Source organism: Microbulbifer variabilis, assembly GCF_056232115.1.
Map to the genome: position 1 here is coordinate 4,910,057 of NZ_CP174325.1, position 57,671 is coordinate 4,967,727.

Below are 57,671 nucleotides of genomic sequence, written 5' to 3' on the forward strand. Positions count from 1 at the left end.
ACAAAAACTCAGCATGGAGTGGGTACTTTACTAGGGGCTTAGGTTGGACCAGCCCGGTATATCTTTTAGCGCCAGGGCCCTGATCACAGGCAAGTACAATAGCCTTCTTCCCTGTCCACATTCTCCAGGAACAGTCATTCTGTTAACCATTACAAATGGCTGATATAACCTTAGAAATCAGATCCAGAAGACAGCTTTCACATAGCGGCAGGAAGTAGATTCCATTTATAAGAGAGATGACAACCAGAAGATCTGGCTATGCCAGTTTTAACTTTTCGTTGAGGCACACTGTCGGAGATCTGATAGGTAACTCCAACCAATCCACCGGAAGGAAGTTTCTAAAAATGTTAGAGTCCCCATTACCAAGTTCAATTAAATCCTCAAAACAAAGAGTGGTATTATCTTAAATAATTCACGACTTTTATTAACCGCACCACAGAAAACCGTAAAAATTTATATCCCAACTTATTTTTAAATAAATTTGAACATGCAGGATGTACTATCATAGTCACTTCAGACCACTTTTGGCAGTTCGCCAACATTCAGCCTTCATGCATCCCTTCGATCCCCCAGGCTACATCTTTTAATTTTCCAGGAAGTATGAACTCATCGTATAAAAAATATAAACTCCAAAATGTTTAAAATGGAAATCATTATCGCTCAACAGATCCAATATTGAGGATAACCAAATCCCACTGTGGTAGAGGCTTATTAGGTACAGAAATCTTAATATAAAATATTCTGACTATAATCAACTAAATTTGAGGATAAAGAATGTTCTTTACCGATAAAATCGCGTCTATTTGAATTATCCCTCCCCCCAATAATCGTCCCTGTTCGTCTTTAAGGATGGATGGTGTTGATACTTAAATCCTATTCAGTTTTTCTAGGCTATAAGTGGAATCACCTCCAAGCGATGATGCGCTTATTAAAAGGCGGCGGATTATAAATACCCAAGTATTGACACTACGCCTGCCGTAACTTACAAAGCTACTAGGAATATTATTATTATGAAAAAGATCCTTACCGCTGCTTCTATCTGTCTCGTTTCCCTTGGGGTTACCAGTCTAGCCAACGCCGAAACCTGGTCCCCTCCGGGCGCTATCGCCTTGGCAAATGTTGGCACCCTAACGGTTAAAAAAGGAATTTCTCTTAACTGCACACTTTCAGGCAGTGTAAATTCCACCGGTGCAGATGCTTCAGTAGGCAGTCTTGCGCTATCGGGCGGATTCCTCAATATGTGCAACAGTGTCTCCTTCAATAATCTTCCCTATGACCTGATAGGAAACGCAAACAATACAGTAACCTTAAAGAATGTTGCTGTTGCCGCCGTAACTGGTAACTGCGCCGGGGACTTAACAGGTTCTTTCGATCAATCAACAGGAAGGATCACCTTTAATAATGCTCAAATTCCGAGTGTAGGTTCAGGTAGTGCCTGTGTAATTAATGGCGTTGTATCAACCAACCCACAATCCTCATTCACTGTACCCTAAAAAACCCTCGAGGTAGCCAATTTAAAATACCGCCGGCAACCGCTAGCGGTATTTTTTATAAACAACTAATGAATTTCATTTCAAAGCATTTTCTTATTACCTTTACCTTTACCTTTACCTTTACCTTTACCTTTATATAAAATACTACTATTCAAATCCTCTTATAATGTTATGCAACATTAATCCCTCAAAAGGAAATCAGGCCCTGCAATTACAGTACCTTCATAGTAGAATACGCTAGAGAAGCTTTTCCCTACAACCAACCTAATCTTGAAAGAGAATAAATGTCAGCTCTATTAATCTAAAAATTAATTTAATTTAGATATATAGTAAATTAGCAATCTATCAGAAGAAGACAAAGGAAAAGCCACAGTAAGTAAGAGATGAAATACCGCATTCTAACTTACTGTGACTACTCTAATCAGCAGGCCTCCGATACCGGGTTTAAAAAGTAAAAGTATTAAAAGCCTTTACTGACACTAAACCCAACAATACGAGGCTCTAAAGTAAATACATTTGTAGTAAGACCTGAATCATCGCTATTTGTAAACATATCTGTAATCGGCGCATCGTCAAATATATTTTTCACATAGAGCTGCATATACAGTTCAGAATTCGGGTTGTTCAAGCTCACAGAAGCATTAAGGTTGCTCCATGCCTTCAAACGATCATATTCTGTATTATAAACACGTGCATAGCTCTCAGATTGGCGATAGTAATCCGCCCGCAACGTCAGATCCCAGTCCTCAATAGGAATAGTATGTTCGACACCAAAATTCACAGTAAACCGCGGAGCATTAGGTAGCTCGTTACCACTCAGATCAGCAGCAAAGCCCCGTCCTCCATTTGGAGCATCAGTGAGTGGATTATAAGGATCTACACCATAAAGCAAGTCCCAGCGCGCAAAGCCCTCTATCTCTGGCGTAAATGAACCGTATAGAGCAGAGCCTGCACAGAGTGACCAAATGGCAAGCACATTGCCGGTAGCGGCAACTGTTTCAACCAAATCCACTGGTGCAATACAGTTTGAAGGAACCTGAATACTAGGCCTTACCAACATCCAATCTTCATTTCCTTGAGTGCGATTCATAACATCAATAGACTCTTCACCATCTGCGATACGAGTCTTCAGGTAGCCCATATTCATATCAACTCTGGTGCTATCTGTAAGCTGCCACGCCAGCTCAAGCTCAAGCCCCATACTCTCCGCATCAAAGTTCTCATTTAAAGAAATGCGATCAACAATTTGGGAAACTTGATAATCTGTATAATCATAGTAGAAGGCGTTGGCATTGAATGTCAGACTTCCATCTAACATTACATTCTTGGAGCCGATTTCTATCGCATTAACAAACTCCGGTTCAAAGGAGTCCTCCAGGGGTTGATACTGCACTACGGTTGGATCAATCTCTGCTCGAGGTGGATTAGTGCCGCCCCCCTTATAACCGTGAGCAAAAGATAAATAAAACATGGTATCGTCAGTAAAGGGGGTGTCTACTCGCCAATCTAGTACCGCACGGCCCGTATATTCCTGCCAATTCTGAGTAACTTGATCTCCCTCTGGATATCCTCGGTGAACAAGCCCACCTGAACGCTGACCTGATATTATTTCTCCTGTTTCACTATCAAAGCTTGTACCTAACAGTAACTGGCTAGGTACAGGAGTTGATTGCTTACGGTCATCGGTGTAGCGCAGACCTGTGGTAAGTTTTACATCCTCTGTGATCTGCCAATAGGCCTCACCAAACAGGGCCCATGAGCGAGTTTCCACTAAGTTCCTGCTAAGAAAATAGTTGTGCCCCTCCTCATCAATATTCTCAAGTGAATTTGGATCTACATAAATACAATCCATATCACCCGCACCGACCTCTGGATCAATACATTTTTCAGAAATCAATAAACCTGTATCAGGGTCTCTGGTACCGTTATAAAAATATTCTGCAATCAAACTAAACATATTATTGAATACAAAATAATCATCCTGGGTTTTAAAGTCCAGGTAGTTAGCACCTAATGAAAAGTTCCAGGGCCCATCAAAAGATGTCTGTAACCGGAATTCCTGGCTCCATTGTTTATTATCGGAGCGGCTAATATCTACTGCTAATATTCCATCAGAGGGGCCTAACTGTGGATCAGTATAAATTCCTCCAGGGGTGGGAACAAATTCAGCAGAATCATTAAAAATTGGGTCTGATACATAACGATTGTAATCTTGAGAAGAGTAGTAATCATCCTTTGCATAAGTTGATTGGGAGAAAAAAGTGAGTGAATTACTCAATTCCCACTCAAAATTCAGCTGCACTAAATCATTTTCAGCACGGAAAACTGGATCATAGCTGGTGGCAATCTCACGTAAATCCCTTGATTGCTCTGCATTTCCATAGGGATTACTGTAATAGTCGATAATCGGAAATCCAGTATCTAAATTGATAAACTGGGGTACCAACACAAAAGCAAACCCTCTTCCATTCGGCGCGCTATAGGCATCATCACTGTAAATTGATGCCGGCATACACCCCTGGCTAAAGAAAATAGAAGTAATTTCTGTTAGCTCAGTATCCCCGATCGTCGATGGTCCCGGGTCGGTGGTACATAGCTGCTTGCCAGTACGTGAGCGTTTGTCATCTTCTTCAAAGTGCTGCCAGATCAGGTTTGCACTAAAGGTTTCACTGGGTTCCCACTCAAAAATGGCACGCGTGGAATAAAGGTCCCTATCATTTACATCGTTCCCAGTGTAGGTATTGGTATCAAAGCCATCACGCTTGGTCATAGCACCTGAAAGCCGCAGTGCCATGGTATCGCCCACGGGCAAGTTAAACATGCCACTTGTGCGCTTTGAGTTATAGCTACCTATTTCAACTTTAATCTCAGAAGCAAATTCATCCTCTGGCATCACCGGCAACATATTAACCACGCCAGCAGTCGCATTTCGGCCATACAAAGTACCTTGAGGTCCTCGTAACACCTCTACTCGCTGTACATCAAAAAACTCCTGCTCGAACAACCGGTTACGAATAAGTGGTGCATTATTGAAGCTCACCGCCACCGCCGGATCGGTTGCAGCAGAGACAGCCTTGGTACCAACGCCACGAATTGAGAAGTTATAGGTACTAAAGTTTGATTTGGAAAAGTTTACGTTAGGCACCGCACGAAGTAGTTCTTCACCCCGTTCAATCTTCAGGGCATCTATATTGTCCCCCGACAAGGCAGAGACAGCGATAGGAACATCCTGAATACTCTCCTCTATTTTTTGTGCTGTTACGGTAACTTCTTCGATAGGCTGCCTTGCTCGACTACTTTTATCCTCGCTTTGGTCATCCTGGGATAAGGCTGTCAATGGCGTCGCAGTCATTATCATGCAGGCAATCGCAACGCTATACCAAGGGGTATGATTATTGACTGGATTAGTGGTACGAATCGCTTGTGCAATCAACTTTTCTTTCTTACGAAGGCTCATCATCATACTGAGTCTCTCTATATTATTTTCTCTATTATTTTTAAGTCAGCCAAACACCACCTTATCTCAGGCCTAACCAAGTTAAAGACGCAACACACTCGCGGTAGGGGGGATTAAGATTACCCGCCCAGAGAACATCAAACATAAATCAAGAACAACAAAAACTTATATTTTTAATTGACATAAACTTCCAACTTCCAACTTCCAACTTCCAACTTCCAACTTCCAACTTCCAACTAGAAAATAGTAGCTGATAAAAATGAACCCCCCATACAAAACAACAAATAAATCAACAACGCCTTAAACACCAAGATTAAAAAACTAATCTATTGAAATTTCCCTCAAGATGTCTCACTTAGCCTAGTCAAAATTGGCAACGTCAAACGGCCTCTTCCATTACCTTCCGAATTCGAACTAATGCACGTTGAATTAGTTCTTTCACTGACTCCTTGGAGATTCCCATGCGCTCGGCGATATCTTGGTAAGTTAAACCTTCAAAGCGATGAAATTTAAATGCTGTACCTGCTCTTGGCGGTAATCTCAGGATAGCTTGACAGACACGACGGCAATCCTGCATCCCTATAACCGTTCGCTCAGGTGTGATCACATCTGGAATATCTATCTCAGAACTAAGTGGCTCATGATATGCACGGCAGCGAGACTTCTGGTAGCGGCCATGGCTTACCAAAAGATTTTTCGCAATTGTGTAGATATAACTCCTTGGATTTCTAATATTCGTATTAGATTTCTTCATCTGAAAATGCAGATGCGCAAAAACTTCTTGCACCAGGTCATCCACATCAGAAATATTCACCCTGGAAGAAAAATATCGCCTCAACCCCAAACGATACTCCCCGACCCATGAAGCCATATCTTTTTGGCAGCTTTTGTTCATAGGCAAACAAGTATTTGGTCAATTGAAAGTGTGCCAACCGCCTAGAGCTTCATCACTAACTCGACTAGCGCTAAGCCGGTAATTAAAACTGGACGAACACCAAAAAAACTTATTTGAATTACCACAAAGCTTTCAGAGACTTATAAAATTATGACCATTAATTCACGAAACCAATCAAAAATGCAGACTGCTAGGTCAAAAACACACTTTAAAAGAATTCTCTCTGGAAAATTTTTCTTAAATTTATTTTGACTTATTCGGTTTCCAGAAAATTTAGAATAACTGCACCACACTTATTGATAAACGCCTTCAATAAACTAAATGGTGAATAGAACGCCTATATGTTTCATAAGTGAATAATCTCTAGAATTACACGCCACAAGATTTCCAAGTTTAGCTAGCCTGAGAGGCATTGATTACTCATTGAGCGACACCACAGCTAGCATCGCAAACCTTCATAAATTTGTAACTGGTACTAAAGAAAGCCTACTGCAGTTTATTCAAAGGCCACTTGACTTTCCCCCGCATCATTCTAATAACATAGAAAAAGCCTCTCACCAGAAAAACAATTCCCCACTGGGCACTTTAAAAACCAGTAGAAGAGTCAGAATTCTGCATGGCAGCTCAAACAAATCCAATACTTTGCCCTCTAGTTGCCTAATCGCCGTCCAATAGACGCCCTGGAACCAATCAAACTGGCACAAAAAGATCAAACATAAGCACCCCACATCAAACAAATTTAGGCTCATTAATTAAAATTTTCTTTTCTTTATATACTTTATTCGATAACCTCTATGACTTTAGTGACAACTTTTAAATTCTTTACTTTTTCACAACCCTCGTATCGCAGTAAAAAAACTTGGAGAGTTGAACCTGAAAATACCCACTTAAAAAACAAATAGTGGTTTTCTATTTTTTCAAGGAAAAATAATAAAAAGGAGAGACTCCCTTAAACTATGTACTCCATTATTACAGCTTCAAGCCTACCTTCAGAGGTGCTGGGAAAGAACACAATAATGCCCTTACAGGTATGATGAACCATTTCGGATTGCAGAAAGCAAGATTTTGCGGATGCGACTGGGGAGGTTTTGTCGTTGATGCTATGGTCCTACTCTATTCCGGGCGCCATGCTGGATTGACAAATATTGGTACTCCGCACAGTTATCACCCAAAGGAACTTCCAGCAATGGATTTGCCAATAAAAGAAATCACAGATAAACCAGATTATAGCCAGTTTTTACAACAACCTGAAATTCCAGAAAATCTGCTCAATAACCATGTAGATAATTTCTTCTGTACATTTTTTCGGAAGAACTATCTGGCCAACAAAAACCTTTCCAAGATGCCAAATAACTCTTCAGAACGAAAAGTCGAACTTGCTCCGATGATAAGTTCCACAACCGGATAGCTAATTGGCTTGAGTTGACTTTCTCTATCACAGACAATCAAAGCAAGCATATTAACAAGCAGGCAAGTTTGTATGAAAGGACTTAAAAGACTAACCCTTTTTTGGAGTTCAGCAGTTGCTGGTCTCCTATTGACCTCCTCTCTCGGGCATGCAAAAGCAATAAATAGTGAAAAGCCCTATACATTGACTACCTGGAATAAAAAAACTGCAGATGGTTACAGAGGTTTTTTTAAGGTCCCAGAAAATCGCGCTATCAAAGATAGCCGCAACCTTTCAATTCAGTATATCCGCTTCCCTTCGACAGGTAAAAAGGCGGGTCCGCCTATTGTCTATCTGGCTGGGGGCCCCGGCGGATCCGGAATTATGGCAGTCAACTATCGCTATGAAATGTTTATGGCATTGCGGGAATACGGTGATGTCATTGCCCTGGACCAGCGCGGCACCGGGCATTCCAATGACCTGCCTAGCTGCCAGTCTAATCAGGTAGTTCCACCACTCATATCCACCTCCGATTCGAAATATGTTGAACTGCATCAAAGTGCCCTTCTTGAATGCCTCTCTTTCTGGCGCGATCAAGGTGTTGATCTCGCAGCCTATAACACATTGGAAAGTGCTCGTGATCTAGAGGCTCTACGGCACCATTTGGGAGAAGAGAAAATTGTATTGTGGGGCACTTCTTACGGCAGCCATTTGGCACTAGCAGCCTTAAAGGAGATAGAGGGGTCTATTGATCGGATTATTCTTTCCAGTGCTGAGGGGCTAAACCAAACGATTAAGCTACCTTCCCGTACAGAATCCTATCTGGATCGCCTTCAAAAAGCCATCGATCAGCAGCCCGAAGCGAAGGCGATTTACCCAGATATTAAAGGCTTGATACATCGCATCCATGCAAAGCTGGAAAAGCAACCTCTAAAAATTCAGCTTCCGCAAAGGGATGGGAGTAAGCTGGATACCCTATTACAACGCAGAGATATGCAACAAATAGCCTCTGCATTTATTGCAGACCCCAAAAGTGCAGCCCAACTGCTCGCTTTTTATCGTGCAATAGACTTGAGAGAGGTACCGGCCTTCGACAAAGCTCCTTCCCGTTATTTTCCTGATGGGTTCCTACAGCCTGGAGCTCCCATTACCCTCAGACCGATGCCCACTGCTATGGATATTGCATCCGGTATCGATAAAGGACGCAAAGCCAAGGTGGCCGAACAAGCTAAAGCTAGCCTGCTGGGGGACTACTTAAACTTTTCATACCATTATGACGGCTTGGCGCCAGAGCTGGACTTGGGAAATCGCTTCCGGGCAAACCCACAAAGTGATGTGCCCGTATTATTATTCAGCGGTACGCTAGATGGCAGAACTTATATTGAAAGCCAACACGAAGCCGTTTCAGGTCTTTCAAATACAACCTTAGTAACCGTAAAAAATGCCGGTCACAACTTGTTTATGGCCTCCGAAGAGGTTCAAGACACCATAAACTTATTTTTGGAGGGGCGCCCTATTGAAAAGACAACGATTACGGTGGATCTGCCCACTCTAGCTATAAAATAGAGGCTCTCTATAAGTTTTCGGTAGTGGCATTCTTGCCGCTACCTATCCACTACACAATATCTCGTATCCCCCACCCCCGCACATTAACCTTGCTATAGATGCAACTGGAGGCGGGGATGACCAATATCACCGACGAAGTTCATCGCGGCGCCATTTGTGACCTGCGAGCACTTCAGCAACCTGGATTGCAGACATTCAAGCAATATATTCGCGGTAGCCTGCCAGGACCTCCCTTTTGGCGCTTAACTGGAATGCAACCTATTGAGGCAGGGCTTGGAAAAGCTACCTATTCCATGCCTATTACACCTTGGTTAGCTGATGGTACCGGCATTTACTGGGGCGGTATCTATGCAATGTTCGCTGATGCTCCCCTGGCTTCCGCTATCTGGACTACCCTACCCGCAGGTAAAGTACTGAGCACTTCTGAACTGAACATGTGCTTTATCCGGCCAATTACCACTAGTACTCAGAACATTGTCGGCCGGGCAACGACGATTCACTCCGGTAGCCAGGTTGGCCTCTCCAGCCTGCAGATCAACGACCAAAATGGCAGGACTCTCGCTTATGGGAGTACCCGCTGCTTAATAGCAGACTTTCCAGTCAGCCCAGATCAAGAGCTTCCTCTACCAGACTTAGGGCCCACCGAGCCACCTGATCCTTATTTACGCCCTCCTCCTGAAACATTCTTTTGTGATATGGCACACTTTCCAGAACAAGTGCCCATTGAACTTCAGCGGTTGACGATCAATGAAGGGCGAATGCATCCAGTTTGGTTACTTACTGGTTATCGAGCAGTCGAGATAGAAAATGGGCGCTGTATCTCTACCATGCCTTCCTCCCCCTGGTTCTCTAATGGAACTTTATCCATTTATGGTGGGCTTCTGGCCTGGGCTGCAGACTTCACCATGGGCGGAGCTGTTTACTCCACTCTACCTGCCGGATCTATCTTCGCCACTCTAGATATGCATATTCGCTTTGCACGACCAGCAAAGCTCAACAGTGGGGATTTGATCTTAGAGTCCCAGGTACTTCACCGAGGCCGGCAATTAAGGGTTTCATCCTGCAATATTGATACGCCCAGCGGTAAGCGCGTGGCTATTGCCACTGGTTCCGCACTGGTTATCCCCGGCGGTGCTCAGATGCTTGCGGATGGCAAACAGCCAGATGAAATTATTGCCACTGCAACCTCAGGCAAACCTTGGACACCCTGAATAAAATTCCTTATCAATGCTAAGGCCAACTTCAGGTAAAATGCTCATCACCAACATTCAGGCAAAGCCTCTGAATATTTTTTGACCGAATAGTCGCCTATTGCGACACCAATTCCAATGTAACTTTTGGGAAGCACACTATGGCCTCATTGCAAGACCAACTCCTGCAAGCAGGACTTGTTGACAAGAAGAAAGCCAAACAAGTTAGCAAGGAAAAGCGCAAACAGCAGAAAGTTGCTAAGAAGTCTGCGCAGCCCCAGATAGATGAAACCAAGCTGGCCGCACAAAAGACTCTCGCAGAGAAAGCTGCTCGAGATCGCGCCCTGAATGCCGAGCGAGATGCCGCTGCTCAACAGAAAGCTATCGCAGCCCAGATCAAGCAATTGGTGGAAACAAACCGCCAGCCCTACTCTGGAGAAACGGCTTACAATTTTACTTTCGACAAGAAGATCAAAACCATCTACGTCAGTGATGAACTACGCGATCACCTGATAGCCGGTCGCCTGGTGATTGTCGCCCAGGATGCGCGTTTTGATTTGGTGCCCAGGATAATCGCCGACAAGATTGCCGAGCGAAACACTGAGATTATCGTTAAACCTGCTGAAACATCAGCACCGGTAGATGAAGACGACCCCTATGCAGATTTCCAGATCCCCGATGACCTTATGTGGTAATTGGCAATGAAGCAAGATGTTGTCCAGGTAGTGGAGCAATGGCTCACCGATGTGGTGGTGGGCTTAAACCTCTGCCCTTTTGCGCGCAAACCTATGCGCGCAGGCCAGATACGCTACATAGCCAGTGAAAGCAAAAACGACCAGGCCCTGCTGGCCGATTTACATACAGAACTGCAACGACTCGACAGTACACCAGAGAGTGAGCTCCTTACTACCCTGCTGATTATTCCCGATCATCTGCAAGACTTTGCCGACTACAATCAATTTCTCGATCAGGCCGAATGGCTACTGGAACGCTACAACTATGTAGGCACTTATCAGCTGGCCAGCTTCCATCCGGACTACCAATTTGCCGGAACAAATCCGAATGATGCTGAAAATCTCACTAACCGGGCCCCTTTTCCTATCCTTCATCTATTGCGTGAAGATAACCTGGAAAAAATGATCGAGCTTTACCCAAATCCAGAGAGCATTCCTGAAAATAATATTCTTCAGGTTGAATCACTGAATCAAGAAGAAAAGCTGCGACTCTTCCCCTACCTTTTCCGATAGCAAAATCTCAAGTGATGAAATCCCTGGAAGAACTACTGCGCTTGAACAAGCTGATCCGCCTGATCGGATTTGACGATGCCCCTTTCAAGAAAGAGCGGGGCACGCCAGTAAAGGTTAGCGGCATCGTCTGTTCCAATACACGCTTCGAGGGAATGCTATGGGGAGAAGTGAAAAAAGATGGTATGGAGGCCACCCAGGTCATTGCTGAACTGTTAAAAAACAGTAAGTTTTATAGTCAAATAAACGTAATCCTTACGGATGGCCTTGCTGTCGGTGGTTTTAATATTATTGATTTACCTGAACTCTCAAAAACTATCGATCGCCCTTGTATTGCCGTTATGCGTAAGCTACCGGATATGGCAGCCATAGATCGCGCCCTTCAAAACTTCCCCGATTACCGGCTCCGCAAAGAGACGTTGTTAAAAGCCGGCGAAATCCACTCACTCAGGAATTTTTATTTCCAGGTACAGGGCTGCAACCCCGATATCGCTGCCCGGGTACTGGAGCAGGCAACGGATAATGGCAACGTGCCCGAAGCACTGCGGTTAGCACATATGATCGGTGCCGCGGTAATAACGGGACAAAGCGGTAAACGGGCATAGAATGATAGTGAAGGCTGAATTTACTCCTGCCCTTTTTATGCATAATAAAAGCAAGGGGGTTCAAGGAATTAACTCACACTTGCTGGGCAAATATCGCAAAAAATTTTAAACCTAAAGAAGTAAGTTCACACAGCGCCAATAAAACGCATAGGACTAGGCCTGGCTATGCTAGAGGGGGAGTAGAACTCCAACAACGAAAAGAAAACGGCAGGCTGTGACTAGAACTACAAACCACCAGACTTAGGGCGCCAGCTGCCCGAGGCTGACGAGATAAATAAGAATCATTAAGAAAGACGCATATTCGACCGTATTGGCATGGGCTCTCACCCAATTATGTAAAGTGTTATCCAGCTCAAAGGAATGCCCCATCTTTTACTTACTATGCCCTATAGCGACAAGAGTCCTAAGGAAAAGCGATAATGCGACTAGAAATCCAATACACAACTAGTACACATTCATAAAAATTTCCTCTCTAATCGGCCTGACAATTACTTAGCAATATATCGAGTCGACTAATTGGTATAATAAAAAACCAAATTAAATCCTGGCAATTCCTTGAACTTCTTTCAAAAGCTGATAATTCGGTAAAAAACCTTAATATAAGCAAACAGTTATAGAGGGAAAATTATTGCAGAATTTCCTCCAGCAGTTCCACCCGAATAGTTGTGTCGTCGGTAATCAGCTCACTCCATATCCAGTTATGGTGGGCTATTACAGTTTGTGCCTTAAGGTGTGGACGATCTTTCAAGGTATGACAATCAGAAGCTACTAAGATATTGATCTTATGGCTCACAGCAGACCTAATAGTGGTATCTACACAAAAGTCCGTCGCCCATCCGCTGACAATCAGACGATTTACATTAAGCTTTTCCAAGGTGTGCTTTAGATCTGTCTGATAAAAAGCATCATTGGTTTTTTTTCTAATTACAAGATCACTTTCACTTTTTATCAGATCATCCAGCAGTGCCCAGCCCGTAGATCCGGGCAGGAGTCCCTCTTCTTCAAGCCCATCATGCTGTATAAATATTACACTTCCATCTCGCTCCCTAACCCAGGCAGCGAGCCTGTTTATGCGGGCTATGGTACCGTCTACATCAAACTGATTACGCTCCGCAAAGGAAGCTTCCTGCATATCAATAATCAGCAAAACATCCATAAGTTCACTCTGTTACTTACCCACATAGGCAGAGGCGATTGATTCATATCTTGCACCCTGCCGCAATTCATCGGCAGGCATTAGGAGCCTTCAAGTACGACTTGGTATTAAAGGATAACAGCGCTGTCCCTGGACTTATCAGCAAAAAGTGCCACAAGGGAAAACTGGGAAAATCCCTGGTCCGTAGATAGATATTCCTTACACCAAAACCTCAGGTTCTCCGTAAATGCCTCCGATGGCTCCAGCGCAAGGAAATGACACCGCACGACAATATCAGAATCCTTCTTCCTGCTATCGTCAGTAATAGAGATTGTCAATGTAGAAGAAGCACTTTCCCAGCGAATCAGGAAGTAGAGGGAAGAGTCATTGATACTCTCATTGAGCTTGGATACGGCCATACCCAAGGTCTCGGTTAAGTCCTGGTATACATCACTATCGGTAATAGCATTGCTCTTCGCATGGTACAGCTGGTATTCCGCACCGTCATCACTGACCAAATCAAGCAGGCCTGATGATCGACCCAACTTCCACTCTAAGCCCATAATTCCTCCAGATAGATACAGTTTAAGAAGCCGGGTATTTTACGGATTCCTCAACCAATCCACACCTGTTGAAATCAAGGTTAGTACAGGTGCACATTTTCCATACAGGTAGATGGCTGGTTAGCCGGCTTCTTAGGCAAGGCTTAGAGTAAAGAACCTCCAAGCCTTCCAGAACAGCATTTATTTGGCGCTGGGCCGTTGGGATACGCGCATAGTGATATCTGCATGGAAAACTTCTTCCCCGTTCTGGTCGAAAACCCCGACTGGCATGATTACATCACCCGCATCAATAGATTCAAACTCAGGGTACTCACATACGGCTCTCAAGTTAGTTTTAGCCATCTTCAAGTACTTAACCTCCATCCCTACAGGTATCCAACGAAATCGTCGATCAAGGGATACATCAAGACAAACGCCACCAGCTAGCTCGGCGGCATTACACATGGCAATAGCATGTACAGTTCCAATATGATTAGTAACACTCCAGCGCTTTTTTAAGAGCACTTCGACATGTCCTGGGGACACTTCGGCAAAGCATGGCTTGATAGACCTGAAATATGGAGCCTTGAAGGCCACTACTTTAGAAACTGCCCAGCGCCCGAGTGCCGAGCTCCCAAACTTTTTCCACAATTGCAACACGGGGCTTTTCGAAGATTGATAGTCCATCTTGCCTCACTATCTAAATCATTGGTTGACGAACTTCCTCATAGGCATCCGTCGTTGCCCGCAACTATACATGATCAAAGGGTTACGCCAGATAATCAGATCTATCAGGTTTATTGACCAGCCTAACTATCGGAGAACAATACAGCCGAAGATCTGCACAAAGAATAAGAAATACCGGATATCTTCCGGTAATAGCTATTAGTATAAGCGAAAGCCTCTTTCCATCTTTGATGGTTATAAGTTTAAAAAAGAGACAAGAAGATAATTTGGCATCAATGTCTGCGGAGTCCCTTAATAAACACATGTTAATCTGGCAATCAGATCTAGCGAGTGGTCACAAAAAATAGCAGCTTTCGGGGGAAATAAACTTCTATTTTTACTCATAACCAAGTGGCAGATGCCACATTATGGGTATTTTTGTTTCATACGCCTATAAAAGGAAAATAAACATGGCAATCTTACCGGCAACCGCATTCAATCAACTGCAAGCAAATACATCAACTTTTCTGAAAACCTACCCAGTTAGAATTTATGGTGATCCTGGAGCATCAGGAATAACTCAATACTGCATCGGCAATGGCGGAAATTCATATCGTCCTGGAACCATTCTGGGAACACACAATATGCACTCAACTGAATCTTTCCACATAAGGGGTAATGCTTTTTATCTTGCGACAAATCCACACCTGTTTTTTACACACTCCATACATATGGATGTCGGTGCGGCAAACCTGGGTTTTTATCGTTTACCCAGCGCAACTGGGCCCTCAATGATGGTAACCGGCCAACTATCTGCCTGCTCTTTTGTCATCCGCCCAGTCATAGGCAGTACTGCCCTTGATGTTGCTCATGTACAACCTGCGGCTGTTAATGGCGATACCCTTCGCAACAACCTAGCAGCTACTTACGGGACAGCCTTTGTTTATGGCACCAGCAATCAACGGGGGTTTTACAATGGGGCAAATCGTACCGTTTCAGTTATTGGCATACGTACAGGTACTAGCTGGAAAATATACGCGCAGAAACATGACAGAACCACGGGGGATTATCGCATTCTCAGTGTGTACGAGATCTACCCGACACATCAAAAACTTTAATGACTAAAAATACTAAAAAAAGAGTCTTAAAGAAATTTCAACTGAGGACTCAGCCTGTATCATTAAAGACAGCCATATTGTATAAACAATCAACATTTTCACCTGAGAATTTACGTAATAAAGCGCCCGAAATAATCTTAGTTATTTAAAGTATCCAAAAACTATAAATCTTTTCTTCATGTTTCCTTATATGAGATCCATCGCATAGATTGACCGCTTACACCGAGCCAATTGATTATCTTCATAGAAACGCATTAAAACTGTCATTTCTCGCCAGCATACTTACGCCCGCTCGCCTTTGGGCTTCCACAGGCGCTCTCTATAAGACATAAAAACCATATCAGGAGCTGTCGTGAAGAAAATTATCACCACCGGCCTAGTCCTCGCGGCCTTAAGTGCATCCTCTACCCAAGCATTCCAACAGATCACCCATAAGCGCATTGCAATTGACGCTGTTTCCTATATGCGCAACAACCCAGAGACTACCGAATACAATAAACTCAAAGCTTGGGTAAATGCGGCCGGATTTAGTGTAGATGAGTTTGCGGAAGTACTTGGCCAGGGCGCTTATGATGTTGACGACTTCAAAGATACTTACCTGTGCGGGGCAATCACTGGTGACTGTGTCTACGCTCCAGTGTTTAACGCCGGAGCCTCACTAGTGGGTTACACAAGCTATTGGCATTTCCAAAATCATACCCGCGGTTCAGATGTTCACGGGAACGATCTCGGCGGCTACAACTACGACCTGCTTACCGTATGGGACAGCATTGATAATATGGCAGCTACCTGGCTGGTTGGCGACTATCTGGATGATGGTAATGGGGGAATGACCGGTTGGTGGTCAGCCGATGACTCAGAATACAATACCTATGGTATTACTGAAGCCAACTATCGCCAGGGTAGCCATTCCTCCAAATCGATGTATGACGACTTTGAGGAGATCCCCTTTCAACCTATCGACAACCTCGGCCAGTACTGGTACAGCCAATTCCTTGCCCAACCAACCGCACAAACTCTCGGCTTTGTAATGCATACCACTGACCTGCTTCAGCCACACCATGTGTGGACCACCTCAGGGCTCAACCACAGCGGTTGGGAGGGCTGGGTTGCAGATTACTACGATAGCGAAAACCTCAATGACGAAGCACTGGTTGCTCAGGCCATGTCTAACTTTACTGCTATAGGGCAAAGCAGCGATGATATTCGCCCCTTACTGACTCAAGGCGGCGCCCTCGCCTATGCCAATGGTGGTATTGTTTTATCCAGTACCGATCATAACGACAGGCTGCAAGTGGCCAAAACGGTCGTGCCTCATGCCATTGCAATGGTGGTTCATATCCTCAATCACGCTGCTCAAAAAGTCAGTGAATAACAACAAGAATTAAGCGCTCACCACTGGCGCCCGCAGCCAGTGGTCTAAGGATATTCTGATGAGAGTTATCTGGGTATTGGCCGCCGTACTGATAGTGACCACTCTGGCTTTCGCGGACTCACCTACAACGCTACCAGATAGTGTTGCAGCAAGAGTTAATGGCGAAGATATATCTCTAGCGGCATTAGACGTATTTGTAAAAGCAGCACGTCGCCACGATAAAGAGGCCAACAGGCGGTCAGTTCTCAAAGGGCTTCTAGAAAGCCATCTACTAGCCACGATGAACACCACGAAGTCTGTAATAGATAACCACAACACTGTAGGCTACGACTACCATACGCAGGTTGAGCAACAGCTCTTCAAACTGATTCGCAGCGCTTACCAGACCCCGCTTGAAAAGACCATGCAATCTGCAAACGTAAACAGCAGTCTGGATTTTCTAACAGCTCCTCTGACACTTAATATCAACAAACTCAAACCAATTCTTCAGTTACAGCAAAAGCTCTATAGCTCCATGACAACTGACCAACGGAATTCAGCGGAGCAGCTAGTGATTGCTCGCTACAAGTTCAGAGATACACAAGCTGAACAAGTATTGACTTTATGGGACTTATATCGTCGCCAGAATATTCAGCTTAAGGTACAGATGCACAGCTTGAATTTGGAATTCATCCGCGAGGCCATAAAGCAACAGCTCACTAGCGCCTATGTGTTAGATTGGTTTGAAATCGGCTCATCCTTGGACCAGGTATCCCGCGCAACCGTCAAACAGTGTATAGAATATGCCCTACAACGTGAACTTCTATTACAAAATATGGGATTGATTCATGATATTCACGATGAAAACCCACATCTCCAAGCTCTCGTAAAATCTGTGACAAAGAAAGAAGTCCATCAGTACTATAAAAAACACAAAGAGAACTTCAAGCGTATTGAAAAGGTTCACGCCTATCATATCCGCCTGGAATCACAAGAAAAGGCCGATCTTGTCTATAAGGAAATCAAAGCCGGCCTGCCCTTTCATAAAGCAATTCAGAAATACTCTAACGCAACAGACCGTAACTCCAACGGCAGCCTGGGGTGGATTGATCGAGAAAACCATCGCGATCACTGGACACTCGCCATGGCATTTAGCCTCCCTGAAAATACAGTCTCAAAACCCTTTCGCAGCCCCCAAAAAGCCGGGGATGTGCACTGGGAAATACTCTGGATAGACCAGCGGGAAGTTAGCTATCAGCCAATCGAGAGCGAATCGGTGCACTATAGAGCCACTAATGCTATTGCTCAGAAAAAACTCCAAGAAAAATTTTATACACTGATATCACTGGCTAAAAAGAATGCATCCATACAATTAAATCAGAGGTTGCTGTCTTGCGAATCTTGCTAATTGTAGTCGCTCTAACATTAGTTGGACTGATCATTACTGCAGTGGCTCTAAATGATCAAAGCATAGCTTTGGATGGGATAGTCGATAGGGACAAACCTAAACCAAATTTCCCTTATTCCACCCAAGCTCACCAACCTTCGACAAAAACCGTAGTTACCCAGTATTCAGAACTCAATGTAAATAATGACTTCGCATTCTCTTCAAACCCAAAAAGCGTAGCTGTGCAATCATTAGCAGAGACTATGAAAACTGGCGATCCACGTACACCTCCACTTGCCCCTAAAAATAATCCACGCACAAAGCCAAGCACTGAAGAACTTGCATCTCGCGATCTCTACCGAGAGTTTGAAGCTCGGCAGGAACAGGCCATATATGCCTCTTTTGCCGCAGTTGCGAAGCATAAAATTACGGAGCTAGAACAACAAATTGAACTAGGGAAGCAGTTTGGTATAAACCAGGAACAACTCTACGAGGCGACTCAAAAACTGGATTCGCTGCGAAAACAAAGAGAAATTATTCTCAGGGATCACCTGGAAGTCGATACCGAATCCCCCACAAAGCAATAGCTATAAAAGTCAGATTTAGACCCTATACGCCTTTATAACTTTTCAGTCTATATTCAAATAAGTCAATAAATTTTCGCAAATGGAAGCTTATAACACTATCATTTTCGGTGTTTTAAACCTGAGTGGCGCCAAGCCAGGTAGGAAGGATAATTGTGAAAGCGGCCCTCCTTCTCTTATTAAGCTTATTCTCCACTTACTCCCTGGCATCCTCTGTCAGGGTCCAATTAATGGACTGGGATAGCATTTGTAAAGTGCAAGTAACTGGTGGAAAGAACCCCTCATTCACAAATTTCCAAACCTACAAAAATGTAAGACGGGGCTGGGAGATTGAGCGCCCCTACCAAATTTGCTACCGTCGCAATGAAGAGCCCTCACAGTGTAACTCAAAAATGACTTTGTGGCGCTGTAAAAGATATGTTGAATCGGATGATCCCAAGAGCAACACTTTCCCGCTGTTCTGATTTTTTGAAAAATAGGATTGGATCAAATGTCATTGCAAACTCATAGAGCAAACTAAATATATAACTTAAATTTTAACGGAGATTCCATACGCACTAATAGCCACAACCGCCAAGTTACGACGCTTGATCCAATATACTTAACTTAATCATCCAAGGATTGACCTCAGAAGGAGAAACAAAATCAATCTGCAGTACAATACCATCATCAGAAAACCGATATATCCATTTATTATCAATAAATTTTCCCTGACTAATTTTCCAATCTGGATTCTCTTTCATCTGTTCACTTAACCAGGCTTTTACAGTCTCCACATCACCGGAAACCTGAAATGCGGTATACCAATCTTCCAAGTCGCCATAGCTATATTCCTTAGAAACAAATTGAATTGACTCAGGCAAGTCACCAAAATTCGGCATAATTTTGTCTGCCATTATACCCCGGATATAACCGCCCTGCGGCTGCCACTGGTACTCAATCTTCGCCGCAACACTTCTGGCTTTCTCCATCGTATCAATCTTGCTTACCAGGTATAGAGCACCATCTATTCCGGATGAAAGACCGGCGGTAGTAATGATCTTCCCGTTATCTACAAACTTTTTATTCTTTACCAATTCGATATCAGGGAAACTTTTCTCGAACGAATTGAAGGCTCCACGAATAGTGGTTGCTTTCTTACTATGAAGCAGCCCGGTATTCGCCAAAATAAAGGCACCGTTACATACCGATAGCACATACTGCACCTGCTCAGACTGCTCCTTAATCCACTGCAATATCTCCGGGTTCTCCATCGCTTTATTGATGCCACCCCCAGGGATAATTACCGCATCAAATTGATTCTCTTGATCAAAACTGGCATCTGGAACCACCTGTAATCCCATCGCTGAAGTAATGGTTTCACCATCTTCAGAGATGGTTGTCAAACGATAACGCGCCTGACCAAAAACCTCATAAGGGCCAGCATAATCAATAGTTTGTGCACCATCGTACAATAATATTCCAATATGGAAAGCGTCCTTAGATATAGAGTGGGCCCAAGCCTTACTACTTAAAAGTAATGAGCACAGGGCAGCCCAGAAAAATATTTTCATGGTTATAACCTTAAATTCGAAAGTCAGTTATTTTTAGCAGGAGCAAAGGTTTATTCGACAATTGATCAGACATATCATAAAAGTCCCGCTATATGAATAGTGCGCTTCCAGTCGAGGCAGTTGAAAGCATAAATTAATAGCATTAGTCGCAAAGGACATAAAGCCGACAAATTAGGACATCAATTATCAGAGAAGGAGCCTTTCTATCTCATTGATAATATTTAAGCTCGGCATTGGCAATGTTTATATAGGCTCCACTGCCCTATGCTTCTTCGCAACAAACCATATTGCCCGTGCTGGGCCAGTGAGATCCCTAAATGAATCTATTGAATTAGATCAGCCTCACCCCGTTCATAAGCAATAATTTTCCATAGTTCTTTATAGATTCTGGGGATTAGCTAAGCCTGCTTTTCGGCAAGCACTGCATCTGCAAATAACCCCAACCCATACATTGCGGACAGCAAGAACAGCTAGTTATTCATACATAAGTAAAGTAAAAAAACTTTCCCTATATTGCTTATTACCAGGCGGACTACATGTGTTTTAGAGAATGGAGAAATCGCGATTATACTGATGGAAAAGCGGAAAATGAATTACATAGTAGAAGCAGAATAAAAAGAAGAACAAGCAACTTATAATGGCACACAAATATATTATATTTAGGGCATTTATAGAAAATATGGCATTACCTAGATGTCGATATCACAGTTTCGGTAATGCCATCTAATTGGTGCAGGAATCTGCTAATTAGCTACAGTAAATTTGCTTGAGGTGCCACTATAGCTGGAAATTTTTCCTGTCCACCCACTCTTCCAGTTTCCGTAATGCTTAATACGATATGTGCCAGCTGGAGTATTTTCACCAATTGTCCACTGCCCTTCAGCAAAGGAACAAGCCAGACAATCTATAGCGGTATCCCTGGTCCAGATAAAACGGGTATCCAAATCATTATCCGTAAGATAGGTTTTCCAGCTACCATTCACTTTTCGCTGAATCTCAATAAACGTGCCGCCAGTCCTGAAATTATTGCGAGGATGTCCAGAGCGAAAAGAGGCGCTCACCATGTCTCCGGCAGAGTAGCTGTTACCGACATCATTCCAGACTTGCCCAAAAGATTCCCAAAGACGCTTATCATCATAAACCACCCCGATAACATGAATCACCTGGTCATTAGATAAATCTGCAGGTGTTGGGCCTGCATCGACTTCCAGATTATTGTTCATGGCATAGGCCATCTCCGTGTAGATTTGCTGGTAAGCTGCAAGGGTGTTGGGGCCAAAGATAGTATGGCCACCCTCATAGTGCTGCATATCAAATTCTTCGTGTGTAGTCACGTAACCGCTATAGGCATTCGCCAGACCGGCAATCACCACCGTAGAGATTCCATTACCCTGCATAGCTGAGAGCACCTGCTCTTCCAAACGGCGCCCCGCCATAGTAGTCATCTCACTGGGCGCAGCAACCAGGGCAAGGGAGCCGATTCGAAACATCTGAAATGGTAAATAGGGTGTGTACAGCTCTTGCCCCACCACTTTACGCTCTACAAAGGTTGGCTTTGGATATTGGCAGGGATCATCCTGAGTCTCGTTGAAAACAGCCACCGCAGAAAAAGCGTTCATCAATCCAAATATCGGGAATCCATCAATTACAGATTCAAACAGGCTTTCGCTGCGATCCCATTCTGTACCCTCATTATCTACAGACATACCTTCGAAGATACCGTCAATTCCACTGGGGCCATCCCAGGTAGAACCCGCTGTAAAGGACCAGCCAACCGCGCCTTCACATATATCCTGCTGTCCTACTCCAGTGTACTGTCCCGCCACTGTGTAGCCTGGGAAGTAGATGATTTGATGACGATAGTCCAGTTCCCCTGTCAACTTGTTAGCTGCTGACTCATATAGTGACTGCGCTTTGGAAAACTGCTTTTCTGCAGCCAGCTCTAAACTCGCATATTCACTAGTACCGCAGCCATCTCTGGGGCCACACACATTAGGAGAGGCATCACCCAGGTTGCTGTTGGCAAAAGCCGCCACGAAACCATCTGAGGTATTGGGCTGGCCAGCAGCCCAGGTTTCAAATAGGTAACTGGCCGCACCTTTATGGTCGCTACTCAACTGGCGTTGTTCGGTTCCGAGGGAAACATTGTGCACAGCAAACCAATTGATAATCCCCATTGCCTCATTATCCGATCCCACCAATTTGAGCTGACTCATGGTTTTATTAGTATCGTATTGGTAATTACTAATATCGGAATTTTGTGCGTAAGGTTCTGGGTTGCGATTAACACTGGTATTGAGCAGGGTACCCTGATCGAGATAAATATCGCCTTCCTTCAGGCTGTTATTCGCTGAGACAATAGACTGGTAAATACCCTCCACAATCGCGCTATAATTATCTCCTGCGTAACCCAATGCACTCATATTCAACATTACATAGTGATCGTAACCACCAGGCCCCACATGAGTATGAGTTGCTGTGAGCATCACATTCTCATCAGTGAACCTATTATTGCCATACTTACTTTTAAGTTTGGCGATTACACCCTGTTTAACGCCCTGGGGAATGCCCTGCAGATCCGCAGAGACAAATACTAGGCGCCGACTATTCTGTGGATTCGCGATAATAAACGCGCGGGACCACAAACGGGTGTGAATTCCCTTTGTTGTTTGCCCTGTCTCACCATAGCCAACCATACCAACATCGGCGGCTGGGCCCGTAATATCGTATTTACCAGTACCCAGCAACCAGTCCGCACCGAATGCAAGAGGGGTAGCGCCTACTAGCCCCAAGAGCACCACACAAATCTTGATTATTATTTTATTCATTTTTTCTCCAAATAATTTGCTATAGCGATGCCTATACATAGCATGAGCCATGGAAAGAAGGCTGACCTTACTTGCAAAAATTATTCTGATAACGCAGTGAAAGAAACTGGCTCGATAGCCAGCTTTACGAAGTACAACTACATGACTGTACTTTTATTATTTCTATTATTTCTTCCTGATAGAGACAAACCTATACAGTGAATAGAGCTTAGACAGGTATGACAATATTCTTCCTTGATTCGCACCTTTTTATTAAGTTAATACTTTGGCACGCGGGTTCCATGATACTTCATTTACGCTATCCACAGGTTTGCAATAACTCCCAACAGACCAAAAGCCAGGGTAATTCGCAATGCCAGATCTGCAATTAGGATTTATTAAATATAGATATCATTCATAGACCGAGGTCGATGTAATTTCCACTTACTTTGAGAGGATCATCGGAGATGACCAGAACGTTTTTAGTTTAGCTTTGATGAATTTATGACTATTCCAACAAAAACGCGCACCAATTTGGAGCGCAATCAGGAACTACCCGAGATGCCTCTAGCTTCCGATAAATTTTGAAGCACTCACGAGCCGACAGAAGATGTGAATCAATAGTCATTTATTCAGCATAACTCCTTTAAACGAAACTTTATCGCCAGGAAGGAGCCTTAGCTGTTGGTACAAATTTAATAATTAGTGGTTTCTTGATGCATATCCGACTCATCAAAGCAAGCATGGTCCCTTTACTTTTATTAGGGCTTTCTGGTCAGGCGCTCGGAGCTACAAGCTGCGACGTGAACCTGGTTGTTCAGAGCCAGTGGAATACCGGTTACATGGCCGCTGTAGTCGTTCGAAATACTGGCAATGAACCCATCAATGGCTGGTCAGTCGACTGGCAGTGGCCCGCAGACCAAGTCATCGATCACTCCTGGAATGCCAAGATTAGTCAAAGCGGCAATATCGTTACCGCGGAGGGAACTGGCGATTTTGCCACCATACCAACAGGCGAGGCGCGGTCCTTTGGGTTTAATATCTCCTACTCTGGGGGCAAGCAGATCCCATCCAAGATAAATGCCAGCTGTAATAAGCAAGCATCTTCGCCCCCAACACCTACTGAACCGCCAACAAGCACTCCACTATCCCCAATTGAGCGCTACAACTACATTCTCGGTACCCAGACAATCAGTCCCAAGTACAGTTTTACCGGAGAAGGCTCCCTTGTGGAGTCTGCCAAGGCCATTCATGCAATGGGCTCGAATTTTCTTAAGATTGCCCTCTCCACGGGCCTGTATGATGAACTACGAGGCAAAGGGCTGGACTACCAATTCAAACGCATGCTTGAAGAAGTGCCCGCTTATCGTGAGGTCCTGGAAATGGATTTTTCCCACTATATGTTTTGGGTGGAAGATTCAGGCTCCTGGATGGACAACAAGGGCATGTCCAAAGATGAACTAACCTGGCAGTACGATAAAATTTATGCCCTGGCTGAATACCTGCTAACGCAATATAACGGATCTGGTAAAACCTTTATGATCGGCCACTGGGAAGGGGATTGGAACCTGGTGCAAAAGGCAGACGGAACCCGTGATGACAACCAGGAAAAAATCGACCCCATACGTATCCAGGGATTAATCGACTGGCTCAATATTCGTCAGAAGGCCATAGATGATGCTAAAGCCAATGTAACCCACTCCGATGTCAACCTGTATCACTATGTTGAAGTCAATAGGGTTGAGTCAGCAATGCAGGGGAAGGAGCGTATTACCAATGCCGTACTACCCCACACTAATGTGGATCTGGTGTCTTACTCAGCTTATGACCTGACTACCAAGGAAAGACACTCAGACTTCGCCACCTTACATACCGAGTTAACCAAAGCTTTAGATTTCATTAATTCAAAGCTTCCCACCAAGGCAGGCTTGCCATTTGAAAAACGAGTATTTATTGGCGAGTACGGATACGGTGAATCCTGGTTCAAAGACTGGGGCACCCGCTCCGGAGAAGCACAGGATATGCTCTCGCGCAATGTGATTAAAACTTCATTGGAGTGGGGGACTCCTTTTATCTTGTATTGGCAGATGTATGGTAACGAGTATGACAGCTGGGCTAATGAGTTTGTCGGCTACTGGCTGATCGACAACGAGGGGAACAAAAAACAGATTTACCAAACACACCAAGAGTTCTATCGGGACGCCAAACAATACCTGATCGATTTTCAGGCAAAGCAGGGTATCCTACCTACAGAGCGAGAGTTCCGCGCCTACGCACTTAAGTGGTTTGAGTCCACTAAATCCCCAACAACACCGCCAACTCCAACACCAGACACAACACCAGACACAACACCTGCACCAAGCCCGGAACCTGCCCCCCCACTGCCATCCTCTGGCCAGTGTACTGTGGAATACACTGTCCAAAATGACTGGGGCAATGGCTTTATGGCTAATGTGGTTATCCGCAACACTGGAAATACCCCCATTGAGAAATGGCAGGTACAGTGGCAATGGCCAGGTAACCAAAAAGTGGCCCATCACTGGAATGCTCTGATAAGCGAAAATAGCGGTACAGTGACTGCCAGCGGCCAGGACACTATTCCTCCAGGCGAGGCTCGGGCATTTGGTTTTAATGGTGAGTACACGGGTGAAAATATTCAGCCAAACCTGACCACTAGCTGCCAGTCCAATAGCGTAACAGAACCCTCTCCGCCAAGTACCCCTGTACCTACAGAACCAGAGCCCCAGCCCACTGAGCCGTCCAATCCCAATAAAGGCAATGCCAACAGCATAAAACTCTGGCTTATTGGGGACTCGATCACCTATGGCATGACAACACTACCCTTCAACTCCAATGGCTTCCGCTCCCAAATTTGGCAACATCTCTTCGATGCCTCCAATGGCAAATCCAGTTTCCCGCTTACCGCAAGTGAGAGCAATGGCTCCCTCCAAATTCTCTACAGTGGCAAGCCCATACACACTATCGGAACTGTAAATGGTCCAACTGGCCCAGAGGACTTGGCACAACAAAGCAGGAATTACTGGCATTCGGGAATCCCAGGAGCCACCACAAGCGATATGCTCTGCTTCCTAAACCCTACAGGTCATCAAGTTCCATCTGGCTATAATTTTGCCAACTGCGCTCAATCCATTGCTAACTTCAATTCGGTAGCTACCGAAATGTGCCGGGAAGGCAGTAACAGTGCCGGATGGCTAGGTAACCAAGCCTGCCAGCTGAGTCAAAGCCTCTCCGACACAGATGCCGTTGTGATACCTATCCAACTGGGAACCAACGACATTACTTTCTTAAATATGAATGGCGCCACCAAGTGCAGTGCCGCACCTGATATAGGAAGCACCACAGCCAGTCGACTGGAGCAGGTTGTTGCCGGCATATTGTCACCAGCAAATATTACGGATAACTCTACTCTGGTGGGTAAAATATATAGTCACCTTTCTTCATTAGGCATAGCCGATAAAAATATTGCCTTTGTAATCTCGATGATTCCTCGCCGAAGTAATATTGACGGGCAAGACCCCCAAAATTACTGCACCGATTACTACAATGCCCAGATTAAAAATGCGGTAGAAAATGCCAGAGCTTCTTTTAATATGTTTCTGGCAGATCAGGGCAAAATAATCCCTACTGGTGACTCGGTACATCCCACTACAGCAGGTCACAAGGTCATGGCCTGCAACCTGCTGTATGGTTATAGCTATGGGCATTCTGAGAGCTTCAACTGCCCAATACCAGACAGTACTCCAACTTCTGGCTTAGTGAAAGCACTAGAAAGCGTCATTCACTAGTTATACTACGATTAAATAAAGAGTTCGTTTTATAAAAAGACAGGATGGCGGCATGGCACATAAATTTGTGCCATGCCTATAGACAGAAAAATCTAACCCATAAGAATTTCTCAATTAAAATCACTCTTAACTGGAGCAGTATCATAAATGATAGCTACGGAAGAGAATCCACTTAGGTCAGTAGCAAGGTCAAAAATATCAACCGTGTTAATAGTAGCTGGCTCTTTGCCTTTTATAGTACGCGTATAAGTCATATAAATAGCAACCTGATTTGGATTCATCACTCCCTGCATAATATTTTTTAACTCCAAGTGACGTTCTTCTGTTGCCTGAGTGACATAGGAGTAAAAATCATCAACCTGGCACTCCCCAAATATCGGAGAATAAACCCTCGCACCTTCTATAAAAACAGCCTTCAAAGCCTCCAAATCACCTTGCTCCAAAGCCGATAAATACTTAAGACATAATCTCTGTATAGCTTCAGAGCGAATTAAGTTTTTCATAACTCAAGAAACCCCAGCCTGAAGAGATTTACCATTCAAATAAACATCTTTACCGCTCCTTCCCGGCCAGGGTTTGATCAACCATCTCACCACACAATCCTAAGTAGTTCTTGGGATCCAATAATTCATCCACCTCACTGGAACTGAGATTTTCAGATATTTCCGGGTTTTGTTTCAATAACTCGGCAAATGACTGCCCGCTTTCCACCGCATCACAACAGATCTGATATACCAGGTCATGGGCTTTCTCGCGTCCAATCTTAGGACCCAATCCCATCATAACTGCCTCAGAGGAAACCTGGCCCCCAGTCAGTTTTAGGTTTCGCATCATATTTTCCGGGTACACATTAAGTCCACTTAAAGCAAAGCGCGCTTGCGCCAAGGCTGCAGCCGACAGGCAAAATATTTCAGGAAGTACCACCCACTCAATTTCCCAGGTACCCGTAGCTCGCTCATGATCCTCTTCCATAGCATTGAGCAGAGCTGCCACCTGCTGCCTGATAATTGGCACAATGCCACTGATATAGACTGAAGAGACAGGGTTATGTTTTTGTGGCATCGTACTGGAAGCTCCTCGCCCGGACGTAAATGGCTCTGAAACCTCACCCACTTCTGTCTGCGCCATTAATTTAATATCGAGAGCGATTTTCCCCAGCGTGCCAGTGATCAACCCCAGCAGACAGGCTACCTCAGTGATTCTATCTCGCATGGTATGCCAGGCAATACATGGCTTCCCTAGCTTAAGCTCCTCCATAATCCCCACCTGTACCGCCAATCCCTGGCTCCCTAACGAGGCCAGATTTCCCGCTGCGCCACCAAACTCCCCAACCAGTGCACGTTTTTTAATTTCTTCTAAGCGCTGCTGGTGTCGATGGAAACCAGCCAGCCATACAGCCGCTTTATAACCAAAAGTTATTGGTACAGCCTGTTGCAAATTACTTCTCGCCACCATCGGCGTATCCCGATACTCTTTCGCCAATTTAGCTAATGCAATTGAAATTGCTCCCACATCAGTTTCTATCAATTCCAATGCCGCACGAATCTGTAAAACGGTAGCTGTATCAGTAATATCCTGGGTTGTAGTTCCCCAGTGGCACCATTGCCCCAGCCCTTTATCGCATAGTGCTACCAGCTGTTGTACAACCCCAAAAACGGGATAACCAATCAACTCTGTCTGTGCCTTTAAGCGTACGAAATCAATCTCATCGGCGTTGCAGTGGCTGCAAATCTCTTTCGCCGCCTCCTCGGGAATGATCCCCAATCGCGCTTGAACTTTTGCCAGGGCCGCCTCGACATCCAGGTAGTACTGAACTCTCTGTTTATCTGAAAAAATATCTCGCATTGCCTGCGTGCTGAAAAGATCACAGAAAACTACTGAGTCAATAAGAGTTGCTGCCACGATTCACCTCTAAAAACCAAGGCAAAGCTTGCAGGTCCTTTGAATTCGCCCGGGCTGGTAGTGCAATGAGATTACTCAAAAGCGAGACTAGCGGTACAAACAGTCATTTCTCAAAGAAGAATAGACAATAGCATTCGGGGCTTAATGAGCTATTAGTTAGTAGCTATTTCCTTCTAGGTCAACTTAATTGATAGAGAATGCAGGTATCCTTTACTCGGCCCCTGGTCAGATGACTGAGCGTCCCATATGAAAAGTACCAATTACATCTACATCAGTGAACATTTGCGGTAGCTAAGTATGCCAATTTTTTTCTTACATACAATCTCTCGCCCCACCCTAGCCAGTAACTCAAATCTCAAAAGCCATTTAGTTAAAAGAGAATTTTCTTTCCAATTACTGCCTCGTTAGCAGTCTCTACTCTGAAATCACACCACCTACTTATCGACATAAAATCATGATACTGCCAAGAAAATCCAATTGGTACCAACCATATAAATAGTAAAGAAAACCTTAAATCACAAAATCCCTACTAACCTTATAAGCAAAAACATCCTTCCAGCACCACTCAAACTTATGCTTTTTCACTCATACTGAGGCTCATTTTAAGCTCCAAGCCCCAATCACAAATAAATAACCCTTGAATTGATTTACATCAATTTATACTTCGATTCGGCTTTACAACAATAAGGGCACAAAAAAATTCAACACCAAATAAATCCTTCACCCCTACGCCACACACATAAACAAAATATAGAAGCTGACAAAAAGAAATTTAAATTTTCTTGAATTAAAAGCAATTACAAACAAATGGAAAAGAGAAACACAAGAGGCGAAAGCCCATTAATTTCAATATATCAGAAAATAAATACCTACAAGTAGGTATAGCCACACACCCCGCAGCCAAAAACTAATTAAATTTTCTCAAGAAAACAGAGGCAACAAACAACCAGCATCCGTGAATAATAATCATGATATTGCTAGAAAAAATTTTACTCCGTATACTCAAAATCCGTTTACTGGTCGAGCAACCATTAAACGCTATTCACACAGGATGTTCGTTAGCAAACTGAAATAATTACTTGTTACGGTTGCCAACTTTCGGCTCAACAGATGGAATTTAAGGCTTCAGATGAATAATCATAAAAGAGCCTGGCTAGAGCAACTCCCTGAAGAAGCGCTAAAGCACAGGGCTATCAACCACCCATATCTCAAACAATTCAGCAGTGCATCCCTTCCAAACTTTCGCTATGCGGTCGCGGATTTTGCTCAACAGTACGGGGTTTATTCATCCCGTTTTGTAAACTTGCTCACTGCTGTGATTTCCAGATTGACTACCCCGAAGCACCGGAACATTCTTCTGGAAAATCTCGCAGAAGAGTCTGGACACTATGAAGAAAAAGAGCTTATAGAGCTGGAGACTCACGGGATCAGTGCAAGCTGGGTCCGGAACATCCCACACGCACAGCTGTTTGAGAGCTTCAGAAAAAGGGCGTTACGCGGAACACCAGAAATAGGAATTTCCGATGATCCTGCTATATGGTATGACATGCTCTCCGGAGTATTGCTTTATGGCTCTACTGAAGAAGCTATCGGGGCTTTAGGATTAGGTACAGAGCATATCGTCAGCTCTATTTATCCTTTCATTGAAAAAGGCTTAAAAAGCCTACCCGAATTTCAGCCGGAGGATTATTGCTTCTTCTCTGTTCATACACTCATTGATGATGACCATGCAGAAAGCTTAAACCAAATCGCATTGGATTTTGCCAATACCGAGGAGGGCCGCAAGCGTCTTCGTCACGGAGTGCTTAAAGCCTTGAACTTAAGGGCCGCCTTCTGGGATGGCATGTTGGAACGTGCAATTAGGGGGCCGCAAAAGCCTCTCGAAAATCTAAATAATTATACTCAACAAGCTTCTGGAGTGGCTCAGGATGAACCAGCCGTTATCAACTGAAACAATCTATAACGCCCAAGCAGGCAACTGGTTGCGATCTGAGAAGGTCCTTTTAAGTGACTTTACTGCAAGACCTCGAGTGCTTGAGGAGTTAGGAGATATTGCTGGGCAAGACATTCTGGACTTTGGATGTGGCGAGGGTTACGTCTCACGCATGATTCTGGAAAATGGTGCTCGTTCGATATTTGGCATCGATTCTTCTGCGGAGATGATCAGTCAAGCACAGGCAATGGCAGCAGAGCTCGAACTATCCACTGCCAGTTATACGGCTGCTAATGCTGTGACTTTTGACCAATTCCCACAAAAGAGCTTCGACAAGGCCATTGCTGTATTTCTTTTTAATTATCTCACGATTGAAGAGATGACTCAGGTAATGACAAAGGTTAGATCACTGTTAGCCTCCACCGGGACCTTTGTTTTTACCGTGCCCCACCCTTGCCTACCATTTATGCGTGAAGAAACACCACCGTTTTACTTTGAGCATGGAGATAAAAGCTATCTCGATGGCATCAATCAAACTTTCGAAGGAAAAATCTGGCGCAGAGATGGAATTCCAGTATCTGTGCGTTGTGTACACAAAACCTTTTCACATTACTTCGAAGCACTCAAAGCAGCCGGGTTTAATCTTTTGCCGCAGGTGAATGAGCTTGCGGTAACAGACGAACACCTGGCATTGGACCCTGAATTCTTTGGCCCTCTGAAAGGTTACCCTCTGCATGTTTTATTTAAGGTACAAGTAAATGATTGAACTGGCTCCCAGAGAAGAGGTGTGCGCTCAAGCGTGGAAGGCTGCAGATATAGCCTCAAAATCCAACTGGAAGTTTGCTTGGCCTTCCGGCTGGCAAGAGGAAGTAAAAGCTCTTCAAGATTGGGCTTCCAATCAGGATCATCCTGTTGAATCCTTGAGAGCCGACTCAGTACCAACCCCACAGTTTGATCAACTTGCCCAACAGATCAAGCAAGAAATTGCACACGGAAGCGGTATAACCTGGATTCAGGGGATTGATGGCTTCGATCAAGATACACTCAATCTTTTGTTCTTAAATATCAGCCTGGCAATGGGGCAAACTATTGATACCTATGGCAGGTTGTACGGTATCCTGGATACAGGTCGAAGCTATAAAGATGAAGCAATTCCGGTATCACAAACTAATGCAGCTACCGGGGTACATACAGACAGCTCGCAACGTACAATCCAGCCCAATATTCTCGGCTTGTGCTGTATCACCCCTGCGATAAAAGGTGGAAAATCCAAAGTGGTCTCCGCAGCACAGGTCCACGAAGCCCTAAGAGAAAGAGAACCTGGCAAGCTCGCTCTACTCTATGATAACTATATACGCGATCTTGTCACCCCAGGCAGCGACAAGAACCTACAGAATATCCTTAACAATCACTTCCCCATTTTCAGCTACGAAAAGGGTAAGTTATCAATTCGCTATATGCGCTACTGGATTGAAAAAGGTCACCAGCGGGTCGATCAACCGCTAACCAAGGAGGTATTGCAGGCTTTAGACATGCTCGACGGGGAGCTAAACAATGAAGAAAACGTTGTCAGCTTCTATATGAACTCAGGAGACATGATATTTATCGACAACACTCGGATTCTTCACGATCGGGATGAGTTTGTTGACACATCCGAGCAAAAACGCGTTTACACTAGAGTATGGATAAATTGAGCCTCTATTAAATCACACCAATTAAATCCTTAACTGAAAATAAAGCCGAAAGGATAATTAGCATAAACTCTCTTTTCGGCTTTTAAGAATAAAAACCATCAACGCCCTTGTGATTGCCCCGTTACGACTGTTTTTCTTAGCTTATTAACATTTCTGGCCGTTTCCACTGAATCACCTGCCCACTCCTCTGCTGTCATGCAGACCTTCTTTTTGAATCTCGATCCCGTCCCTTCGCGATACTTACACACTAGTTCATTCTTTGGTTCCTCCTGTTTATCGAGGTTAGAGGCCAATTCTTCAACTTGACCGTCTTGATCAGACCCCGGCCTATTTGATACGGATGTACAACCAATAGCTAGCACCGAAAATAGAACTGCCAGGGCCAAAAAATACTTACTCATGATATATCCTTATCAATTTCCATATGAAGTCCGCAGCTAAAGAATATAACATTGATATAAAAACAAGGAAAAGCTTCGATGACTTGATCTACTTGCAAGACAGCAAGATATAACACTTCTCTCAGCGCGCCTTACAATGGACAAAGAATAAAAAGGCACCATGATTTCCGCATCAAGTCAAAGCGTAAATTATTCTGCTAATATGAGCATATTCGTGGCAGCATACCACGCACGCGGCCTTCTCAGAGTGAGGGGGGATACTGCTGACTTATGGAATGGTACCAAAACCTCTATCTATTGCCATCTCTATTCTGTGGAGTATAAAAGTCAAGACTAGTGAGGGCCCATAAGCTATAGGGCTGCTAGCAGTATTTTTCAAGCCAGGGAGCGGCTGGCCGATCCCAGATCCAGGCCTACTGATATGAACTTTAGATACCTAAAAAAGCGTTATACAACCCCACTAAAGTCGCTTAGTCGGTGAAGTTTTTCAGTAGGTTTGGCTAATAATACTTTTATTTACAATAGCCGACTGTATCGGAGATACATCTGCTCAGAGCACAAAAATATTTATCTTTATAGCTTTCCCATGAAATATTATGAAAGTCCAATTTTACTAACGTTTCCGCACATTGAACTCTTTTGGCCATAGATTCAAGCTTTGTAACTGCATTCCTCACCCCCAAGTAACGCAATTGCTCAGGATAAAACTCCGGGTAACACTGCTCATCCGGCACTAATGGCGTGCAGCCCATCGCTGCGGCCTCCATTACCGCTAGCCCCTGAAACTCGTGGTAAGCGGTAGATAGAAATACATGGCTACCACGTAAGGTTTGCCGGTAGAGATGTTCGCTTTCCACATACCCCACCACCAAAAGATTTTGGCAGAATTCCTGCTTAATCTGCTTAAACTCTTCCGGGCTGTTACGAAACGACTGGCCCATCAAGTTGAGCAAGAACTTTACCTTTTTCTCTTTTAGGCCCTGAAGAATCTGCAGTAGTCGATCGGCGCCCTTGTCATACTCCCAGCGGGCAGCCCAACTGATGATCAATGTATCCTCGGTTACCTCTTCCTGATAACCCTGTCCCCACCGGTGATCCCAACAAAAATTTGTTTGTGCGCTTTTTTTGACAAAGAGCGCACCTTCCAAGGGTACAGGCAAGACCTTAGATTTGTTTTGTACTTCCTCGCAAATTCCTGTAGGTACACAATCGGGAAAACGCTTGAGTAATGTAACAGCTCCCTCAATTAAAGTGCGACGATTAAATTCTGAATTAAAAAGAACTAGGTCCCCAGCCAATGCGGTATAAATATTTAGCAATTGAGGCTCAATAGATTGGTAAGCATCTGTACTCACCGGATAAGCAAATTGATTCTCATGAAAATAAACAACAGTCGGAATCCCAGCCAGCTCTGGCACTAAACCGCGTAAGGCACTGAGATCCGTCATTGAAGTTGTAATAACAAGATCCCAATCCTGCTTGAGGGCTTGCGCAGCCTCCCCTCTGGCCCAGGTCAGGCTATTTCCACGAATGCGCCAACTGAAATATCGTGGGGGCAGGGTAAGGACTGTCCACTGCCATTCGGGAAAAGCGGCAACCAGACCCTTACGCCAGCGCTTGTGGCTGTCCGCATCATAGGCCGAGAGCAATAGAACTTTCATCGAGAGTTAAACAATATAAATTAGGAATGCAGGGTTGGAAATAACTGCATCCAACCCCGAGAGCAGCTTTCAAGTAGAGAGTATCAATCGAAGGAACGCACATTCATCAGTCGCGCAAACAGGCTGGAAGTATCCCAGCGGGCACCACCGATTGCCTGCACTTCGCTGTAGAACTGATCCACCAATGCAGTGACTGGCAGCAATGCACCATTACGCTGAGCTTCCTGAAGGACAATAGCCAGGTCCTTACGCATCCAATCTACTGCGAAACCGTGGTCATACTCGCCAGCCAGCATTGTCTGGGAGCGGTTTTCCATTTGCCAGCTCTGCGCGGCACCTTTGGAAATTACATCCACTACTTGCTCCGCATCCAGCCCGGATGCCTTGGCAAAATGCAGGCCTTCAGCAAGCCCCTGGACTACTCCGGCGATGCAGATTTGATTGACCATTTTGCACAGTTGGCCGCTACCTACCGGGCCCAATAAGGTTACCGCTCTGGCGAAAGTTTCAATTAACGGATTAACTCGCTGAAAATCGGCTTTATCTCCGCCAACCATAACAGTCAACGCCCCATTTTCAGCGCCTGCCTGGCCACCAGAAACCGGGGCGTCAAGAAAGCATATCCCCTTGTCACTGCCAATGGCTGCCAGCTCCCGAGCAACATCCGCCGAAGCAGTAGTGTGATCTACGAATAAGCTACCTTTCTCCATAGTGGAAAAAGCACCTTGCTCTCCAACCACTACCTGACGTAGGTCGTTATCATTACCCACGCAGGCGAAGACAACTTCCGCACCTTTAGCCGCTTCAGCCGGGGATGGGAAGCTTTCCCCTTTGTATTCCTCCAACCACTTTTTTGCTCGATTAGCGGTGCGATTGTATACCCTTACATGATGACCAGCTTTTGATAAATACCCAGCCATCGGGTAGCCCATCACCCCCAAGCCAATAAACGCTACAGTTGCCATATTACCTACCCCCATATCATCCAAATCAGGACCGCACCTAGTATCAGGCGATAAATTGCAAAAGGTGCCATACCGATACGACTAATAAACTGCAGAAAAAAATGAATACATAAGTAAGCACTAATAAACGACAACACAGCACCCAGCAGAATATCGCCCCAGGGCACAGTTTCCAGTGAAAGCAAGTCGTATGTCAGTAACAGCGCCGGCAGTGCAATTGCTGGTATCGACAAGAGAAAAGAAAAGCGTGCGGCAGCCTCTCGTTTCATTCCTAGCATTAACCCCGCTGTCATGGTTATACCTGAGCGGGAAGTACCAGGAATCAGTGCTAATACTTGAGCCAAGCCAATCAGCAATGCCTTTTTCCAATTGAGTTGAGCCAACGTTTGTGTGCGCACCCCACGCACATCCGCCCACCAGAGAAGAATACCGAAGCCAATTGTGGTCGTGGCAATAACAGCTGCTGAGCGAAGATTGGCTTCGATAAAGTCTTTGAAAATCAGCCCAACCAAACCTACCGGAATAGTCGCCAATACAATCAACCAGGCAAGCCTGCCCTCATCGGTAAAGTCCCCGCTGGCTAACCCTCCAAGCCCATCCCGGATCAGCGCCCAAATATCTTTACGAAAATAAGAAACAACCGCTATCAACGAACCAAAATGCACAGCGACATCAAATGCAAGTCCCTGGTCCTGCCAGCCCAATACCTCGGCAGGTAAGATTAAGTGCGCTGAACTAGAGATAGGCAAGAATTCAGTAAGCCCTTGGATCAAGGCCAAGACAACAATTTGAAATATTTCCATGGGTTACTTCTTAGATCGGATTTTTTGTCGTTTCTGCCAGGTGACCTCATTGCGAAGATACACAGGCTCTAATTCTTGTGCGGTCACCACCTTACCAGACAGGTATAGTGGCACAGCCAGCTGGGCAACCTCCCTCGCATGTATCAGGGTATCCAAGTCAACCCCACCCATGTGCGCCATGCGCAGAGCCTCATAATGCCAACCAGGTCCAGCACCATAAATAGGGGGCGATATGTGGGACTCTTTTAATGACATCAGCACTTGCTCAGGGTGCTGTACCGCCTCAGGCACCTGGCTTTGATGTGGTTCGCTAGCAGTGTAAATACCCCAATATACCTGCTGCATCCTCGCATCCAACATGGGCACTATTGAAGCTTCACCCCACTCAGGATGCGCTCGCCTGGCCCCTAGGGCCAAAGCAGCTAAACTGGACACCGGAACCACCGGCTTATCCGCTGCAAAGGCCAGCCCTTGCACACTACTGATAGCAATGCGCAGGCCGGTAAATGAGCCTGGCCCTCGACTAACTGCAAAAGCATCCAGCCCCGCCAAAGTCAGCTCCATTTCAGCCAACACTTCATCCACCATCGGCAACAGCCTACGGGTATGGTCCCGCTCAGCCTGAACAAAACGCTCAGAAATCTGGCCATTGCTGTAGAGCGCTACAGAGCAAGAACCAGAAGTCGTATCCAGGGCAAGAATCTTCACAACAATCTCAGACCAGGTAACTCAAAGAGAGGGATTGTGGCATGGTCGCAAGGGGGAGTCATGTAAATTAACAAAGAGCCAAAAACTACAGGGTACCTTCAATAGAAAACCCCGGACGGAGCCGGGGTCTGAGATAGCTGTTTAAGCCCAGCTATAAAGTAGGGTTTAAGTGAACTCGGGCTATGCCGCTTTCTTTGGCGGACGGCCGCGACGGGCAGCACCCGCTTTAGGCGGACGGCCCCGGCGGGCAGGTGCTTTCTTAGCTGTTGCAGCTGTAGCCTTTTTGGGACGCCCTACTCTCTTGGCCGGCTTGGCCGCGGTAGTAGCTTTCTTTGGGCGCCCTACACGCTTGGCCGTCTTGGCTGCAGTGGCTTTCTTAGGCCGACCTGCTTTTTTCGCAGAAGTCGCTTTCTTGGCGACCGCCCTTTTGGCTTTTTGCGCTTCCGCCTTCAGCTTGGCAGCGGCTTTCTTCTCAAACTCTTTGGCTTTGGCAGCGGCTTTCTTCGCCGCAGCCTTTACCTTAGCCTCTGCCTTCTTCTCCGCAGCCTTGATCTTCTTGGCGTGGGCCTTATCGCGAGTCTTTTTCCAACGCGCTTCAAACGCCTTTAACGCGGCAGCCAGATCTTTATCCGCCTTGGCAGACAGGCTATCAGCCAGAGTGGAAACCTTTTCTTTGGCCGCAGCCTCTGCTAGACGCACAGCATCCATAGCCTTGGCTTTGGCGAGATTCATCTTAGCCATTGCCAGCTTGGCGCGTAATTCCTTTGCCTTGCTATTGGCAGTAGCCAATGATGTTTTTGCTGCTGCAGAATTACTTTTTTGGGCCCGTGCTTTTGCTTTCGCAACACGATCTAATTGCCCATCAAGTGATTTACTCGCCGCATCAACCGCCTTTTGCGCTTTCGCGACTACTGGCGACGCTGCAGTCGAACCAGTTGCCTTCTTTGCACGCGTACTCTTTTTTACTACTCTTGCCATCCCTTGTCTCCTCACTGAAAAGAAGAAGTACATCCAAAAGTGTGCCGGCAGCATTGCCTGTTTGCTATCGAATAAAAACTGCAACGGGCTGTTTTTATCACTTATGCAGAGCGCCGCACCGCCAATTTCGATACAACTTTATCAAAGTTAATAAAAATATCCGGCATTGCAAGTAAAAAAGCGAAAAATGAGAAATTTTTCAGCAAAAAAGTATGTTTTTCTTATCAAATTTCTCCTAAACGGCTTTTTCAGGCCGCTGATAGAAATTATTTTGGCCCAAACAACTTTTCTTCAATGATCGCGGCAAGCGCTTCGATATGATCTTCACGCAAATTTAGAGCAGGAATATAACGATATTCACTGCCTCCAGCATTGATAAAATTAGCGCGATTCTCTACCGAAATTTCTTCCAGAGTCTCCAAGCAGTCTGCTGAAAATGCCGGACAAATAACATCAACACTCTTTACTCCGCCCTTACCCCACTCAATCAGCGTTTTATCGGTATAGGGTTGCAACCATTCAGCCTTACCAAACCTTGACTGGAAAGTGACTTGCCACTGCTCTTGTTCAATTTGTAATTCTTCTGCCAGAAGTCGTGCAGTTTCAGTGCAATGTCGATAATAGGGATCCCCTTTATCAACATTTGCTTTTGGAATTCCGTGAAATGACAGCAGTAACTTTTCTGCCTGCCCTTGAGCCTGCCAATGCTCGCTGACTGAGTTCGCAAGGGATTTAATATAGAGGGGGTGGTGGTAATAATCCCGAATCAATGAAATATCCGGAATATCACGACTTTTGCGAAAAATTTGCGCCACTTGATCGTAAATTGCGGCAGTGGTCGTAGCTGAATACTGTGGATATAGCGGTAAAACAGTGAAAGTTTCACACCCTTTTTTACGCAAATCACCAATCACATTGTCTAACTGCGGCTCTCCATAAGTCATCGCATACTCGACCACCAGATCATGGCCATTATCACGCAGATACCCCTGCAACAGCTCGGCCTGACGACGCGTATAGTAAAGAAGTGGCGAACCTTCAACTGCAGCACCATCAGCACTGCAATTCCAAATCTCTTTATAGGCGGGCGCAATGCGCTTGGGGCGAAATGGCAAAATGAAGCCATTCAGTATCGCAAGCCACAGTGGACGAGGAATTTCCACTACCCGGGGATCGGAAAGGAATTCCTTCAAGAAACTTCTCACCGCTGGCGCAGTTGGCTGTGCAGGAGTGCCCAAATTCATCAAAATTATCGCACTGGACATAGAGGGGCCTGTCTGAAAAACAAATTTGCCAAGAAAAACTGCCGGCAATGTTAATGACTGAAGAAATAACTACAAGAGAAAAGGCTTTCCTAAATACCAGCAAAGGAGCTGTCGGGAAGAAATGAAAAAGCCCCCAGGTGGGGGCCTTTTAGAGTAACTGTCACTGAAGCAATCAGCTCAGAGCTTCAAAAACCTTCTCACGTATATCATCCATACTGCCCACTCCCATTACTTTTGAATACTTGGGAGCAGCCTCGGGAGAGCGGCTTTCCAGCTCGCGGTAGAAACCAACCAGAGGAGCAGTCTGCTCATGGTAAACAGCCAGACGCTTGCGCACAGTTTCTTCAGTGTCATCACTGCGCTGTATGAGTGTCTCACCAGTCACATCATCCAGTCCTTCACTCTTGGGCGGGTTATAGACAATGTGATATACACGGCCAGATCCTTCATGCACACGGCGGCCAGATAGGCGCTTAACGATTTCCTCATCGTCAACAGCGATTTCCAGTACATGATCGATATGGATATCTGCATCCAACAGGGCCTGCGCCTGAGGAATAGTGCGAGGGAAACCGTCAAACAGGAATCCATTTGTGCAGTCTGACTGGGCGATACGCTCCTTTACCAGGGCAATAATCAGGTCATCAGAGACCAGCTTGCCGGCTTCCATAATATCTTTCGCCTGCAAGCCGAGAGGTGTGCCTGCCTTCACCGCTGCACGAAGCATATCGCCGGTGGAGATCTGCGGAATGCCGAACTTCTCTGTTATGAATTGTGCCTGAGTGCCTTTGCCGGCTCCCGGCGCCCCCAAGAGAATAATTCGCATGTTCAGTTAGCCTCCAAAACTGTCGACGCACCAATAGAGCCGCCGTGCCAAAAGAGCGCTACCTTACACGCAGACCCCAAATTGGGCAAGATTGCTGCTAATGCGAGGCGAATCCCGCAAGATATCCGCCCCCCTTTCGAGAGAGAATCATTGAGCAGAGCCCGGTTTCTCCTCCGCCTTGGCTCTATCCCAAAGCTGATCCAGCTCCTCAAGGTTAGCGTCAGCTGGTCTACGCCCCTGAGCCTTCAGGACTGCCTCTACACTTCCAAAGCGTCGCTCAAACTTTCGATTGCAGTGGCGTAGTGATGCTTCCGGGTCTTCTTTCAAGTGACGAGCAGCATTTACACAGGAAAACAGTAAATCGCCAAGCTCCTCCCTGGCATGCTCACGATCTCCAGTTTCAACAGCCTCGCGTAGCTCTGCAACTTCTTCCTCGATCTTGTCCAGCACGCCACTAATATCCGGCCAATCAAAACCCACTTGGGACGCACGCTTCTGTAATTTGGCCGCACGCGTCAATGCTGGTAGCCCTACCGTAACACCGGCTAGAACTCCAGACTCGCCTTTGGCATTACGCTCTTCAGTTTTTATCGCTTCCCAGTTCTGCTTTACCTGGGCTTCATCCACAGAACCAGAGTCATTGTCCCCATAGAGTTCTCCACTGGGAAAAACATGCGGATGACGGCGTACCAGCTTGCGCACCAGAGTATCGACTATACGTGAAAAATCGAAATAGCCCTGCTCACAACCAAGCTGTGAGTAGAAAATCACCTGAAATAACAGATCACCGAGCTCTTCATGGAGGTGTTCGTAGTCCTCAATTTCAATGGCCTCAGCTACTTCGTAGGCCTCTTCGACCGTAGAAGGAACTATGCTGGCAAAAGTCTGCTTCAAATCCCAAGGGCAGCCGCCGTCCGGGTTACGCAGCTGGGCCATCAGGTGAAGCAGGTCCTCCACCTTGTATTTATCTTGCACCTACCCCCCCTTATTCAGCGCAACATGCGTCTCTTCGCCGATGCCACATTAGGCAGGCGATTAATGCGATGCAGCACGTAACTCAATTCTTCAAAGTTGTGAATTTCAGCAGTCAGCACCATTTCAACGGTGTGCTTATGCTTATTGGAATGAGTCTGCATAGCCGTGACATTAATTTTCTGACTATCCAGCATGGCAGTGACATCTCGTAGCAGACCAAGGCGATCATAAGCCTCAATAATGATTTCCACTGCGTAGAGTTCACGCGGCTTTTCCGCCCAGTTTACCTGCAGAACGCGCTCTGACTCCTCCGCCTGCATCCGTAACATATTGGCGCAGTCCTTGCGGTGAATGGAAACCCCGCGCCCGAGGGTGATATACCCCATAATTTCGTCACCGGGCACCGGGTTACAGCAACCGGCAATATGAGTGAGTAAATTACCTACTCCATCAATATAAACATCTGTCTTACCCTCACCACGCGCGACCGATGCGGTAAGAGATGGCACGCGCTCAGCATAATCAACTTTGACCATACGTTGGGCGGTATTTAATACCTGCCCTACACCGATATCACCCGCGCCTACCGCTGCATAGAGGTCATCCAGCGAGTGCATGTTCAGTTTCGCTGCTAGCTTCTCAAAATCAAAGTCACTCAGGGCCAGTTGTTTAAACTCGCCATCAAGTATGCTGCGGCCATCAGCAATATTCTGGTCACGTGCCTGCTGTTTAAACCAGTGAATAATCTTGGCACGGGCACGCGAGGTAGTGATATAGCCCATCCCCGAGGACAGCCAATCACGACTCGGTGCCTCACGTTTACTGGTCAGGATTTCTACCTGGTTGGCAGTCTGCAATTCGTGGTTTAGAGGGACAATCCGCCCGTCCACTTTTGCTCCACGGCAGCGATGACCAATTTCAGTATGGATTTTATAAGCAAAATCCAGCGGCGTAGCCCCACGGGGCAAATCCACCACATGGCCATCCGGGGTGAACACATAAATACGTGAGTCCCCTTCGCCGGTCTGCAGATCGTCCTGCAGAGGGTTGCCTCCCACCTCTTCGTGCCAGTCGAGCACTTGGCGCAGCCAGGAAATCTTCTGCTCATAGCTATCCTTGCTCTCACTTTTCAGGTCAGTACCCTTATAGCGCCAATGGGCGCAGACACCATATTCGGCTTCCTCATGCATAGCAAAAGTACGAATCTGGACTTCCAGCACCTTGCGCTCTGGGCCAATAACCGCTGTATGCAGCGAGCGATAGCCGTTCTCCTTGGGAGAGGCAATATAATCATCAAATTCATTGGGGATATTGCGCCATAGGTTATGCACTATACCCAATACCGCATAGCAATCTCGCACTGTAGGTACAAGGATGCGTACAGCGCGGATATCATAAACTTGGGAAAAGCCGATATTCTTGCGGCGCATCTTACGCCAGATACTGTAGATATGCTTTGCACGACCGTAGACATCTCCCTCAATGTCTGCCTTAGCCAACTCTTTGCGCAGAAGCTCCAACACCTCATCAATATACTTCTGGCGCGCCAGCCGCTTTTCATCCAGCAAGCGGGCAATCTGCTTGTAATCGTTTGGCTCCAGGTAGCGAAAAGAGAGGTCTTCCAATTCCCACTTGATATGACCAATACCCAATCGATGGGCAAGCGGCGCATAGATATCAGCCACCTCCCGCGCCACTCGAGTACGCTTTGCCTGTTCTACATTCTTCGCCGCACGAATTGCACAGGTTCGCTCCGCGAGCTTGATCAGAGCGACTCGAACATCATCCACCAGAGCTACCAACATGCGGCGGATATTTTCAGAGTGCTCTTCTACAGCACCACTTTTACGTTCATCTCCTGTATCTGCGCTGCGACTGCGAATTGCCGCCATTCGCAACACCCCTCGGATCAGCTTGGCTACTGTCGAACCAAACTCTTCCTCGACACTTTTAATTGGCATGCGCTTTTCACGCACAGCCCGATAAAGAACAGCTGCGACCAATGCTTCTGAATCAATTTGCAGATCCGCCAGAATCTCTGCCATTTCCAGGCCTGTAGCAAAACTACTTGCGCCTTCCGCCCATATGTTTTCCGCTTCAATAGCCCGCTGCTCCGCTTCCGCGCTCACTTCAGCGGCGCGGCGCAGTTTTACTATCGCAGCGCCATCCAGGCCCGCCAATTTCTGTACATGACGAAGCCAAGACTCCAGGTCGAGTTCGCTCTCACCTCCGAAGGAATGATGTTTTCTGACTTGAACCATGTCTTACCGGACCGAAACAGGAATTTGGAAACTTACTGGCACTCCCCACCCAACTACGAAACTGCAGTGCCAGGTAAATAAAGTGTGTATAGCCCTTAAAGGAGCGCTTCTATCATAGGTTTGAACACACTAAAGTCCACGATTTTCTTTATATTTTTCAACAAGCTGCGTGAAATTCAGCATTCTTTCGCAGCAGCTTGTCAAACTTGACAAGAGAATAGCTGCGAATACAACCAGCCCTCTGGCTGGACAGTCACATAAAATACTTGTAAAGAAATGCCCACGTGTAAAAGTAAAAGCCGACCCACAGTACAAACCATTTGCAATAAAATTTTGTTTTGTAGGTTTTCAAAAACCAGCATTAACTAAGAAATGGCCCTTCGAAAAGTTTCTGCCAAAAGATTAAACACTCAACAAATGCCCCCAGACAGCCTAAAATGGCTTCATCTAAAAAAGTCCAGCAAGTGAGGAATTACTCAGTTAAAAAAATTGGGAATGCAACCAAGGAAGTAAAACCGAATTTACTAAAAAGGAGTAAATTTTATTTTGTGAGAAAAATTAATTGGGAAAAAAGGAAAAATATACGCGTAATGTTTGCTGAGGAACAGCTAGGCTGGCAATAAGGTCTCACCAGCCTGAAAAAAATTTACTGGTTAAACAGTCCTGAGGATAAATAGCGATCTCCTCGATCACAAATAATAGCAACGATAATAGCGTTTTCCACCTGGGTGGAAAGTCGCAGCGCACCAGCTACAGCGCCACCCGAGGAGACACCACAGAAAATACCCTCCTCTCGCGCCAACCTCCGTGTCATATCTTCAGCTTCACTCTGATCCATATCGATGACCAGATCCACTTCTTCAGGGACAAAAATCTTTGGCAGATAAGCTTGAGGCCAACGGCGAATACCGGGAATACTGGACCCATCGGTTGGTTGCAACCCAACAATCTGGATCTCCGGATTTTGCTCTTTCAAAAAACGACCACACCCCATAATGGTGCCGGTTGTTCCCATAGACGAAACAAAATGTGTTATTTCTCCTCCTGTCTGCTGCCAAATTTCTGGGCCTGTGCCCTCGTAATGGGCTAGAGGGTTATCAGTATTGGCAAACTGATTTAGTACCAGCCCCATACCGTCACTCTGCATTTTTAGCGCCAAATCACGTGCGCCCTCCATGCCCTGTTCCGCGCTGACCAGGATCAATTCCGCTCCGTAGGCAGTCATGGATGCCTTGCGCTCGGCTGTAGCACTGTCAGGCATAATCAGGATCATACGGTAGCCTTTTATAGCTGCCGCCATCGCCAGGGCAATGCCGGTATTGCCGCTGGTTGCTTCGATCAGGGTATCACCAGGCTTGATCTGTCCCTTGGCTTCAGCCCGGTTAATCATGGAAAGTGCCGGACGGTCTTTGACAGAACCAGCAGGATTATTCCCTTCCAGCTTAAGCAAAATCGTATTGCTGGTATCACCAGGCAGGCGCTGTAATTTAACCAGTGGAGTATTGCCTACACAGTCAGCAATTGTGGGGTAATCCATAGTGCATTCAGTTCCAGACAGATATTGCGGCCGGACAGTTTACCTGAACGCCTACACATCGCTAAATACCAACTCTGTATGTGGACTATATAGTCGGGTTATTACGAAATGACACTCTCGAGAAGAAACAATTTCTTCAACTCTTTACATGAGAGTGCACCACCTGATCCATATAGGTAAAATGGGGAAAAAATAATCGCACAAGGCCCTTCTTTCACCATGGCCCCCAAAAGCTCAATTCCATCCCTGCCAGCCCCCGGGGAATTACGTTCACTGCGCTCCACTATGTTCCGTTTTACGGTTGCCCCGGCACTGATCCTGGCAATGACTTTGGCACTGGTCTTTACTCTGCAACAGATGCATGACCGGCGCCAGCTGCTACTCAGCCACGGGCGGGCCAGTGCAGAACAACTTGCAGAACTCATCGAGATGAGCGGAGGGCACCCGACCGAACTGCGCATGGAATGGCTGCGCAAAAGCTTATTGGCCTTAATGCTAGAGAAGGACATGGTGCGTTCGGTGCATATCTATTCCACCGAAGCGAGCAAGAAACTCCCATTGGACCTGGCGACGGGACTGGGTCTACTGGCTAGCGTCGGCCCGCGCCCACGAACCCCAATAACAAGTGAGCAGCTGCAAAGGCGCGAGCCATTTATTTTTGAGGATGACGAAAGCTTGCAGGTGTTGCAGCCCCTAAAGGGTGATATTACCACCTGCTGGATTAGTATTGAGTTGCACCGCCCCTATTTCCTGGTGGGCACTTACCAAGTGATTCTTGTAGGGCTGGTCGGCTTGATTATCTGCACCCTGGCAGCGCTGGCCTGGTCGGTAATCCTCTCTGAGCGATTTGCCCACAGCCTCGTCCGGATGGGGCAAGTATTACAGGCCATTGGGCGCGGAGAGTTCGACCGCCGCACTCACGAAATCGAGAACCGGGAACTCGCCCAATTGGCGAAGCAGATTAATGAAATGGCCGAGGGCCTTTCCAGCTATCAACTCGAGTACAAGTCTAATTTAATGCAGGCTATGGACGATATGCGACAGTCCCTTGATAGTATGGAGGAGCAAAATATTGAGCTGGATCTAGCTCGAAAGAGAGCTCAAGAGGCCAGTCGAATCAAGTCTACCTTCCTGGCAAACACCAGTCACGAGATCCGCACCCCCTTAAATGGCATCATCGGCTTCACCAATTTACTGCTGAAAACCGAGATCGACGAATTACAGCAGGACTACCTGCAAACCATCCTGCGCTCGTCGGAAAACCTGCTCACCACTATCAATGATATCCTGGATTTCTCCCGCATCGAATCTGGCAACCTGGTGCTCGATCATATTCCCATGGATCTGGGGCAACTATTAGAAGAAACTCTACAGATCCTCGCTCCCTATGCCTACGAGCATCACTTGGAACTAGTGCCACTGATTGACCCCCAGTTACCCTCTACACTGGTTGGCGACCCTTTACGCACCAAGCAAATACTGACAAACCTGTTGGGCAATGCTGTACGAAGCTCTGAAAATGGCAATATACCTGTACGCCTTACGGTACAAAGCAACAATGATTCTGAACTGGTGCTGCGTATCAGTGTTACCGATCTCGGCAACCGCATAGATGATGCTGGACGTCGCGAGCTACAGCAGATTCTCAATACCAAGACACCGCAACATGCACAACAGATCAGCGCCAACGGCCTCGGCATGTCTATTGCCCGCAGCCTGGTTGAGCGCATGCGTGGCAACACCGGCCTGGAGAAAGCGGCTAACGACGGCAGTACCTGCTGGGTACAGCTGACTTTGGTCCCGGAACGCAACCGCGGCATACCACCTAGGGTAATGTTCCCCAATTGTCGCATCCTGATTGCCGACCCCAACGAACTCACCCGCACCCAGGTAGCACAACTGCTCAAGCAGTGGCAGGTTGAACCCGTGGAGCTCACCGATACCGACACGCTTCAACCAGCCATTGAACAAATGTGGCGACACGACGCACTGCCTGATGCAGTGATTATCGATACTGCCATCGCCAAAGGGGATTTCGACAGCTTCAGTGTCAAGGTGCAATCCCTAGTGGATGCTTACCAATGTCGAGTTATTGTTCTTGGAGCCCCGGCTGAGCTTCGGCGTTGCTACGAGCAGCTTCGCACCCGAACACTTACCTTCCTGGGCAAGCCGGTAACTAGGGAAAATCTGTTGCGCGCATTGAAAAGGTCAGTGCCGCAACAAAGCCAGCAGCGCTCCAGTAGCGGAGCCATACCCGCCCTCCCCTGGCCCGCCCCGCCACGGGTCCTCGCAGTCGATGATCACGCAGCCAACCGGCGCCTAGTTGGTGAACTACTACGTGCCCAGGGTGTGGAGGTGGTTATTGCCGCTAGCGGTCAGGAGGCCCTGCAACACTGGCAACAGAGTACTTTCGATCTTGTCTTTATGGACATCCAGATGCCCGGTATGGATGGTATTGAAGTTACTCGCTGTATCCGCGAACGGGAAGCCGGCAAACGGACACCAATTATCGCCCTCACTGCCCACGCAGGTGCCGAGGAAAAAGCTCGATTGTTATCCGCAGGACTGGATGACTATCTTAGTAAGCCCGTGAGCGAGGCCCAGCTATCCCACATGATCAAACGCTGGCTGAAACTTATCACACCGCAAGTGGTGGAAAAGCTGAATTTCAACAAGATGCGGCTTGTAGATATTGGCGAGAGCATGACTCTAGCCAATGGCGATGCCAAGCTGGCCAGGGATATGTTGCAGATGCTTGTGGATGGGCTGGCTTCCGATGAGCGTGAACTTGAACGCCTACAAGTCATCGGTGACTTCAAAAGCATGTTTGAACTAACCCACCGAATGCACGGGGGGTGCTGTTATTGCGGCGTTTCCAGGTTGCGCGAAGCCACCTGTGTTCTGCAGGAAGAGTTGCGCACACAAAAAGATGATGAGCCGGCAGGGATTGATCGTCGTAAGCTGGATGCTGTACTGAGGGAGATTCGCGCTCTGCGTGAGTGGGCCTCGGAGCAAGACCTGGATACGCTTTTTGGACTCGAGGTGGCCTAATGCCTCTCGAAAATCACAAAAGCTAAAGCTGCATCCTTCTCATCGGAAAGAGACAGGTGAATCACGTCAACCCCCATAGCGCGAGCGCGTTGCTGCGCTGCGCCACTCAGCAAAACCTGAGGGGCTGCCCCTTTACGCCGGCGTATCTCAATATCCTGCCAGGAGACGCCTTCACCAATACCTGTACCTAATGCTTTGCCCAAAGCCTCTTTAGCGGCAAAGCGTTTGCACAAGTAGGCCGCACGATTAACCTCAGCCAGGTCAGCAAAATCACAGCGTTCACCATCGCTCAAGATACGCTCAACAAAGCGCCCACCATGGCGCTTCCAGACCGCGTCAATACGCTGGTAACTACAGATATCTGTACCGATACTAACAATCACTTCCCATAGACCTGTTTAAACAATTCGCGGCTCTGCAGTGGTTTATCACAAAGTAAGCTACGTAGTAATAAGCGAGTCAAACGCTTCGCGGGGGCCAACAACCCTATCGGCCAGTGCCCATCATCTTGCGCCCTTGCAATACCCAGCAACTCGGCTCCACGAAATTCACTATCGCACAGCACTCCGCCCTGAGGCCGAAATATTGAAACAAAACCCCGCTCAAGTTCGAACCGATAACAACTATCCGCAACCACCCCCCCCTGACCACCAGCACATTGATCCAGCGGCGGACAACTACCAAGCTCAGTGAGCAACCGTAGCTCAAAGCTACGTAGCGGGCCTTCCATCTCTGTGCTGTCACTGCCACCCAAGTTAGACAGTATCTGCAGCAGCCCCTGATAAGCGGCAAACAATGCATAGTGACCCTCCCCTTCCGGTAACAGCCTTACCAGCAACTCATTGGAATAAAGGCCTCCGTATACGGCCCGCCCTTTCAGCCAAAGTGGACCACCGGCATTTTCTACCGGGCCCAGGGTCTTCAGTGGCCCATTACCTAGCAGGGAGACCAGCAGAGGTGAAAATGGTTGTAGGGCTTGCCGGCGTCGCTGCTTGTCCCTACGCGCACCACGAGCAACACAACTGATTCGCCCAAAATCTGGTGTGAGTAACTCCAAAATCAGACTGGAGTCTCGATAGGGGCGGGAGTGCAGGATATACGCCGGCTGTGCCGGCGGAGGTGTATTCATACTGTCAGCAGCCAGGCAAAGACCTGTTACTCATCGCGATAGCCGAGACTGCGCAGGGCTCTCTCATCATCAGACCAACCGGACTTCACCTTTACCCACAAATTCAGCATAACTTTACTGTCAAACAACCGCTCCATATCCTCACGTGCCTGGCTGCCGATTTGCTTGATACGCTCACCTTTGTTCCCAATAATGATTCGCTTTTGCCCAGAGCGCTCTACCAGGATCGCGGCACTGATATGCAGAATTTTGCCTTCCTGTTTAAACTCCTCAACCTCAACAGTCACCTGGTAAGGAACTTCAGCTCCCAGCTGACGCATAATTTTTTCACGCACAATCTCCGCAGCAAGAAAGCGGGAACTGCGATCGGTCACCTGATCTTCCGGGAAAAAGTGCTGTCCCTCTGGCAGGTGCTTGAGAATCACCTCCTCCAGAGCCTCTAGATTGACATTGCGCAATGCCGAAATAGGTACGATTTCTGCTTTGGGATGCTGCTCTGCCAAAGTCTGCAGTTGTGGCAAAAGTTCTCCCTTATCCTCCAACTGATCTACCTTGTTAACTGCAATAATCAGAGGGCATTTCAAACCCCGTAGCTTATCGGCCACCAACTGATCGCCCTCACTCCATCGAGTGCGCTCCACGACAAAAACCACCACATCCACATCCCGCGCAGCACTGGATGCAGCCCGGTTCATATAGCGGTTAATCGCTTTCTCTTGATCCGAATGCAGGCCTGGCGTATCCACAAAAATAATCTGGTTGGGGCCCTCGGTTTTAATACCAAGCATATTGTGGCGGGTGGTCTGTGGCTTACGTGAAGTAATCGCCAGCTTTTGTCCCAGCAAATGGTTCAAAAGTGTGGATTTGCCCACATTGGGACGACCTACAATCGCGACATAGCCGCAGCGAGAGGGTTGTTCGCTCAAAAAAGTTCTCCGAAAAAGTTTGGACGCGCCCGGGAAGTCCGGAACCAGCTCACCCCCAGTGCAGGGGGCTGTCATTTCGAGACAGGCGGGGTTACGCCTTCTCAACTAGTGTAAGGTTAATCCTGGCCGGTAAGCTGCCTGTAAGCTTCTACAGCAGCGATCTTTTCTGCGGCGCGACGACTGCTAGCCTCTCCTCGAGCTGGTTGTGCCAGACCGCTGACCCGACATTCAACGATAAAGTGCTGGGCGTGTTCAGCGCCGGAGACATCCACCACAGAATACTCCGGGAGTGGCTTCTTACGCCCCTGCAACCACTCCTGCAGACGAGTCTTCGGATCCTTTACAGTTTCCAGGGACAGGCCTTGCAGCCGCGGGGCAAACCACTCCAATACCCTGGTGCGCGCAGCCTCTAGACCAGCATCCAGGTAAATAGCACCGATCAGGGCTTCCACCGCATCAGCCAGAATTGAGGCGCGCCGAAAACCGCCGCTTTTCATCTCACCTTCGCCAAGGCGCAGGCAGTCTCCAATATCCAGCTCACGAGCTAGCTTTGCCAGGGTTTCTCCGCTGACCAACTGCGCACGCAAACGGCTTAACTGCCCTTCCCTGCCCTCGGGAAACTGTTCGTAAAGCGCAGCCCCAATAGTAAAACCGAGAATAGAATCGCCAAGGAATTCCAGACGCTCGTTATTGCGGCTGCCGTGGGAGCGGTGTGTCAGCGCAAGCTCTAACAGATCACCTTGTTCAAACTTGTAGCCGAGACGCGTACACAGGCGCTCCAGTAAAAGATCAGTCACGTTTACGGAATTGCTCCAGATCTACCAGTGGATCACAGCAAAGCTCCGGCTTGGCCGTGTCGAGCTGCTTGTTAAACTTCATCACGACATCGATGTTGTAAATCAACGGCTGCCGCAATTCATAATTTATACTGACCACAGTACTCTTAGCGCCGCGAACGACTTGCAGAGCCTTGGTGGGCTCTCCTCGCACATTGTTGATCAGAAAGTAGCGACCCATCTCTTTTTTGATCTGGCCCGCTGTCATATTTTCCAATTCCGGGTTTTCACCCAGGGTTTTTAACGCTTCGTTAACGTAGCGCGCATCCACATAAGCCGGTGCCATTTTGGATACGCAGGTTAGAGCAAAGCCAAGCACCGCAATAACCAATAACCAGCCCCAATAGCTCATACCGCGCTGGCGCTCCATTGAAATCCGGATAGCACTACCCATAATTATGCCCTCAATCCTTAGCGCCGACGCACTGTCGGCCAATTCTCATTATTGGATAGAGCCTACACGTTTAAAACTGGGCAAACTGAGCAGTTTGTCCCAATGCATCCAGATAGCAAAAGCCTTGCCTACCACATCGCGCTCAGGCACAAACCCCCAGGCGCGACTGTCGAGACTGTTATCGCGGTTGTCGCCCATCATAAAGTAGTGACCTTCAGGCACTGTGCCGCTAAAGTTTCCATACTCTCCGGGGCTAACATTTTTCGCCATTAGGTGACGCTGGCCGTAAAGGTTCTCCCACATAATCTCAACCTTAGGATTAACCGGTGGGAGCGCCTGAATTAACTCCTGTGGTGCCAGCTCTCCATTTACATAGAGCACGTTATTTTTCAATTCGATCTTATCACCGGGCAAGCCAATCACTCGCTTGATGAAATAGGTATCGTTCATGTGTGGTGGGAAAAACACCATCACATCTCCGCGCTGAGGCTCACCGATATCCACCACTTTCGTCCGGGATACAGGCAAGCGCAGACCGTACTCATACTTATTCACCAGAATAAAGTCGCCAATCTGCAAGGTGGGGACCATAGAAGCAGACGGAATCTGGAAAGGCTCGACAATAAAGGAGCGCAATACAAATACGATAGCCAGAATCGGGAAAAATGATTTAGCGTATTCAACAACAACTGGGTCTTCCTGCTGAGCGCCAGCCTCTTTCTTGCGACGACGAGCGAAAAACAGACTGTCCACCAGCCAGATCCCGCCACTGATTAAAACCAACCAGAGCAGAATCAGAGGTAAATTAATATCCATTGCGAGTCTCTATTATCCTTGATCTCAATAGCAGGCACGCCCACTACTGGTCCACCTTCAATACAGCCAGGAAGGCTTCTTGCGGCACTTCCACACGGCCTAACTGTTTCATACGGCGCTTACCCGCTTTCTGCTTCTCCAGCAGTTTTTTCTTACGGGTAACATCACCACCATAACATTTTGCGGTCACATTCTTACGCAGGGCTTTCACCGTAGTCCGTGCAACTACCTGTCCACCAATCGCCGCCTGGATCGCCACATCAAACATCTGACGAGGAATCAGCTCTTTCATCTTCTCCGCCATAGCGCGGCCCTTCTGCTGCGCATTTTCGCGGTGAACAATCAGGGCCAGGGCATCAACCCGGTCACCGTTAATCAGGATATCCAGACGCACCAGTTTTGCTGCCTCGAAGCGTACAAAACTGTAATCAAGAGAGGCAAAACCACGGCTCACAGACTTGAGGCGGTCGAAGAAGTCCATCACCACTTCGCTCATTGGCAGCTCGTAACGCAGGGATACCTGTGAACCAACGTACTGCATATCTTTCTGGATTCCGCGCTTCTCCACACAGAGAGTAATTACGTTGCCCAAATACTCCTGCGGTACCAGGATATTCACCTCGGCAATAGGCTCTCGCATCTCCTCGATATTGCCCACATCAGGTAGGCGCGAGGGGTTGTCCACCATCACCACTTCGCCATCGGTTTGTTCAACCTCATAGACTACCGTCGGGGCAGTGGTGATCAGGTCCAGGTCGTATTCGCGCTCCAATCGTTCTTGGATAATCTCCATATGCAACATGCCAAGGAAGCCACAACGGAAACCAAATCCGAGGGCATCAGATGTCTCGGGCTCATAGAACAAAGAAGCATCGTTTAGGGATAACTTCTCCAGCGCATCCCGAAAGGCTTCATAGTCGTCTGAACTTACGGGGAACAAGCCGGCATAGACCTGTGGCTTAACTTTCTGGAAGCCCGGCAGCATTTCAATTTCATCGGCACCCTTGGCATGAGTCAGGGTGTCACCCACCGGCGCACCATGAATATCCTTAATACCGGCCACCACAAAACCTACCTCACCAGCGCGCAAAACACCGGTTTCGTGGCGCTTAGGGGTAAAGATGCCGATACTGTCCACCACATGAGCGCGGCCAATAGATTTGGTAACAATCTTGTCTTTGGTTTTCAGGGTTCCCTGCACTACACGAACCAGGGATACAACTCCCAAGTAGCTATCGAACCAGGAATCAATAATCAAGGCTTGAAGAGGCGCATCTACATCACCCTCAGGTGGTGGTACCAGTCGCACCAAGTCTTCCAGGACATCTTCCACACCCAGGCCTGACTTGGCACTGCACCGGGTGGCATCGGCGGCATCAATGCCGATGATATCCTCAATCTCCTCAGCAACCTTTTCCGGGTCTGCCTGGGGCAAATCCATCTTATTGAGAACTGGAATAACCTCCAGCCCCTGCTCAATAGCGGTGTAGCAGTTGGCGACTGACTGGGCTTCCACCCCCTGGGCCGCATCCACAACCAGAAGCGCACCCTCACAGGCTGCCAGAGAGCGAGAAACCTCATAGGAGAAGTCCACATGTCCTGGCGTATCAATAAAATTCAGCTGGTAGGTCTTGCCATCCCGCGCCTTGTAATCAAGCGTTACGCTTTGCGCTTTAATGGTAATTCCGCGCTCGCGCTCCAGTTCCATACTATCCAGAACCTGTTCGGCCATCTCCCGGTCGGAGAGTCCCCCACAGTCCTGAATAAAGCGGTCAGCCAGGGTAGATTTCCCGTGGTCGATATGGGCAATAATGGAGAAATTGCGGATATGAGAGAGATCTGTGGCCACTGCGGAATAAAAACCCTTGAAAAATCAATTGATTAGCTGGCAACCATGCCAACTGTGTGGCGCAAGTCTAACAGAACTCATGGATGTAGGTGAGAGGCAGGTGACCCATTGGGCCACCATTCGCCTCTCACCCTTAGCTTTCTATCTTGATAGTGCGGAAAGTTGACTGGCCGGCACGGAAGAATCGGATAGGCAGTAGCTCGTCCTCGGGAAGCCCCTTAACCACAGTTTTGTAGTCTTTTATATCCCCTACTTCCTCAAATCCGAGCTGGGCAATGATATCGCCACTACGCAGTCCTGCCTTAGCTCCAGGCTTGCCAGGAATAACCTGTTTAACGAGAACACCGGTCTCAACATTCCAGCGCTGCTTCATTCCATCTGGGATTTCTTCAACTACTACCCCTAGACGGCCACCAATACTGGTAGCTGGGTGGCTAGCAGCCTGGGTTCGTTCACCGTCAGAACCGGGCAAAGCACCAACAACCACTCTCAGTCTCTCAGACTTGCCTTTACGCATCAGTTCTACAGGAACCTCTGTACCCGGGCGAATTTGACCGACTACATGGGGCAGATCGCCATGTACGCCGATTTTGCGGCCATCAAAGCTGGTAATTACATCACCGGCTTTAATACCCGCTTCCGCTGCCGGCGTGCCAGGACTCACCTGCTCCACTAGCGCCCCAGACGGCTTGCCAAGCCCCAGAGCCTCGGCCATATCTCGATCTACATTGCGTATACCTACACCCAACCATCCGCGATCGACACGCCCTTTCTCTTTTAGCTGCGCCACCACATCTTGGGCCAAGCTTGCTGGAATCGCGAAGGAAAGGCCAATAGAACCGCCGCTACGGGTATAAATCTGCGAGTTAATACCCACAACCTCGCCATCGAGGTTAAACAGTGGACCGCCTGAGTTGCCGGGGTTAATGGCCACATCCGTCTGGATAAATGGCACGTAATTCTCACGGCTTTCATTAGGGATACTGCGTCCCATAGCGCTCACGATACCGGCACTAGCGGAATAATCGAGGCCAAACGGCGAGCCGATAGCGACCACCCATTCACCCACCTTCAGCTCTTCGGAGTCACCCCAACGCACAGCAGACAGGTCATCCGCCTCAATCTTGAGTAAAGCGAGATCGGAGCGAACATCAGTACCAATCACCTCTGCCTCATATTCACGGCGATCAGTCAGAGTGACCGTCACCTTATCGGCACCGTCAACCACATGGTTATTCGTCACGATATAACCGTCGTCCGAAATAATAAAACCAGACCCCATACTGGCAACCGGGCGCTGCTGACGCCTTCGCGGCTCAAGTAAGTGGCGGAAAATGTCTGGAATTTCCTGCTGGTATTGGGGGGAGCTATTCCCTCGCGCCACACGGTTGCGGTCCACGGTATTGATTTTCACCACCGCGGGAGAGTTATCCTCAATAAGCTCAGTAAGTTCAGGTAGCCCTCGGGCACTGGCAGCGCCTGAAATGAGGAGACAGAGCACCAAGAAATATTGTGTACAGCGTTTAACCATAGGTTTGTTACCCCTAGTGATCCCTTCTAATATGAAACCATTGGATTTTGAGTCCCTTCCAGGGCATGCCTTCTATACCGGCTCCGGCCCCTTGGGGGACATTTTGTAACGATTTAGTGGCGATGCAGCTACGAAAGTTCTGCCGCCGTGTGTAAATCTGTGTAAAGGGCCAGCGATGTCTAAACTGCGCCCGCGCCCTGAGCGCGGCCAATTTCACCTCCCCAGGGAGGTGTATGGATACAGCGCACTGGGCGCTCCACTTTTTTATTTTCCCGCGCAATCCGGTCACAACCACGGACTGGTTATGGCCGGCACTCACGGCGATGAAGTCGCCGCTGTGGTCGCCCTCTCCTGCGCTCTGCGCGCATTGGCATCGGGCCAGCTGAAACATCATGTCATACTGGCGGCCAACCCCGATGGCTGCCAATTAGGTACCCGTAGCAACGCCTGCGGGGTAGACCTCAACCGTAACTTTGCCACAAAGAACTGGGATGCGAGCGGCAACGTATACCGCTGGAACAGTTCCGCCGAGGCCCGCGATGTAAGGCTCAGCACTGGCGATGGCCCCGCCTCAGAGTGCGAAACCGCTTCATTGTGCCAATTGATCGCCAAGCTTAACCCCGCCTGGGCAGTTTCTATCCACGAGCCTCTTGGCTGCGTCGAAGATCCTAAGGAAACAGAACTCGGTGCCTGGCTGGCCAAAGGATTGCAGTTACAACTAATTAAGGAAATCGGCTATCAGACTCCAGGCTCCTTTGGCACCTGGTGCGCCGAACGGGAGCTGCCCTGCATCACTGTGGAATTTCCACCGATTTCAGCTGACGCTGCCAGCGAAGACTATCTGGCGATACTCATTGAACTACTCACTTACGACCAGTAAACCCGACCTGCACCAAAGCGTAAAGGGGGTTCCGCATCCTTTGCAAGCCAAGTGGGGCCGTCCAAGTCCAGATAGCGCGCCCTTGGTCCCAGGGGCCAAGCCGCACGGATAGCCCGAGAAGTGCAGAGCATACAGCCGAGCATCAACCCAAACCCCTCAGCAACAGCCTGATCGGCCAGTGCCCGCGCCTCAGTGATTCCGCCAGCTTTATCGAGTTTGATATTGACCATCTCGTAGCGGCCTTTCAGGCGTGGTAAGTCAGCACGGGTATGACAACTTTCATCCGCGCAGATCGGCAGTGGATGAGGGAAGGCCTCCAGGAATTCATCATCACTCGCGGGCAGTGGCTGCTCCAGCATGGCCACCCCCATTTCAGCAAGCTTTTCGCAGCGCTCAATCAGGCCATCGCTACGCCAGGCCTCGTTGGCATCGATGACCAACTCAGTGGCAGGAGCGGCGGCACGCACCGCGGCCACCCTTTCGCTCACAAGCTGGTCATCCAATTTCAACTTTAACACCTCTACTCCCTGGGAAACAGCGACACTGGCAGCATCAGCCATCGCCTCTGGGCTCTCGATAACCAGGGTTTGTACGGTAGGCAATGAATCGGGACCAGCGAAGCCATCCCCTTTGTACTTTCTCTCCCAGTCCACTAATGCACAATCCAGAGCGTTACGCGCAGCGCCTGCCTGCAGGCGTGACTGTAATTGCGCCTTGTCCAGGCCCGCAGCTAACTCAGATAACAGCGGTTCAAGTTGGTGCATCACTGAGTCTGGGCTCTCTCCATAGCGAGCGTAGGGGGTGCACTCACCAATTCCGACAATGCCGCCCCACTTCACCTCCACCACGACCACTTCAGCCTCAGTGCGGGCACCCCGGGATATGACGAAAGCTGTGCGCAGGGGCCAGCGCTCAGCGTAGCAGCGGGCCAGCATGGAGAGTCTCCAATCGGATTTATGGAGCTATCAGTTTAGGTTAGGAGCGGTCGCTGCCGGGCTCGATACGCAGCAATACAGGAGTGTAAACAGGATTTGAAGACTGGTGGCGGCTGTACCAGCGTACCCCCAAAGCTCCCACCATCAAGCCGAGAACTGCGCCAATCACGGCGCCAGTTTCAGCGAAAAGGTAATCTCCCAATAGCGCTACCAGCACCAGGGAAAGCAGTGGCAACAAGTATACCAGTAGTGTACTACTGGTCAGAGCACTCTCGGTGATTCCAATAACCGCTGTATCATTCAGAGAGATTTTGTCGGCGGGGAAACCATTTAAAGCCGCCCGCACACGTGTGGAAGAGGAGAAAAAGTCTCCGAGCAAACCAGTTCCGCAGCCAGATTTAGCCTCACAGCCATTACAGGCACTGCGCTGGATGGTTTCCACCCAGACGGCATCAGATTCTATGGCCACGACTCGGCCCCGCTCTTCTAGCAAGCAATTCAGCCTTTTTCGATGATGGAGCTGGCCACTCTACGTGCTGTGGCATCGGGAATCTCTCCAACAACTGTGACGGTATAGGCCACTCCCTTCACCTCCATCCGGTCCATATAGGCGACAGTGGCACCGC

At 47.4% G+C, this 57,671-nt stretch carries 48 protein-coding genes (1 of these 48 cut by a window edge); 17 read left to right on the forward strand and 31 right to left on the reverse strand.

What is annotated here, in order from left to right; all coding sequences use genetic code 11:
• Window positions 1–1,010: 1,010 nt before the first annotated feature.
• Window positions 1,011–1,493, forward strand: coding sequence for a PraA/PraB family alkane oxidation protein activator (locus ACJJI7_RS22125; RefSeq protein ID WP_020413414.1), 483 nt, complete (start codon window positions 1,011–1,013; stop codon window positions 1,491–1,493).
• Between the two features lie 460 nt (window positions 1,494–1,953).
• Here the strand turns inward: ACJJI7_RS22125 and ACJJI7_RS22130 are convergent, their stop codons facing one another.
• Window positions 1,954–4,956 (reverse strand): TonB-dependent receptor, encoded by a 3,003-nt coding sequence (locus ACJJI7_RS22130; RefSeq protein WP_282952911.1) that lies wholly within the window; start codon window positions 4,954–4,956, stop codon window positions 1,954–1,956.
• A gap of 373 nt (window positions 4,957–5,329) precedes the next feature.
• Window positions 5,330–5,845 (reverse strand): sigma-70 family RNA polymerase sigma factor, encoded by a 516-nt coding sequence (locus ACJJI7_RS22135; RefSeq protein ID WP_083922726.1) that lies wholly within the window; start codon window positions 5,843–5,845, stop codon window positions 5,330–5,332.
• Between the two features lie 1,030 nt (window positions 5,846–6,875).
• Between ACJJI7_RS22135 and ACJJI7_RS22140 the strand changes: the two genes are divergently transcribed.
• From ACJJI7_RS22140 to ACJJI7_RS22165, 6 genes are all read left to right on the forward strand, one after another.
• On the forward strand, window positions 6,876–7,253 hold the full coding sequence (locus ACJJI7_RS22140) for a hypothetical protein (RefSeq protein WP_444946402.1): 378 nt from the start codon (window positions 6,876–6,878) through the stop codon (window positions 7,251–7,253).
• Window positions 7,254–7,325: 72 nt separating this feature from the next.
• Entirely contained in the window at window positions 7,326–8,798 is a 1,473-nt protein-coding gene (locus ACJJI7_RS22145) for an alpha/beta hydrolase (RefSeq protein ID WP_282952909.1), read from the forward strand.
• Window positions 8,799–8,914: 116 nt separating this feature from the next.
• Window positions 8,915–10,009, forward strand: a complete 1,095-nt coding sequence (locus ACJJI7_RS22150) for a PaaI family thioesterase (RefSeq protein ID WP_020413421.1) — start codon at window positions 8,915–8,917, stop codon at window positions 10,007–10,009.
• 140 nt (window positions 10,010–10,149) lie between these two features.
• On the forward strand, window positions 10,150–10,683 hold the full coding sequence (locus ACJJI7_RS22155; RefSeq protein ID WP_020413422.1) for a DUF2058 domain-containing protein: 534 nt from the start codon (window positions 10,150–10,152) through the stop codon (window positions 10,681–10,683).
• A 6-nt stretch (window positions 10,684–10,689) separates the two neighbouring features.
• Window positions 10,690–11,235: a DUF1415 domain-containing protein gene (locus ACJJI7_RS22160; RefSeq protein WP_020413423.1), complete on the forward strand. Its 546-nt coding sequence runs from the start codon at window positions 10,690–10,692 to the stop codon at window positions 11,233–11,235.
• A gap of 14 nt (window positions 11,236–11,249) precedes the next feature.
• Complete coding sequence (locus ACJJI7_RS22165; RefSeq protein ID WP_282953563.1) at window positions 11,250–11,837, forward strand: endonuclease dU; 588 nt, start codon at window positions 11,250–11,252, stop codon at window positions 11,835–11,837.
• Between the two features lie 625 nt (window positions 11,838–12,462).
• Here the strand turns inward: ACJJI7_RS22165 and ACJJI7_RS22170 are convergent.
• The 3 genes from ACJJI7_RS22170 to ACJJI7_RS22180 all read right to left on the reverse strand — a co-directional run bounded on the left by ACJJI7_RS22170 (window position 12,463) and on the right by ACJJI7_RS22180 (window position 14,201).
• Window positions 12,463–12,993, reverse strand: a complete 531-nt coding sequence (locus ACJJI7_RS22170) for an isochorismatase family protein (RefSeq protein WP_020413426.1) — start codon at window positions 12,991–12,993, stop codon at window positions 12,463–12,465.
• A 107-nt stretch (window positions 12,994–13,100) separates the two neighbouring features.
• The gene (locus ACJJI7_RS22175; RefSeq protein WP_020413427.1) at window positions 13,101–13,535 is read right to left on the reverse strand and encodes a hypothetical protein; all 435 of its coding nucleotides are present in this window, start codon (window positions 13,533–13,535) and stop codon (window positions 13,101–13,103) included.
• Window positions 13,536–13,715: 180 nt separating this feature from the next.
• On the reverse strand, window positions 13,716–14,201 hold the full coding sequence (locus ACJJI7_RS22180; protein ID WP_282952908.1) for a hotdog fold domain-containing protein: 486 nt from the start codon (window positions 14,199–14,201) through the stop codon (window positions 13,716–13,718).
• Between the two features lie 449 nt (window positions 14,202–14,650).
• Here ACJJI7_RS22180 and ACJJI7_RS22185 point away from each other — a divergent pair, with 449 nt between their 5' ends.
• From ACJJI7_RS22185 to ACJJI7_RS22200, 4 genes are all read left to right on the forward strand, one after another.
• Window positions 14,651–15,298 carry a hypothetical protein gene (locus ACJJI7_RS22185; RefSeq protein ID WP_020413430.1) on the forward strand — a complete coding sequence of 216 codons (648 nt, stop codon included), beginning with the start codon at window positions 14,651–14,653 and terminating at the stop codon, window positions 15,296–15,298.
• 352 nt (window positions 15,299–15,650) lie between these two features.
• Complete coding sequence (locus tag ACJJI7_RS22190; protein ID WP_020413431.1) at window positions 15,651–16,673, forward strand: phospholipase C/P1 nuclease family protein; 1,023 nt, start codon at window positions 15,651–15,653, stop codon at window positions 16,671–16,673.
• Window positions 16,674–16,731: 58 nt separating this feature from the next.
• Window positions 16,732–18,060 carry a peptidylprolyl isomerase gene (locus ACJJI7_RS22195; RefSeq protein ID WP_282952907.1) on the forward strand — a complete coding sequence of 443 codons (1,329 nt, stop codon included), beginning with the start codon at window positions 16,732–16,734 and terminating at the stop codon, window positions 18,058–18,060.
• On the forward strand, window positions 18,045–18,626 hold the full coding sequence (locus ACJJI7_RS22200; RefSeq protein ID WP_444901197.1) for a hypothetical protein: 582 nt from the start codon (window positions 18,045–18,047) through the stop codon (window positions 18,624–18,626). Before ACJJI7_RS22195 ends, ACJJI7_RS22200 begins: the two co-directional genes overlap by 16 nt.
• A 575-nt stretch (window positions 18,627–19,201) precedes the next feature.
• On the opposite strand, the gene ACJJI7_RS22205 is transcribed toward ACJJI7_RS22200, so the two are convergent.
• Both ACJJI7_RS22205 and ACJJI7_RS22210 read right to left on the reverse strand, forming a co-directional pair.
• Window positions 19,202–20,176 carry a DJ-1/PfpI family protein gene (locus ACJJI7_RS22205; RefSeq protein ID WP_051089500.1) on the reverse strand — a complete coding sequence of 325 codons (975 nt, stop codon included), beginning with the start codon at window positions 20,174–20,176 and terminating at the stop codon, window positions 19,202–19,204.
• A gap of 743 nt (window positions 20,177–20,919) precedes the next feature.
• Window positions 20,920–23,004 (reverse strand): neutral/alkaline ceramidase, encoded by a 2,085-nt coding sequence (locus ACJJI7_RS22210; RefSeq protein ID WP_282952905.1) that lies wholly within the window; start codon window positions 23,002–23,004, stop codon window positions 20,920–20,922.
• A 695-nt stretch (window positions 23,005–23,699) separates the two neighbouring features.
• Here ACJJI7_RS22210 and ACJJI7_RS22215 point away from each other — a divergent pair.
• Window positions 23,700–26,789 (forward strand): cellulose binding domain-containing protein, encoded by a 3,090-nt coding sequence (locus ACJJI7_RS22215; RefSeq protein ID WP_444901196.1) that lies wholly within the window; start codon window positions 23,700–23,702, stop codon window positions 26,787–26,789.
• Between the two features lie 110 nt (window positions 26,790–26,899).
• Here the strand turns inward: ACJJI7_RS22215 and ACJJI7_RS22220 are convergent, their stop codons facing one another.
• Both ACJJI7_RS22220 and pcaB read right to left on the reverse strand, forming a co-directional pair.
• Complete coding sequence (locus ACJJI7_RS22220; RefSeq protein ID WP_282952902.1) at window positions 26,900–27,292, reverse strand: nuclear transport factor 2 family protein; 393 nt, start codon at window positions 27,290–27,292, stop codon at window positions 26,900–26,902.
• Window positions 27,293–27,341: 49 nt separating this feature from the next.
• Entirely contained in the window at window positions 27,342–28,691 is a 1,350-nt protein-coding gene (gene pcaB, locus ACJJI7_RS22225) for a 3-carboxy-cis,cis-muconate cycloisomerase (protein ID WP_282952901.1), read from the reverse strand.
• A 1,129-nt stretch (window positions 28,692–29,820) separates the two neighbouring features.
• Here pcaB and ACJJI7_RS22230 point away from each other — a divergent pair.
• From ACJJI7_RS22230 to ACJJI7_RS22240, 3 genes are read left to right on the forward strand one after another with little or no spacing between them, the layout of a single operon-like run.
• A complete protein-coding gene (locus ACJJI7_RS22230) occupies window positions 29,821–30,642 on the forward strand; it encodes an iron-containing redox enzyme family protein (protein WP_444901195.1) in 822 nt (273 codons plus the stop codon).
• Entirely contained in the window at window positions 30,620–31,390 is a 771-nt protein-coding gene (locus ACJJI7_RS22235) for a class I SAM-dependent methyltransferase (protein ID WP_282952899.1), read from the forward strand. The genes ACJJI7_RS22230 and ACJJI7_RS22235 overlap by 23 nt, the downstream gene beginning before the upstream one ends.
• The gene (locus ACJJI7_RS22240) at window positions 31,383–32,318 is read left to right on the forward strand and encodes a TauD/TfdA family dioxygenase (protein WP_282952898.1); all 936 of its coding nucleotides are present in this window, start codon (window positions 31,383–31,385) and stop codon (window positions 32,316–32,318) included. Before ACJJI7_RS22235 ends, ACJJI7_RS22240 begins: the two co-directional genes overlap by 8 nt.
• 98 nt (window positions 32,319–32,416) lie before the next feature.
• Here ACJJI7_RS22240 and ACJJI7_RS22245 read toward each other — a convergent pair whose 3' ends face one another.
• The 11 genes from ACJJI7_RS22245 to cysM all read right to left on the reverse strand — a co-directional run bounded on the left by ACJJI7_RS22245 (window position 32,417) and on the right by cysM (window position 44,698).
• The gene (locus tag ACJJI7_RS22245) at window positions 32,417–32,719 is read right to left on the reverse strand and encodes a hypothetical protein (RefSeq protein ID WP_282952897.1); all 303 of its coding nucleotides are present in this window, start codon (window positions 32,717–32,719) and stop codon (window positions 32,417–32,419) included.
• A gap of 512 nt (window positions 32,720–33,231) precedes the next feature.
• Entirely contained in the window at window positions 33,232–34,380 is a 1,149-nt protein-coding gene (locus tag ACJJI7_RS22250) for a tRNA-queuosine alpha-mannosyltransferase domain-containing protein (protein ID WP_444901194.1), read from the reverse strand.
• Window positions 34,381–34,463: 83 nt separating this feature from the next.
• Window positions 34,464–35,345, reverse strand: coding sequence for an NAD(P)-dependent oxidoreductase (locus ACJJI7_RS22255; RefSeq protein ID WP_020413445.1), 882 nt, complete (start codon window positions 35,343–35,345; stop codon window positions 34,464–34,466).
• Between the two features lie 5 nt (window positions 35,346–35,350).
• Window positions 35,351–36,148, reverse strand: a complete 798-nt coding sequence (locus ACJJI7_RS22260) for an undecaprenyl-diphosphate phosphatase (RefSeq protein ID WP_020413446.1) — start codon at window positions 36,146–36,148, stop codon at window positions 35,351–35,353.
• Window positions 36,149–36,151: 3 nt separating this feature from the next.
• On the reverse strand, window positions 36,152–36,856 hold the full coding sequence (tsaB, locus tag ACJJI7_RS22265) for a tRNA (adenosine(37)-N6)-threonylcarbamoyltransferase complex dimerization subunit type 1 TsaB (RefSeq protein WP_282952893.1): 705 nt from the start codon (window positions 36,854–36,856) through the stop codon (window positions 36,152–36,154).
• A 180-nt stretch (window positions 36,857–37,036) separates the two neighbouring features.
• The gene (locus tag ACJJI7_RS22270) at window positions 37,037–37,834 is read right to left on the reverse strand and encodes a hypothetical protein (RefSeq protein WP_282952892.1); all 798 of its coding nucleotides are present in this window, start codon (window positions 37,832–37,834) and stop codon (window positions 37,037–37,039) included.
• A 266-nt stretch (window positions 37,835–38,100) separates the two neighbouring features.
• Window positions 38,101–39,099: a ferrochelatase gene (gene hemH, locus ACJJI7_RS22275; RefSeq protein WP_020413450.1), complete on the reverse strand. Its 999-nt coding sequence runs from the start codon at window positions 39,097–39,099 to the stop codon at window positions 38,101–38,103.
• A gap of 172 nt (window positions 39,100–39,271) precedes the next feature.
• The gene (gene adk, locus ACJJI7_RS22280) at window positions 39,272–39,925 is read right to left on the reverse strand and encodes an adenylate kinase (protein ID WP_020413451.1); all 654 of its coding nucleotides are present in this window, start codon (window positions 39,923–39,925) and stop codon (window positions 39,272–39,274) included.
• A 147-nt stretch (window positions 39,926–40,072) separates the two neighbouring features.
• Window positions 40,073–40,900, reverse strand: coding sequence for a nucleoside triphosphate pyrophosphohydrolase (gene mazG / locus ACJJI7_RS22285; protein ID WP_282952891.1), 828 nt, complete (start codon window positions 40,898–40,900; stop codon window positions 40,073–40,075).
• Window positions 40,901–40,914: 14 nt separating this feature from the next.
• Window positions 40,915–43,161, reverse strand: a complete 2,247-nt coding sequence (relA, locus tag ACJJI7_RS22290) for a GTP diphosphokinase (protein WP_282952890.1) — start codon at window positions 43,159–43,161, stop codon at window positions 40,915–40,917.
• A 646-nt stretch (window positions 43,162–43,807) separates the two neighbouring features.
• The gene (cysM, locus tag ACJJI7_RS22295) at window positions 43,808–44,698 is read right to left on the reverse strand and encodes a cysteine synthase CysM (protein WP_282952889.1); all 891 of its coding nucleotides are present in this window, start codon (window positions 44,696–44,698) and stop codon (window positions 43,808–43,810) included.
• A gap of 219 nt (window positions 44,699–44,917) precedes the next feature.
• On the opposite strand from cysM, the gene ACJJI7_RS22300 reads away from it, so the two are divergent.
• Window positions 44,918–47,749 (forward strand): response regulator, encoded by a 2,832-nt coding sequence (locus tag ACJJI7_RS22300; RefSeq protein WP_444901193.1) that lies wholly within the window; start codon window positions 44,918–44,920, stop codon window positions 47,747–47,749.
• Here the strand turns inward: ACJJI7_RS22300 and acpS are convergent.
• The 8 genes from acpS to ACJJI7_RS22340 all read right to left on the reverse strand — a co-directional run bounded on the left by acpS (window position 47,746) and on the right by ACJJI7_RS22340 (window position 55,230).
• On the reverse strand, window positions 47,746–48,132 hold the full coding sequence (gene acpS, locus ACJJI7_RS22305; RefSeq protein WP_282952886.1) for a holo-ACP synthase: 387 nt from the start codon (window positions 48,130–48,132) through the stop codon (window positions 47,746–47,748). The two genes, ACJJI7_RS22300 and acpS, sit on opposite strands and share 4 nt — an antisense overlap.
• Complete coding sequence (gene recO / locus ACJJI7_RS22310; protein ID WP_444901192.1) at window positions 48,129–48,878, reverse strand: DNA repair protein RecO; 750 nt, start codon at window positions 48,876–48,878, stop codon at window positions 48,129–48,131. The genes acpS and recO overlap by 4 nt, the downstream gene beginning before the upstream one ends.
• A gap of 26 nt (window positions 48,879–48,904) precedes the next feature.
• On the reverse strand, window positions 48,905–49,804 hold the full coding sequence (gene era / locus ACJJI7_RS22315) for a GTPase Era (RefSeq protein ID WP_026305091.1): 900 nt from the start codon (window positions 49,802–49,804) through the stop codon (window positions 48,905–48,907).
• A gap of 116 nt (window positions 49,805–49,920) precedes the next feature.
• Complete coding sequence (gene rnc / locus ACJJI7_RS22320; RefSeq protein WP_020413460.1) at window positions 49,921–50,601, reverse strand: ribonuclease III; 681 nt, start codon at window positions 50,599–50,601, stop codon at window positions 49,921–49,923.
• Complete coding sequence (locus tag ACJJI7_RS22325; RefSeq protein WP_282952884.1) at window positions 50,594–51,034, reverse strand: DUF4845 domain-containing protein; 441 nt, start codon at window positions 51,032–51,034, stop codon at window positions 50,594–50,596. The genes rnc and ACJJI7_RS22325 overlap by 8 nt, the downstream gene beginning before the upstream one ends.
• Window positions 51,035–51,082: 48 nt before the next feature.
• Window positions 51,083–51,850, reverse strand: coding sequence for a signal peptidase I (gene lepB, locus ACJJI7_RS22330; RefSeq protein ID WP_020413462.1), 768 nt, complete (start codon window positions 51,848–51,850; stop codon window positions 51,083–51,085).
• Between the two features lie 43 nt (window positions 51,851–51,893).
• A complete protein-coding gene (lepA, locus tag ACJJI7_RS22335) occupies window positions 51,894–53,699 on the reverse strand; it encodes a translation elongation factor 4 (protein WP_020413463.1) in 1,806 nt (601 codons plus the stop codon).
• 133 nt (window positions 53,700–53,832) lie between these two features.
• Window positions 53,833–55,230: a Do family serine endopeptidase gene (locus ACJJI7_RS22340; RefSeq protein WP_444901191.1), complete on the reverse strand. Its 1,398-nt coding sequence runs from the start codon at window positions 55,228–55,230 to the stop codon at window positions 53,833–53,835.
• A gap of 175 nt (window positions 55,231–55,405) precedes the next feature.
• On the opposite strand from ACJJI7_RS22340, the gene mpaA reads away from it, so the two are divergent.
• Window positions 55,406–56,110, forward strand: coding sequence for a murein tripeptide amidase MpaA (gene mpaA / locus ACJJI7_RS22345; protein ID WP_282952882.1), 705 nt, complete (start codon window positions 55,406–55,408; stop codon window positions 56,108–56,110).
• Here the strand turns inward: mpaA and ycjG are convergent.
• The 3 genes in view from ycjG to ACJJI7_RS22360 are tightly spaced (at most 40 nt apart) and all read right to left on the reverse strand, a layout consistent with a single transcriptional unit that may run on beyond the window.
• A complete protein-coding gene (gene ycjG / locus ACJJI7_RS22350; protein WP_020413466.1) occupies window positions 56,098–57,045 on the reverse strand; it encodes an L-Ala-D/L-Glu epimerase in 948 nt (315 codons plus the stop codon). The two genes, mpaA and ycjG, sit on opposite strands and share 13 nt — an antisense overlap.
• Before the next feature lie 40 nt (window positions 57,046–57,085).
• Window positions 57,086–57,514: a SoxR reducing system RseC family protein gene (locus tag ACJJI7_RS22355; protein WP_282952881.1), complete on the reverse strand. Its 429-nt coding sequence runs from the start codon at window positions 57,512–57,514 to the stop codon at window positions 57,086–57,088.
• A 29-nt stretch (window positions 57,515–57,543) separates the two neighbouring features.
• On the reverse strand, window positions 57,544–57,671 hold the 3' portion of the coding sequence (locus ACJJI7_RS22360; protein WP_020413468.1) for a MucB/RseB family sigma factor regulatory protein. Its footprint extends 1,066 nt past the window's final position; only the last 128 of its 1,194 coding nucleotides appear in the window; its start codon lies off the right edge, out of view; its stop codon occupies window positions 57,544–57,546.

What these genes read in the sequence shown, in the direction of transcription:
- hemH (WP_020413450.1), bottom strand. Translation starts at nt 39,099, where the DNA reads ATGTCCAGTGCGATAATTTTGATGAATTTGGGCACTCCTGCACAGCCA.
- ACJJI7_RS22180 (WP_282952908.1), bottom strand. Translation starts at nt 14,201, where the DNA reads ATGGACTATCAATCTTCGAAAAGCCCCGTGTTGCAATTGTGGAAAAAG.
- ACJJI7_RS22140 (WP_444946402.1), top strand. Translation starts at nt 6,876, where the DNA reads ATGATGAACCATTTCGGATTGCAGAAAGCAAGATTTTGCGGATGCGAC.
- ACJJI7_RS22170 (WP_020413426.1), bottom strand. Translation starts at nt 12,993, where the DNA reads ATGGATGTTTTGCTGATTATTGATATGCAGGAAGCTTCCTTTGCGGAG.
- ACJJI7_RS22325 (WP_282952884.1), bottom strand. Translation starts at nt 51,034, where the DNA reads ATGGGTAGTGCTATCCGGATTTCAATGGAGCGCCAGCGCGGTATGAGC.
- ACJJI7_RS22205 (WP_051089500.1), bottom strand. Translation starts at nt 20,176, where the DNA reads ATGAAAATATTTTTCTGGGCTGCCCTGTGCTCATTACTTTTAAGTAGT.
- ACJJI7_RS22245 (WP_282952897.1), bottom strand. Translation starts at nt 32,719, where the DNA reads ATGAGTAAGTATTTTTTGGCCCTGGCAGTTCTATTTTCGGTGCTAGCT.
- ACJJI7_RS22230 (WP_444901195.1), top strand. Translation starts at nt 29,821, where the DNA reads ATGAATAATCATAAAAGAGCCTGGCTAGAGCAACTCCCTGAAGAAGCG.
- ACJJI7_RS22155 (WP_020413422.1), top strand. Translation starts at nt 10,150, where the DNA reads ATGGCCTCATTGCAAGACCAACTCCTGCAAGCAGGACTTGTTGACAAG.
- ACJJI7_RS22215 (WP_444901196.1), top strand. Translation starts at nt 23,700, where the DNA reads ATGCATATCCGACTCATCAAAGCAAGCATGGTCCCTTTACTTTTATTA.
- ACJJI7_RS22210 (WP_282952905.1), bottom strand. Translation starts at nt 23,004, where the DNA reads ATGAATAAAATAATAATCAAGATTTGTGTGGTGCTCTTGGGGCTAGTA.
- ACJJI7_RS22300 (WP_444901193.1), top strand. Translation starts at nt 44,918, where the DNA reads ATGGCCCCCAAAAGCTCAATTCCATCCCTGCCAGCCCCCGGGGAATTA.
- ACJJI7_RS22195 (WP_282952907.1), top strand. Translation starts at nt 16,732, where the DNA reads ATGAGAGTTATCTGGGTATTGGCCGCCGTACTGATAGTGACCACTCTG.
- ACJJI7_RS22135 (WP_083922726.1), bottom strand. Translation starts at nt 5,845, where the DNA reads ATGAACAAAAGCTGCCAAAAAGATATGGCTTCATGGGTCGGGGAGTAT.
- ACJJI7_RS22165 (WP_282953563.1), top strand. Translation starts at nt 11,250, where the DNA reads ATGAAATCCCTGGAAGAACTACTGCGCTTGAACAAGCTGATCCGCCTG.
- cysM (WP_282952889.1), bottom strand. Translation starts at nt 44,698, where the DNA reads ATGGATTACCCCACAATTGCTGACTGTGTAGGCAATACTCCACTGGTT.
- ACJJI7_RS22235 (WP_282952899.1), top strand. Translation starts at nt 30,620, where the DNA reads ATGAACCAGCCGTTATCAACTGAAACAATCTATAACGCCCAAGCAGGC.
- mpaA (WP_282952882.1), top strand. Translation starts at nt 55,406, where the DNA reads ATGTCTAAACTGCGCCCGCGCCCTGAGCGCGGCCAATTTCACCTCCCC.
- ACJJI7_RS22160 (WP_020413423.1), top strand. Translation starts at nt 10,690, where the DNA reads ATGAAGCAAGATGTTGTCCAGGTAGTGGAGCAATGGCTCACCGATGTG.
- ycjG (WP_020413466.1), bottom strand. Translation starts at nt 57,045, where the DNA reads ATGCTGGCCCGCTGCTACGCTGAGCGCTGGCCCCTGCGCACAGCTTTC.
- ACJJI7_RS22240 (WP_282952898.1), top strand. Translation starts at nt 31,383, where the DNA reads ATGATTGAACTGGCTCCCAGAGAAGAGGTGTGCGCTCAAGCGTGGAAG.
- ACJJI7_RS22175 (WP_020413427.1), bottom strand. Translation starts at nt 13,535, where the DNA reads ATGGGCTTAGAGTGGAAGTTGGGTCGATCATCAGGCCTGCTTGATTTG.
- ACJJI7_RS22250 (WP_444901194.1), bottom strand. Translation starts at nt 34,380, where the DNA reads ATGAAAGTTCTATTGCTCTCGGCCTATGATGCGGACAGCCACAAGCGC.
- ACJJI7_RS22150 (WP_020413421.1), top strand. Translation starts at nt 8,915, where the DNA reads ATGACCAATATCACCGACGAAGTTCATCGCGGCGCCATTTGTGACCTG.
- ACJJI7_RS22260 (WP_020413446.1), bottom strand. Translation starts at nt 36,148, where the DNA reads ATGGAAATATTTCAAATTGTTGTCTTGGCCTTGATCCAAGGGCTTACT.
- lepB (WP_020413462.1), bottom strand. Translation starts at nt 51,850, where the DNA reads ATGGATATTAATTTACCTCTGATTCTGCTCTGGTTGGTTTTAATCAGT.
- ACJJI7_RS22145 (WP_282952909.1), top strand. Translation starts at nt 7,326, where the DNA reads ATGAAAGGACTTAAAAGACTAACCCTTTTTTGGAGTTCAGCAGTTGCT.
- ACJJI7_RS22125 (WP_020413414.1), top strand. Translation starts at nt 1,011, where the DNA reads ATGAAAAAGATCCTTACCGCTGCTTCTATCTGTCTCGTTTCCCTTGGG.
- ACJJI7_RS22185 (WP_020413430.1), top strand. Translation starts at nt 14,651, where the DNA reads ATGGCAATCTTACCGGCAACCGCATTCAATCAACTGCAAGCAAATACA.
- ACJJI7_RS22340 (WP_444901191.1), bottom strand. Translation starts at nt 55,230, where the DNA reads ATGGTTAAACGCTGTACACAATATTTCTTGGTGCTCTGTCTCCTCATT.
- adk (WP_020413451.1), bottom strand. Translation starts at nt 39,925, where the DNA reads ATGCGAATTATTCTCTTGGGGGCGCCGGGAGCCGGCAAAGGCACTCAG.
- recO (WP_444901192.1), bottom strand. Translation starts at nt 48,878, where the DNA reads ATGAATACACCTCCGCCGGCACAGCCGGCGTATATCCTGCACTCCCGC.
- relA (WP_282952890.1), bottom strand. Translation starts at nt 43,161, where the DNA reads ATGGTTCAAGTCAGAAAACATCATTCCTTCGGAGGTGAGAGCGAACTC.
- ACJJI7_RS22270 (WP_282952892.1), bottom strand. Translation starts at nt 37,834, where the DNA reads ATGGCAAGAGTAGTAAAAAAGAGTACGCGTGCAAAGAAGGCAACTGGT.
- ACJJI7_RS22220 (WP_282952902.1), bottom strand. Translation starts at nt 27,292, where the DNA reads ATGAAAAACTTAATTCGCTCTGAAGCTATACAGAGATTATGTCTTAAG.
- ACJJI7_RS22255 (WP_020413445.1), bottom strand. Translation starts at nt 35,345, where the DNA reads ATGGCAACTGTAGCGTTTATTGGCTTGGGGGTGATGGGCTACCCGATG.
- ACJJI7_RS22130 (WP_282952911.1), bottom strand. Translation starts at nt 4,956, where the DNA reads ATGATGATGAGCCTTCGTAAGAAAGAAAAGTTGATTGCACAAGCGATT.